Annotated in this window: 34 protein-coding genes and 2 pseudogenes; 27 read left to right on the plus strand and 9 right to left on the minus strand. The window is 73.9% G+C overall.

From position 1 onward, the window contains the following. From ACSNOC_RS11360 to ACSNOC_RS11375, 4 genes and pseudogenes are all read left to right on the plus strand, one after another. Nucleotides 1-201 (plus strand): annotated as a pseudogene (locus ACSNOC_RS11360) (hypothetical protein); the annotation flags it as partial. Between the two features lie 103 nt (nucleotides 202-304). Then, on the plus strand, nucleotides 305-913 hold the full coding sequence (locus ACSNOC_RS11365) for a YdbC family protein (RefSeq protein ID WP_436747223.1): 609 nt from the start codon (nucleotides 305-307) through the stop codon (nucleotides 911-913). A gap of 60 nt (nucleotides 914-973) precedes the next feature. Beyond that, entirely contained in the window at nucleotides 974-1,639 is a 666-nt protein-coding gene (locus ACSNOC_RS11370; protein ID WP_436747224.1) for a histidine phosphatase family protein, read from the plus strand. Nucleotides 1,640-1,652: 13 nt separating this feature from the next. Further along, entirely contained in the window at nucleotides 1,653-2,357 is a 705-nt protein-coding gene (locus ACSNOC_RS11375) for a ribonuclease HII (protein WP_436747225.1), read from the plus strand. A gap of 15 nt (nucleotides 2,358-2,372) precedes the next feature. Here the strand turns inward: ACSNOC_RS11375 and ACSNOC_RS11380 are convergent, their stop codons facing one another. After that, complete coding sequence (locus ACSNOC_RS11380; RefSeq protein WP_436747226.1) at nucleotides 2,373-4,565, minus strand: RecQ family ATP-dependent DNA helicase; 2,193 nt, start codon at nucleotides 4,563-4,565, stop codon at nucleotides 2,373-2,375. Between the two features lie 142 nt (nucleotides 4,566-4,707). On the opposite strand from ACSNOC_RS11380, the gene ACSNOC_RS11385 reads away from it, so the two are divergent. The 6 genes from ACSNOC_RS11385 to ACSNOC_RS11410 all read left to right on the plus strand — a co-directional run bounded on the left by ACSNOC_RS11385 (nucleotide 4,708) and on the right by ACSNOC_RS11410 (nucleotide 12,574). Then, on the plus strand, nucleotides 4,708-5,859 hold the full coding sequence (locus ACSNOC_RS11385) for a DUF4192 domain-containing protein (RefSeq protein ID WP_436747227.1): 1,152 nt from the start codon (nucleotides 4,708-4,710) through the stop codon (nucleotides 5,857-5,859). A 31-nt stretch (nucleotides 5,860-5,890) separates the two neighbouring features. Further along, the gene (locus tag ACSNOC_RS11390) at nucleotides 5,891-6,631 is read left to right on the plus strand and encodes an NUDIX hydrolase (protein ID WP_436747228.1); all 741 of its coding nucleotides are present in this window, start codon (nucleotides 5,891-5,893) and stop codon (nucleotides 6,629-6,631) included. A 79-nt stretch (nucleotides 6,632-6,710) separates the two neighbouring features. Then, nucleotides 6,711-8,483: an ABC transporter ATP-binding protein gene (locus tag ACSNOC_RS11395; RefSeq protein ID WP_436747229.1), complete on the plus strand. Its 1,773-nt coding sequence runs from the start codon at nucleotides 6,711-6,713 to the stop codon at nucleotides 8,481-8,483. Nucleotides 8,484-8,626: 143 nt separating this feature from the next. Next, nucleotides 8,627-9,607, plus strand: coding sequence for a FadR/GntR family transcriptional regulator (locus tag ACSNOC_RS11400; RefSeq protein ID WP_436747230.1), 981 nt, complete (start codon nucleotides 8,627-8,629; stop codon nucleotides 9,605-9,607). A gap of 274 nt (nucleotides 9,608-9,881) precedes the next feature. Further along, entirely contained in the window at nucleotides 9,882-11,519 is a 1,638-nt protein-coding gene (locus ACSNOC_RS11405) for an RNA polymerase sigma factor (RefSeq protein WP_436747231.1), read from the plus strand. 110 nt (nucleotides 11,520-11,629) lie between these two features. Continuing rightward, nucleotides 11,630-12,574: a serine protease gene (locus tag ACSNOC_RS11410; protein ID WP_436747232.1), complete on the plus strand. Its 945-nt coding sequence runs from the start codon at nucleotides 11,630-11,632 to the stop codon at nucleotides 12,572-12,574. 64 nt (nucleotides 12,575-12,638) lie between these two features. Here ACSNOC_RS11410 and ACSNOC_RS11415 read toward each other — a convergent pair whose 3' ends face one another. Continuing rightward, nucleotides 12,639-12,869, minus strand: coding sequence for a DUF7455 domain-containing protein (locus ACSNOC_RS11415; protein ID WP_436747233.1), 231 nt, complete (start codon nucleotides 12,867-12,869; stop codon nucleotides 12,639-12,641). A gap of 428 nt (nucleotides 12,870-13,297) precedes the next feature. Between ACSNOC_RS11415 and ACSNOC_RS11420 the strand changes: the two genes are divergently transcribed. Continuing rightward, the gene (locus ACSNOC_RS11420) at nucleotides 13,298-15,415 is read left to right on the plus strand and encodes a DNA gyrase/topoisomerase IV subunit B (protein WP_436747234.1); all 2,118 of its coding nucleotides are present in this window, start codon (nucleotides 13,298-13,300) and stop codon (nucleotides 15,413-15,415) included. A 10-nt stretch (nucleotides 15,416-15,425) separates the two neighbouring features. Here ACSNOC_RS11420 and ACSNOC_RS11425 read toward each other — a convergent pair whose 3' ends face one another. Then, nucleotides 15,426-16,355 (minus strand): sucrase ferredoxin, encoded by a 930-nt coding sequence (locus ACSNOC_RS11425; RefSeq protein ID WP_436747235.1) that lies wholly within the window; start codon nucleotides 16,353-16,355, stop codon nucleotides 15,426-15,428. 76 nt (nucleotides 16,356-16,431) lie between these two features. On the opposite strand from ACSNOC_RS11425, the gene ACSNOC_RS11430 reads away from it, so the two are divergent. Next, complete coding sequence (locus ACSNOC_RS11430; protein WP_436747236.1) at nucleotides 16,432-17,523, plus strand: CobW family GTP-binding protein; 1,092 nt, start codon at nucleotides 16,432-16,434, stop codon at nucleotides 17,521-17,523. Between the two features lie 4 nt (nucleotides 17,524-17,527). On the opposite strand, the gene ACSNOC_RS11435 is transcribed toward ACSNOC_RS11430, so the two are convergent. Next, entirely contained in the window at nucleotides 17,528-19,975 is a 2,448-nt protein-coding gene (locus ACSNOC_RS11435; RefSeq protein WP_436747237.1) for a DNA gyrase/topoisomerase IV subunit A, read from the minus strand. 140 nt (nucleotides 19,976-20,115) lie between these two features. On the opposite strand from ACSNOC_RS11435, the gene ACSNOC_RS11440 reads away from it, so the two are divergent. From ACSNOC_RS11440 to ACSNOC_RS11450, 3 genes are all read left to right on the plus strand, one after another. Beyond that, nucleotides 20,116-21,483 carry a M16 family metallopeptidase gene (locus tag ACSNOC_RS11440; protein ID WP_436747238.1) on the plus strand — a complete coding sequence of 456 codons (1,368 nt, stop codon included), beginning with the start codon at nucleotides 20,116-20,118 and terminating at the stop codon, nucleotides 21,481-21,483. Between the two features lie 14 nt (nucleotides 21,484-21,497). Next, entirely contained in the window at nucleotides 21,498-22,865 is a 1,368-nt protein-coding gene (locus ACSNOC_RS11445) for a M16 family metallopeptidase (protein WP_436747239.1), read from the plus strand. Between the two features lie 225 nt (nucleotides 22,866-23,090). Continuing rightward, nucleotides 23,091-23,768, plus strand: a complete 678-nt coding sequence (locus ACSNOC_RS11450) for a GntR family transcriptional regulator (RefSeq protein ID WP_436747240.1) — start codon at nucleotides 23,091-23,093, stop codon at nucleotides 23,766-23,768. A gap of 103 nt (nucleotides 23,769-23,871) precedes the next feature. Here ACSNOC_RS11450 and ACSNOC_RS11455 read toward each other — a convergent pair whose 3' ends face one another. After that, the gene (locus tag ACSNOC_RS11455; protein WP_436747241.1) at nucleotides 23,872-24,162 is read right to left on the minus strand and encodes an HPr family phosphocarrier protein; all 291 of its coding nucleotides are present in this window, start codon (nucleotides 24,160-24,162) and stop codon (nucleotides 23,872-23,874) included. Between the two features lie 95 nt (nucleotides 24,163-24,257). Here ACSNOC_RS11455 and ACSNOC_RS11460 point away from each other — a divergent pair, with 95 nt between their 5' ends. From ACSNOC_RS11460 to ACSNOC_RS11475, 4 genes are read left to right on the plus strand one after another with little or no spacing between them, the layout of a single operon-like run. Further along, nucleotides 24,258-27,005, plus strand: a complete 2,748-nt coding sequence (locus tag ACSNOC_RS11460; protein ID WP_436747242.1) for a bifunctional acetate--CoA ligase family protein/GNAT family N-acetyltransferase — start codon at nucleotides 24,258-24,260, stop codon at nucleotides 27,003-27,005. Nucleotides 27,006-27,053: 48 nt separating this feature from the next. Then, entirely contained in the window at nucleotides 27,054-27,641 is a 588-nt protein-coding gene (locus ACSNOC_RS11465; RefSeq protein ID WP_326596149.1) for a DUF5998 family protein, read from the plus strand. Further along, nucleotides 27,638-28,864: an alkaline phosphatase family protein gene (locus tag ACSNOC_RS11470; RefSeq protein WP_436747243.1), complete on the plus strand. Its 1,227-nt coding sequence runs from the start codon at nucleotides 27,638-27,640 to the stop codon at nucleotides 28,862-28,864. The genes ACSNOC_RS11465 and ACSNOC_RS11470 overlap by 4 nt, the downstream gene beginning before the upstream one ends. A 16-nt stretch (nucleotides 28,865-28,880) precedes the next feature. Further along, a complete protein-coding gene (locus ACSNOC_RS11475) occupies nucleotides 28,881-29,555 on the plus strand; it encodes a thymidine kinase (RefSeq protein WP_436747244.1) in 675 nt (224 codons plus the stop codon). Between the two features lie 55 nt (nucleotides 29,556-29,610). On the opposite strand, the gene ACSNOC_RS11480 is transcribed toward ACSNOC_RS11475, so the two are convergent. Then, nucleotides 29,611-30,342, minus strand: coding sequence for a VOC family protein (locus ACSNOC_RS11480; RefSeq protein ID WP_436747245.1), 732 nt, complete (start codon nucleotides 30,340-30,342; stop codon nucleotides 29,611-29,613). A gap of 141 nt (nucleotides 30,343-30,483) precedes the next feature. On the opposite strand from ACSNOC_RS11480, the gene ACSNOC_RS11485 reads away from it, so the two are divergent. Continuing rightward, nucleotides 30,484-31,323 carry a sulfurtransferase gene (locus ACSNOC_RS11485; RefSeq protein ID WP_436747246.1) on the plus strand — a complete coding sequence of 280 codons (840 nt, stop codon included), beginning with the start codon at nucleotides 30,484-30,486 and terminating at the stop codon, nucleotides 31,321-31,323. 27 nt (nucleotides 31,324-31,350) lie between these two features. On the opposite strand, the gene sepH is transcribed toward ACSNOC_RS11485, so the two are convergent. Next, entirely contained in the window at nucleotides 31,351-32,361 is a 1,011-nt protein-coding gene (gene sepH / locus ACSNOC_RS11490) for a septation protein SepH (protein WP_436747247.1), read from the minus strand. A 502-nt stretch (nucleotides 32,362-32,863) separates the two neighbouring features. Here sepH and ACSNOC_RS11495 point away from each other — a divergent pair. The 5 genes and pseudogenes from ACSNOC_RS11495 (at nucleotide 32,864) to ACSNOC_RS11515 (ending at nucleotide 37,861) form a co-directional block, all read left to right on the plus strand. Continuing rightward, nucleotides 32,864-33,994: a ferrochelatase gene (locus tag ACSNOC_RS11495; protein WP_436747248.1), complete on the plus strand. Its 1,131-nt coding sequence runs from the start codon at nucleotides 32,864-32,866 to the stop codon at nucleotides 33,992-33,994. Between the two features lie 31 nt (nucleotides 33,995-34,025). Then, nucleotides 34,026-34,880 (plus strand): annotated as a pseudogene (locus ACSNOC_RS11500) (inositol monophosphatase family protein); the annotation flags it as partial. A gap of 474 nt (nucleotides 34,881-35,354) precedes the next feature. Then, on the plus strand, nucleotides 35,355-36,008 hold the full coding sequence (locus tag ACSNOC_RS11505; protein WP_436747253.1) for a response regulator transcription factor: 654 nt from the start codon (nucleotides 35,355-35,357) through the stop codon (nucleotides 36,006-36,008). Nucleotides 36,009-36,059: 51 nt separating this feature from the next. Continuing rightward, the gene (locus ACSNOC_RS11510; protein ID WP_436747249.1) at nucleotides 36,060-37,289 is read left to right on the plus strand and encodes a sensor histidine kinase; all 1,230 of its coding nucleotides are present in this window, start codon (nucleotides 36,060-36,062) and stop codon (nucleotides 37,287-37,289) included. A 272-nt stretch (nucleotides 37,290-37,561) separates the two neighbouring features. Beyond that, entirely contained in the window at nucleotides 37,562-37,861 is a 300-nt protein-coding gene (locus tag ACSNOC_RS11515; RefSeq protein WP_059011443.1) for a DUF4193 domain-containing protein, read from the plus strand. 21 nt (nucleotides 37,862-37,882) lie between these two features. Here ACSNOC_RS11515 and ACSNOC_RS11520 read toward each other — a convergent pair whose 3' ends face one another. Further along, nucleotides 37,883-38,335 carry a DUF3093 domain-containing protein gene (locus tag ACSNOC_RS11520; RefSeq protein ID WP_436747250.1) on the minus strand — a complete coding sequence of 151 codons (453 nt, stop codon included), beginning with the start codon at nucleotides 38,333-38,335 and terminating at the stop codon, nucleotides 37,883-37,885. A 67-nt stretch (nucleotides 38,336-38,402) separates the two neighbouring features. Between ACSNOC_RS11520 and dut the strand changes: the two genes are divergently transcribed. Together dut and ACSNOC_RS11530 are read left to right on the plus strand one after the other, a co-directional pair. Further along, nucleotides 38,403-38,915, plus strand: a complete 513-nt coding sequence (dut, locus tag ACSNOC_RS11525; RefSeq protein WP_436747254.1) for a dUTP diphosphatase — start codon at nucleotides 38,403-38,405, stop codon at nucleotides 38,913-38,915. Between the two features lies 1 nt (nucleotide 38,916). Next, the gene (locus tag ACSNOC_RS11530; RefSeq protein WP_436747251.1) at nucleotides 38,917-39,687 is read left to right on the plus strand and encodes a DUF3710 domain-containing protein; all 771 of its coding nucleotides are present in this window, start codon (nucleotides 38,917-38,919) and stop codon (nucleotides 39,685-39,687) included. 213 nt (nucleotides 39,688-39,900) lie between these two features. On the opposite strand, the gene ACSNOC_RS11535 is transcribed toward ACSNOC_RS11530, so the two are convergent. Then, nucleotides 39,901-40,863, minus strand: coding sequence for an IS481 family transposase (locus ACSNOC_RS11535; protein WP_436747252.1), 963 nt, complete (start codon nucleotides 40,861-40,863; stop codon nucleotides 39,901-39,903). Nucleotides 40,864-41,414 lie beyond the last annotated feature (551 nt).

The following is a 41,414-nucleotide window of genomic DNA, read 5'->3' on the forward strand; positions in this document are numbered from 1 at the left end:
GACCCGCCCCGCCGGCTCCCCGACGGCCAGCTCCGCCAGCCGCTCGCCGACCTCCCGCTCGGACACCGGCTGCAGCGCCGGCCGGTGGTGGGGCTGCGGCTGCCGGGGAGGACGTTCCGCGCGGTGCGGGAAGGAGCGCTGCTCGCGCCGGACCGCGCGGTGGGCCGGATCTCGTTCGAGGATTATCTGTCGCGGGGGTGAATCCGTGGCGCATGTGGGGGAGTTGATCGCGAACGGGCGGGGGCCGGTCGCGTGATCGGTGATCTCGTGCGCCCCCCGCGCGAGTTGGCCGTACGATGGCGCGGTGCTGGTCAAGTGGATGCGGTGCACCGTCGTCGACCGAGTCGGCTTCGAGCGCGGGCAGCGGAAGTGGGCGGGGTTGCTCGGCGAGCCCGGATTCCGGTCCCAGGGCGGCGGCTGGAGCCGGTCCCGGCCGGGGGTGGCGCATCTGTTCGGCTTCTGGGAGAGCCGCGCGTTCTACGATTCGTTCATGGCCCGCTCGCACGACCGGCTCGCGGCGGCGCAGAAGGGCACGTTCCAGGACGCGCGGGTGCGGCTCTTCCAGTACCGCTTCGACGTCAAGATGGGCTTCGAGCCGCGCTTCACGGACGCGAACCTGCTGCGGGTGGCACACTGCCGCGTGCACAAGGAGCGCGCCGAACACTTCGCGCTGATGCAGGAGAAGGTGTGGAACCCGGCGATGGCCGGATCGCCCGGGATGCTGCGGGGCGTCTTCGCCGAGGCCGAACCGGACTGCGAGTTCCTGGTGCTGTCGATGTGGGACTCGGCCGCGGAGCGCGCCAAGTACCGCACCGAGCGGGTGGAGCGGCTCGCGCTGCGCGCCCAGACCGGAGCCGACGTCGCCGCCATAGCCGGGGACGTGATCGACATGGAGCCGTCCTGGACCGTATGACCGCCGCCGTCCCGCGTCCGGCGCCCGCCGTCGCGCCCGGCGCGGAACTAGGCTGACACCATGGCACAGCCCCGGCGCATCGTTCTCCTGCGGCACGGAGAGTCACAGGGGAACTACGACGACTCCGTCTACGAGCACGTCCCCGACCACGCGCTGGCGCTGACGGAGAAGGGCCGGCGGCAGGCCGAGGCGGCCGGGGAGCGGCTGCGGGCGGTATTCGGCGAGGAGCGGGTGTCCGCCTACGTCTCCCCGTACCGGCGCACGCACGAGACGTTCCTCGCCCTCGGCCTCGACCCCTCCCGGGTGCGGGTGCGCGAGGAGCCGCGGCTGCGCGAGCAGGACTGGGGCAACTGGCAGGACCGCGAGGATGTGCTCCGGCAGAAGCGGTCCCGCGACGCGTACGGTCACTTCTTCTACCGCTTCGCCCAGGGGGAGTCGGGCGCCGACGTCTACGACCGGGTCGGGGCCTTCCTGGAGAGCCTCTGGCGCAGCTTCGAGGAGCCCGACCACCCGCCGAACGTGCTGCTGGTGACGCACGGGCTGACGATGCGCCTGTTCTGCATGCGCTGGCTGCACTGGTCCGTCGCGGAGTTCGAGTCGCTGTCCAACCCGGGCAACGGCGAGACCCGCGAACTGCTGCTCGGCCGCGACGGCCGTTACCACCTGGACCGGCCGTTCGAGCGCTGGCACACCCCCGAGAGGCCCTTCGAGGGCTGGTGCACATAGGGTGGCCCCTGTCATGCCGTACGAGCCACCCACGCACCGCGTCGAGCGGTCGCTGCGCGCCACCACCGGAGCCCGGCTGGTCGCGGGCGTCGACGAGGTGGGCCGCGGGGCCTGGGCCGGGCCGGTCACCGTGTGCGCCGCCGTGACCGGACTGCGCCGCCCGCCCGAGGGGCTCACCGACTCCAAGCTGCTGACGCCGCTGCGCCGGGCCGCCCTGGCGAAGGTGCTCACCGGCTGGGTGACCTCGTACGCGCTCGGCCACGCCTCGCCGCAGGAGATCGACCGCCTCGGCATGACGGCCGCGCTGCGCCTGGCGGCCGTCCGCGCCCTGGAGGGGCTGCCGGAGCGGCCGGACGCCGTGATCCTGGACGGCAAGCACGACTACCTGGGGGAGCCCTGGCGGGTCCGGACGGTGATCAAGGGCGACCAGTCCTGCGTCGCGGTCGCCGCCGCGTCCGTCATCGCCAAGGTGCGGCGCGACGCGATGCTCGCGGAACTGGCCGCCGAGCACCCGGAGTTCGGCTTCGACAGCAACGCCGGCTATCCCTCGCCGGTGCACCGGGCCGCGCTGGAGGAGCTGGGCCCGACTCCGCACCACCGCAGGTCCTGGGCCTATCTCGACGCGCTGCCCCGCTGGCGCCACCTCAAGCTGCCGTCCCACCGTGACTCCCTCGCCGCCGAGTCGCTGGAGAGCGCCGGCCAGCTCGGCATGTTCTGAGCGGGCGCGTTCCGGTCAGCCCTGCACGGCCAGCACCAGCGGCAGCACCTCCCCGGAGCCCGCGGTGCGCAGCAGCCGCGCCGCCAGGGCGAGCGTCCAGCCCGACTCGGTGACGTCGTCCACCAGCAGCAGCGGTCCGCCGGCGGCCCGCGCCGCCTCCGCCAGTCCGGGCGCCAGCCGGAGCGAGCCGCTCAACGCCCGCACCCGCTGCGCGCTGTTGCCACGGCCGGGCGACGCCGTGCCCGGCTCCCGCTCCACCGTGCCGAGCAGCGGCATCCGGCCCACGGCCGCGATCCGCTCGCCCAGCGAGCGCACCAGCCGGGGCCGGGAGGCCGAGCCCACGGTGACCACGCCCACCGGCCGGGCCGGGGCGCCCTCGGCGCCGGAGGCCCATCCGTCGGGCGCCCTGGCCCAGTCGGCGAGCACGGCGACCACCGCGTCCACCACGTCGTCGGGCACCGGGGCGTCCGGGGCTCCGGGCGAGAGCAGCGGGCGCAGCCGGTTCCCCCAGCCGATGTCCGACAGGCGTCCCAGCGCCCGGCCGGGCGCGGCCTGTTCGCCGGGCGGAATGCGGCCCTTCAGCTCCACGCCCACCGCCGCCAGGCCCGTCGGCCACATGCGGCGCGGTTCCAGGGGCGTGCCCGGCCGCGCCAGCTCGCCGCGGGCGGCCTCCAGCGCGGCGGGCTCCACCTCCGGGACGAACGGGCTTCCCGCGCAGGTGTCGCACCGGCCGCAGGGCGCCGCCTCCTCGTCGTCGAGCCGGCGGCGGAGGAACTCCATGCGGCAGCCGTCCGTGGTGGCGTAGTCCCGCATCGCCTGCTGCTCCGCCTCCCGCTGCCGCGCCACCCGCGCGTACCGGGGCCCGTCGTAGTCCCAGGGCGCGCCGGTCGCCGTCCAGCCGCCGCGCTCCCTGCGCACGGCGCCGTCCACGTCGAGGACCTTGAGCATCATCTCCAGCCGGGAGCGCCGCAGATCCACCAGCGGCTCCAGCGCGGGGAGCGACAGTGGCCGGCCGGCGTCCGCGAGGGCCCGCAGGGTGCGCCGCACCTGTTCCTCGGGCGGGAAGGCGAGCGAGGCGAAGTACCGCCAGATCGCCTCGTCCTCGGGGCCGGGCAACAACAGCACCTCGGCGTGGGCCACTCCGCGTCCGGCGCGGCCGATCTGCTGGTAGTAGGCGATGGGGGAGGAGGGCGAGCCGAGATGGATCACGAAGCCCAGGTCGGGCTTGTCGAAGCCCATGCCCAGCGCCGAGGTCGCCACCAGGGCCTTGACCCGGTTCCCCAGGAGGTCGTCCTCGGCTGCCTGGCGATCCGCGTGCTCGGTGCGCCCGGTGTAGGCGGCCACCCGGTGGCCGCGCGCGGTGAGATGGGCGGCGACCTCCTCGGCGGCGGCGACGGTCAGCGTGTAGACGATGCCGGAGCCCGGTAGCCGGTCGAGGTGGCCGTCGAGCCAGGCGAGCCGGTGGGCCGCGTCCGGCAGCCGCAGCACGGACAGCCGCAGGCTCTCCCGGTCCAGCGGCCCGCGCAGCACCAGGGCCCCTTCCGCATCGGTGCCGGTGCCCAACTGCTCGGCGACGTCGGCCGTCACGCGGGCGTTGGCCGTCGCCGTGGTCGCCAGCACCGGCACGCACGGGGGAAGTCCGGCGAGCAGGGTGCGCAACCTGCGGTAGTCCGGGCGGAAGTCGTGGCCCCAGTCGGAGACGCAGTGCGCCTCGTCCACCACCAGCAGGCCGGTCGTCGCGGCCAGTTGGGGCAGCACCTGATCACGGAAGTCCGGGTTGTTCAAGCGCTCCGGCGAGACCAGCAGGACGTCCACGGCCCCGGCCTCCACCTCGGCCCGGACGCCCTCCCACTCCTCGCTGTTCGCCGAGTTGATCGAGCGCGCCCGGATCCCGGCCCTGGCCGCGGCCTCCATCTGGTTCCGCATGAGGGCCAGCAGCGGGGACACGATCACCGTGGGCCCGCCGCCCCGCTCCCGCAGCAGCGCGGTGGCCACGAAGTACACCGCGGACTTCCCCCAGCCCGTGCGCTGCACCACCAGGGCCCGCCGGCGCTCGGCGACGAGCGCCTCGATGGCGCGCCACTGGTCGGGGCGGAGCCGGGCGTCGGCGTCGCCGACGAGGCGGGCGAGCACGGCGTCCGCCGCCGCGCGCAGGTCCCCGGTGTCCGGCTCGGGACGCGGGGCCGGGCCCGCGGAAGGCTGTCGCATGCCCCCATGCAAGCCGATGACGGGGCGTCCCCGCCAACCGGCCTGTGGAAAACCCGGTCATTCTTATGACTCGTATGACGCATGGGCGGGCCTGTGGACAACGGGCGACGCCGGTGGGGCCGGATCCGGCATCCTCCCCGGCATGAGCCGACACAGCGTATCCGCTCCCGAACTGACCGTGTCCGACTGCCGGGTCTCGCTCCGCGGCCCGGCCGACCTGGCCGACGCCCTGCCCTACCTGATGGGTTTCCATCCGGACGACTCGATCGTGCTGATCGGCCTGCACGGGCCGCGCGGACGCCTCGGCGGACGCATCCGCACCGGCATCCCGGAGAGCCCGGACAGCTGGGACGCGACCGCGGACGAGCTGGCCGCCTGCCTCGTGGAGAACAGCGAAGCCCGGGGCAGCCGTCCCGAGGCGGCCGTTGTCTATCTCTGCCAGGACCCGCCGGACGGAGGCCGGGCCGCGGACACGATGGAGCGGCTCCGGCCGCTGGCCCAGCGGCTGCGCACCGCCTGCGGCGCCCTGGAAGTCCCGGTCTGGGAGGCGCTGTACGTCTCGCGCGGCAGATACTGGTCGTACTGCTGCGCGGAGCCGGGCTGCTGTTCGGGCGACGGCAACGAGCTGCCCCAGGAGGGCACTTCGGCGATGGCCGTGGCCGCGGCGTACGCGGGGATCGAGGTCCGCGGCTCGCTCAGCGGGCTGAGACGGCGGTTCGCCCCGCTCGGCGAGCCCGCCGCGTCACGGCAGCTCCGGGCGCTGGACGCGGCAGCCGCGGCGCTCGTGCCGCGCATGCTGGGCGGCGCGTCGGCCGTGGCCGGTGTCCGCGCGGAGACCATGGAGCTGGCCGGGCGGATGCTGGGCCGCTTCCGCCGCGTTCCGTCACCCGCCACCCCCGGTGACGCGGCGGCCGACGCGACGGACGACGCGCTGATCACCTCGGACGACGCCGCGCGGCTCATCCTGGGCCTGCAGGACCGGGGGGCCCGCGACCGGGCGGCGGAGTGGATGGAGGGCGCCGAGGCCGCGGTGGCCCTGCGGTTGTGGCGCGCGCTGGCCCGGCGTTGCGTCGCCGCCTACGAGGGGCACGCGGCGGCGCCGCTCACCCTGGCCGGCTGGGTGGCCTGGTCCTCCGGTGACCAGATCGGCGCCCAGGTCGCGCTCGGCCTCGCCCTGGAGACGGACCCGGAGTACGTGTTCGCCAGACTGCTGCACCAGGCGTGCAACGACGGCCTGGATCCCGAGCCGCTGCGCCGCTGCATGCGGCAGCAGCGGGCCGCGCGCGGGCTCTGACTCCCGTCGTGGGTCCCCCTATGATCACGGCATGCCCTACGACCCGTCGGAGTTCCCGCCGTTCGCCGTCACCGTCGATCTGGTCGTGCTCACCGTCCGGCGGCATGCGCTGTGCGCGCTCACCGTGCGCCGCGCCGAGGAGCCGCACCGGGGACAGTGGGCGCTCCCCGGCGGCTTCGTGCGGATCGACGAGGACCTGGCCTCGGCCGCCGCGCGCGAGCTGGCCGAGGAGACGGGGCTGCGGGCGCAGGACTCGGGAAGCCGGCACGCGGGCGCGCATCTGGAACAGCTTGCGACCTACGGCGATCCGCACCGCGATCCGCGGATGCGGGTGGTCAGCGTGGCTCATCTGGTGCTCGCTCCCGATCTCCCCGCGCCCACCGCGGGCGGTGACGCGGGCAGCGCCCAGTGGACGCCCGTGGCACGGCTGCTGGGCGGCGCCGGGGGCGGTCCCGTCGAGCGGCTGGCGTTCGACCACGCGCGGATCCTCGCGGACGGAGTGGAGCGCGCCCGGTCGAAGATCGAGTACTCCTCGCTCGCCGCCGCTTTCTGTCCCGCCGAGTTCACCGTCGGCGAGCTGCGCCGGGTCTACGAGGCGGTGTGGGGCGTCGCCCTCGACCCGCGCAACTTCCACCGGAAAGTGACCGGGACGCCCGGCTTCCTGGTGCCCGTCGGCGGAACGACGACCCGTCAGGGCGGCCGTCCGGCCCAGTTGTTCAGAGCGGGCGGGGCGACGCTGCTCAACCCGCCGATGCTGCGCCCCGAGGTGTAGGCCGCAACGCCTGCGCGTTGCGCGGAAAATCCGATATGTCCCGTTATCGTGCCAGGGTGCATGCCCAACGGGAGAATCGATGATCCAGGCCATCGGACTCACCAGCGCGACCCGGGGTGGCCGGCCCCCGACCGTTGACGATCTCACCTTCGAGGCGCGCCCGGGAAGCGTCACCGCGCTCCTCGGGCCGCCGGGGGCGGGCAAGTCCACCGCGCTGCGGCTGATGCTCCACCTCAGTCCCGGACGCGGCGTCGCCCTCTTCCGGGGCCGGCCGCTGACCCGAGTCCCGCACCCGGCGCGGGAGATCGGCGTCCTGCTCGGCGACGTCCCCGGCCACCCGCGCCGCACCGCCGTCGGGCACCTGCGGATGCTCGCCGCCGCGGCCGGGGTCCCGGCGGGCCGGGCGGAGGACGTGCTCGACGTGGTGGGCCTCAGCGGGCTCGCCGACCAGCGGCTCGGCCGGTTCTCCCTGGGGATGGACCGCAGGCTCGGGCTGGCGGTCGCGCTGCTGGGCGACCCGCACACCCTCGTCCTCGACGAGCCCGCGCGCGGTCTGTCCCCCCGGGAGGCCGCGTGGCTGCGCGGTCTGCTGCGCGGCTACGCGGACCAGGGCGGGGCGGTGCTGGTCACCAGCCAAGACCCGGGGGAGGCCGTCCGGTTCGCGGACCGGGTGGTCAGCCTCCGGGCCGGGCGGCTGGTCGCCGACCAGGTCGTCGAGGACTTCGCCCGCGCCAGGCTCCGCCCCCGGGTCGCCGTGCGCACCCCGCACGCCGACCGGCTCGTCGCCGCGCTCACCCGGGAGTTCCGCACGGCGGCCGGACCGGTGGAGGTGGTGCGGGAGTCCGGCAGCAGGCTGTCGGTCTTCGGCAGCGACTGCGCGGTGGTCGGGGAGATCGCCTACCGGAACCGTGTCCTGGTGCACCAACTCGCCGTCGAGGTGGGCGAGTCCGGAGACCGGTCGCCGGCCGGGCCGCTGCACCGGGCGGACGGCAGGGCGGCCGGCGCCGCCGAGCGCGCGCGGCGGCCGGCCCCCCGCCCGGGCCCGCGTCCGGCGGTGCTGCCGCCCCGGCTCCCCGCGGTGCCGCCGCCCGGGCCGAGCTGGCCGGTGCGCTACGAGGTGCGCCGGTGGGCCGGGGTGGACACCGGGTGGTGGCTGATGGGCGCCACGCTGCTGGCCGCCCTGGTCAGCGGCCTGGTGCTGGCCTCGGCCGGCACCCGCTCCGCGGAGCGGGTGCTCACCGGCTGGGCCCAGCCGCTGCCCCTGCCGCCCGCCGCGATCACGGCCGGCGCGCTCGGGGCGCTCGCCTTCGGCCAGGAGTTCCGCTACCCCGCGCTGGCCCCGGCCCGCGTCCCCGTGCCGCGCAGGCTCTCGCTGCTCGCCGGTAAGCTCGTCGTCTCCGCCGGCGCCGCGCTTCTGCTGTGCTGCGCCTGCGTCACCCTCAACTCCACCACGCTCACCCTCCTGTTCGGCCAGGACATCCCGATCGACGGCCCCTGGCAGCGCGTTCTCCTCACCACCGCCGCGCTGTCCGTCGCCTGTGCCTGGGCGGGCCTGCTCGCCGCCGGGGTCTTCCGCTCCACCGTGCTCGGGCTCGCCGCCGTGGTGGCCGTGCCCCTGGGACTGGCCCCCGCGCTGCGGGCCCTGCCGGTCGGTCCGGCCGGCCGGTCGCTGGACGGACTGCCGGGCCGGCTGCACGCGTTGACCACGCTTCCGTTCCCTTCCGGAGTCGACCGCTGGCTGACCGCGACTGTGCGTCTGGCGTCCCAGCCGATCGGCTGGGCGCTCGGGCTGTCGCTCACGGCGCTGCTGTGCGGATACGCCCTCGTCAGCCTGCGCAACGGCCCGCGCTGAGCGGCGAGTCGGCGCGAGGGCGCGCGGCGGCGCCGGCCGGCGCTCCTGCCAACACCCGTGCCAGGTGTCCGCGTTGGACGAGGGACGTCCATTTCCTTCCGGTTAGGCGTCAATTATGCAGGAGTCGCCGATCACCCTTTCGTGTGCTTTTCACCAAAGACCTCAAGGTGTCAACGGACGCCGCCGACAAAGGAGGCGTGACTACCCTTGCGCACTCGATGATGACCGCGACTCGCTCCGCCGACCACGGGCGCACCGGCCCGAGCGAGCTCGACCGCTACTCCTACGCCGAATCGACCGGCGCCGCCCGCACCACCAACGCCCCCGCCTGGGACGGCGGCGACCCGGACATGGGCCGCGTCGGCCGCCGCGCCGCCGGCACCCGCGGTCGCGGGCTGCACGGCCAACTCGTGCAGCAGCTCGGCCAGATGATCGTCTCCGGCGACCTGGGCGCCGACCGGCCGCTGGTCCCCGAGGAGATCGGCCAGCGCTTCGAGGTCTCCCGCACCGTCGTCCGCGAGTCCCTGCGGGTGCTGGAGGCCAAGGGCCTCGTCAGCGCCCGGCCCAACGTCGGCACCCGGGTCCGCCCCGTCGGGGACTGGAACCTGCTCGACCCCGACATCATCGAATGGCGCGCCTTCGGGCCGCAGCGCGAGGACCAGCGCCGCGAGCTGAGCGAGCTGCGCCTGACCATCGAGCCCCTCGCCGCCCGGCTGGCCGCGGCGGACGCGGCCGACGAGGTCCGCCAGCGCCTCGGCGACATGGTCGACATCATGACCCACGCCCTGGGCCAGGGCGACAGCCTCACCTTCTCCCGCGCCGACGCCGAGTTCCACGCCCTGCTGCTGCAGGCCTCGGGCAACCGCATGCTGGAGCACCTCTCGGGCATCGTCGCCGCCGCCCTCCAGGTCTCCGGCGGAGCCGCCTCCGGATGCGAGCACCCGACCGAGGCGTCGGTCGCCCTGCACCAGCGCATCGTCGACGCGATCGCGTCCGGCGAACCCCCGGCCGCCGAGACCGCGATGCGGCAGCTCCTCAGCTTTTCCCCGGAGACCGCGGCCCCCGCGGCCGGACCGGCTCCGGCAGGCGCCGACCATGTGGTTCCCGCTCCGCGCGAGCACTGACACGGCACTCACCGACGCGTCGCCGGGCCCCGTCCGGGCAGGGCTCCGGCGACGCTTCCGCCCCGGCCCGCTACAGTCGAGCGTGCGGTGTGACTCGGGACACGCGAAAGCTGCGTAACGCTTCGGGGAACAGCGCGATGATTGAAGAGGTGGCCGCAGCGGCCGGACAGTGATCCGTCCGCCGCTCCACCGCAGCCGTCGGCTCCCCCCGCCGTCGGTCACGGTCCCGCTTGTACCGGGCGGGCCTCAAGCCGTTCCCAGAGTTTCCGAGAGGTTGTTCGTGTCGGCCAGCACTTCCCGTACTCTCCCCGCCGAGATCGCCGAGTCCAATTCTGTGATGGCGCTCATCGAACGGGGAAAGGCCGAGGGGCAGATCGCCGGCGATGACGTGCGCCGGGCCTTCGAGGCTGACCAGATCCCGTCAACCCAGTGGAAGAACGTTCTGCGCAGCCTCAACCAGATCCTCGACGAGGAGGGCGTGACGCTGATGGTGAGTGCCGCCGAGGCGCCCAAGCGCACCCGGAAGAGTGTCGCCGCGAAGACGACCGCCAAGCGGACGGCCACCAAGACGGTCGCGGCCAAGGCCACGCCCGCGAAGGCCACCGCCACGGCGCACCCCGAGGAGCCACCCGCCGACGCCGAGGACACCGGGGCGGCCGACGGCCCGCTGAGCGACGCGGGCGAGTCCGCGAAGCCCGCGGCCAAGAAGCCGGCGGCGGCCAAGAAGGCGCCCGCCAAGAAGGCCGCCGCGAAGAAGGCCCCGGCCAAGAAGGCCGCCACCGCGAAGAAGACCGCGGCCACGGGCAAGAAGTCGGACGGGAAGAAGGAGATCGTCGACGAGTTCCTCGAGGGCGACGAGGAGGGGCTGGAGGAGCCCGCCGAGCGGGCCGTCCGGGGCGCCGCCCCGGGTGAGGGCCCCGACGGCAAGCCGGAGGCCGAGGGCTTCATCCTCTCCGACGAGGACGAGGACGACGCGCCCGCGCAGCAGGTCGCGGCGGCAGGCGCCACCGCCGACCCGGTGAAGGACTACCTGAAGCAGATCGGCAAGGTCCCGCTGCTCAACGCCGAGCAGGAGGTCGAGCTCGCCAAGCGGATCGAGGCGGGGCTCTTCGCCGAGGACAAGCTGGCCAGCTCCGACAAGATCGCCCCGAAGCTCAGGCGCGAGCTGGAGATCATCTCCGAGGACGGCCGCCGCGCGAAGAACCACCTGCTGGAGGCCAACCTCCGCCTGGTGGTCTCGCTCGCCAAGCGCTACACCGGCCGCGGCATGCTCTTCCTGGACCTGATCCAGGAGGGCAACCTGGGCCTGATCCGCGCCGTCGAGAAGTTCGACTACACCAAGGGCTACAAGTTCTCCACCTACGCCACCTGGTGGATCCGGCAGGCCATCACCCGCGCCATGGCCGACCAGGCCCGCACCATCCGCATCCCGGTGCACATGGTCGAGGTGATCAACAAGCTCGCCCGTGTCCAGCGGCAGATGCTCCAGGACCTGGGCCGCGAGCCCACCCCGGAGGAGCTGGCCAAGGAGCTCGACATGACCCCCGAGAAGGTGGTCGAGGTCCAGAAGTACGGCCGTGAGCCGATCTCGCTGCACACCCCGCTCGGCGAGGACGGCGACAGCGAGTTCGGTGACCTCATCGAGGACTCCGAGGCCGTCGTCCCGGCGGACGCCGTCAGCTTCACCCTGCTGCAGGAGCAGCTCCACTCCGTGCTGGACACCCTGAGCGAGCGCGAGGCCGGCGTGGTCTCCATGCGCTTCGGCCTCACGGACGGCCAGCCCAAGACGCTGGACGAGATCGGCAAGGTCTACGGCGTGACGCGCGAGCGCATCCGCCAGATCGAGTCCAAGACCATGTCCAAGCTCCGTCACCCCTCCCGCTCGCAGGTCCTGCGGGACTACCTGGACTGAGCACACGGCACGACGGCGGACGACGGCCGCGGGCGCACTCGGGATGCGCGCCGCGGCCGTCGCCGTGACGCTGGGTGGTTACAGGATTCCGTACGGTTCCAGGAGCCCGCATGCGTCGTCATCCGTCCCGGCCGCCTCGTGCTGTCCCGCTGTCCGCCCTGGTCGCGGTGGCCCTGCTGGCCCTGCCCGCCCTGCCGGTCGTGCCGTCCCCGCGCACGGCCGCTGCGGCCGGTGCCGCGGTGGTGGGCGGCCATCCGGCTCCGGTGTCCCGGACCCCGTGGGTGGTGGCGCTGAGCAGCCGGGAACTGTTCGGGGACGTCCGTTCGGGTCAGTTCTGCGGTGGGGCGGTCGTCGGCAGCCGCACGGTGGTGACCGCCGCGCACTGCCTCACCCGGCCGGTGCCGGGCGGCGGGCCGGGGGACCTGCGGGACCTGACGGTGATCGCGGGCCGCGACGACCTGGACGGTACGGCGGGCCGCGAGGTGCCGGTGACCGGCACGTGGATCAATCCGGCCTACGACGCGGGGACGAACGCGGGCGACCTCGCCGTGCTCACCCTCGCCGAGCCGCTTCCGGCGCACTACGTCCTCCCGGTGGCCGACCGGGGGCATCCCGTCTACACGCCCGGCACCCCGGCCGACGTCCTCGGCTGGGGGGACACCGCGGGGGACGGCAGCTACGCGCACCGGCTGCACTCCGCCCGCGTCCGGATCCTGGACGACGCGGCCTGTGCGGACGCGTACGAGGCGGAGACGGGCGCCACGGGGGGCACCGGGGAGGGCAGCCTCTTCGACGCGGAGTCGATGGTGTGCGCGGCGTCACCGGGGGGTGGCAAGGACGCCTGCCAGGGCGACAGCGGCGGACCGCTGGTGGCCGGCGGGCTGCTGGTCGGCCTGGTCTCCTGGGGGACCGGCTGCGGCGAGCCCGGCCGCCCCGGCGTCTACACGCGCGGCTCGGCGGTCGCCGACCTGCTGCGCGCGGCACCGGCGGACACCGGCGCGGTCACCGGGGCCCAAAAGGGCAACGGGCGGTCTCCCCGGGGGACACCGGGGTGACCGCCCGTCTCCGGATCAGGGGCCGGAACGAGCCCGTCGGTGGTGGGACGCGATACGCGGCCGGTCAGCGTTCGTCGTCGTGTGCGGACGCAGGAGTCGCCGTGAGCTTCTCCGTCTCGTCCTGTATCTCCGCGGCGATCTTCTTGAGCTCCGGCTCGAACTTGCGGCCGTGGTGGGCGCAGAACAGGAGCTCTCCGCCGTTGGCGAGGACCACGCGGAGATACGCCTGGGCACCACAGCGGTCGCAGCGGTCCCCGGCCGTCAGCGGGGTCGCGGGGGTCAGAACAGTAGTCACGTCGCCTCTTCTCTAGCTCGACGAGCTGTCGTACCAGGGACAACATCCAACCAGGCCGTGAACGTTCCCGCTCGCGGCTTTCTCGCTGAAAAAGTCACTGTCGAGATGGCCGAACGCTGCCGGTTGGCGGCGAATGAGCCGTATTGCAGGTGGGTCGTAGCTATAAGCGTTGTCTCGGTCGTTTTGTTCCGGCTACCTCGGTGTATCCGGGGTCGGTCCCTCCGTTCAGAAGGACGTGCCCGGAGCCTAAATGGTTCATGCCTCGAAGGGAACGTGACGTGCGCGTCACCCGTACGAGTCATCGAACACGTGAACGACTCTGGGCTACCCTGATATTCCTCGGGTAGCTGCACAACCGCTCTACAAGGCCTCGGTACCCTCTGAGCGGCACTACGCCACAGATCTGGATTCAGCGAGGAGCGAACTGCGTGACCGCCGACACGTCCGTGCCATCCACCGCACTGCTGACCGGATCCGATCCAGGGGGCAACTACACCGCCCGCCACCTGCTGGTGCTGGAGGGTCTGGAGGCGGTGCGCAAGCGCCCCGGGATGTACATCGGCTCGACGGACAGCCGCGGCCTGATGCACTGCCTGTGGGAGATCATCGACAACGCGGTCGACGAGGCGCTGGGCGGCCACTGCGACCACATCGAGGTGCTGCTCCACGACGACGGCTCGGTGGAGGTCCGGGACAACGGCCGGGGCATCCCGGTCGACATCGAGCCGAAGACCGGCCTGTCCGGCGTCGAGGTCGTGATGACCAAGCTCCACGCGGGCGGCAAGTTCGGCGGTGGCTCCTACGCGGCCTCCGGCGGGCTGCACGGCGTCGGCGCCTCGGTGGTCAACGCCCTCTCCTCCCGGCTCGACGTCGAGGTGGACCGCGGTGGGCGGACCCACACGATCAGCTTCCGGCGCGGCACCCCCGGCATCTTCACCGAGTCCGGCCCGGACGCCCCGTTCGATCCGGCCGGCGGGCTGCTCACCGGCAAGAAGATCCCCAGGACCCGCACCGGCACCCGCGTGCGGTACTGGGCGGACCGGCAGATCTTCCTCAAGGACGCCAAGCTCTCCCTGGAGACCCTGCACGCCCGTGCCCGCCAGACTGCGTTCCTGGTCCCCGGGCTGACCATCGTCGTCCGCGACGAGCGCGGCACGGAGGGCGCGGAGCCGTCCGAGGAGGTCTTCCGCTACGACGGCGGCATCAGCGAGTTCTGCGAGTACCTGGCGCCGGACAAGCCCGTCTCCGACGTGCTGCGGCTCCAGGGCGACGGCACCTTCAAGGAGACCGTCCCGGTCCTGGACGACCGCGGCCACATGATCCCCACCGAGGTCAGGCGCGACCTGCACGTCGACGTCGCGATGCGCTGGGGCACCGGGTACGACACCACGCTGAAGTCCTTCGTCAACATCATCGCGACCCCCAAGGGGGGCACCCACGTCGCGGGCTTCGAGCGCGCCGTGCGCACGACCGTCAACGAGGTGCTGCGCGCCACCAAGCTGCTGCGGGTCGCCGAGGAGGACATCAGCAAGGACGACGCCCTGGAGGGGCTGACGGCCGTGGTGACGGTCCGGCTGGCCGAGCCGCAGTTCGAGGGGCAGACCAAGGAGGTGCTCGGCACCTCGGCCGCCTCCCGCATCGTGGCCGCTGTGGTCGCCAAGGAGCTGAAGGCGTTCCTGACCTCCGGCAAGCGGGACGCCAAGCAGCAGGCGCGCGCCGTCCTGGAGAAGGTCGTGGCGGCGGCCCGCACCCGGATCGCGGCCCGGCAGCACAAGGAGGCGCAGCGGCGGAAGACGGCCCTGGAGTCCTCCGCCCTCCCGGCGAAGCTCGCCGACTGCCGCAGCGACGAGGTGGAGCGCAGCGAGCTGTTCATCGTGGAGGGCGACAGCGCCCTGGGCACGGCCAAGCTCGCGCGGAACTCGGAGTTCCAGGCGCTGCTGCCGATCCGCGGCAAGATCCTCAACGTCCAGAAGTCGTCGGTCGCCGACATGCTGAAGAACGCCGAGTGCGGCGCGATCATCCAGGTGATAGGAGCCGGGTCGGGGCGGACGTTCGACATCGACCAGGCGCGTTACGGCCGGGTCATCTTCCTCGCCGACGCGGACGTGGACGGGGCGCACATCCGCTGCCTGCTGCTGACGCTCTTCCAGCGCTACATGCGGCCCATGGTGGAGCAGGGCCGGGTCTTCTCGGCCGTGCCGCCGCTGCACCGCATCGAGCTGAGCAACCCGAAGAAGGGCCAGGACAAGTACCTGTACACCTACTCGGACAACGAGCTGCGGGAGACCCTGCTCGACCTGGACCGCAGAGGCATCCGGTACAAGGACTCGATCCAGCGCTACAAGGGCCTCGGCGAGATGGACGCCGACCAGCTCGCGGAGACCACGATGGACCCGCGCAAGCGGACCCTGCGCCGGATCAACATCAGCGATCTGGACGCCGCGGAGGAGGCCTTCAGCCTGCTGATGGGCAACGAGGTCGCGCCGCGCCGGGAGTTCATCGCCAACGCGGCGGCGACCCTGGACCGGTCCCGCATCGACACCTGACGCCCAGCGCTCAGCGCACGGCGACGACGCGGCCGGTCACGAACGCCGGCTGGGGCTCGGGCGCGGCGCCGCAGCTCGCGGGCGCCGGCTCCCCGGCGGCCTCCTCGGTGACCTCCACCCGCCAGCGGCGGCCGTCCCGGTGCGCGACGGTGACCAGCCGGTGTGCGCCACCGGCCGCGCCGCCGCCGTGGGCGCTCTCCACGGTCAGCGCGTCGGCGCCGTGCTCGCCGGTCAGCTCCCGCACCGCCAGTTCGGCGGCCTGGCCCGGCCGGTCCCAGGTGGAGCGGCCCCGGCAGTGCTCCGTCACCACCCGGCCGTCCTGGAGGGCGGCCAGCACGCCCTTGACGGCGACCGCGCTCATCCGGCCGTAGGCGTAGCCGTGCGGCAGCGTGAGCAGGGTGGGGGAGAAGCGGTGCCCGCCGATGTGGGTGATCTCCCAGACGTCCGCGCCGCCGGCCGCGGCGATCTCGGCGGCCAGCGGGCGGCCGAGCAGGGCGCAGCAGCGGTCGCGCTTGCCGTTGGTGCAGACCAGGGCCAGCGGGCCGCCGCGGTGGGGCGTCCACAGGCCGTCGTGGTGTCCGGCGCCGAGCCGGGCGTAGTCCAGGCCGGACAGGTCGCGGACGGCGTCCTCGCCGGTGAGCCGGGTGGACCTGATCCAGGCGTCGCCGGGGCCGGTGTGCGCGAGGAGGACCCGGCGCCGGGTCCCGTCCCGCTCGCCGTCCCGGCCGGGGCGGCGGATCAGCGCCACGCGGACGCCGGTGCCCGCGCCGGTGGTGGCGGCCTCCAGGGCCCGGCCCAGCTCCGGGTCGAGCCGGCTCTCGGTGAGCGCCTTGCCGCCCCAGGGGCCCGGCTGCTCGACGAGCAGCCACGTGCGGGCGGTGGCGGCCGTGCCGGCGAGCGGCTCGGCCCGCGCCGCGGAGAGAGTCGCACATTCGCTCACATAGGCAAGGCTAACCTCAGCAGTCCCGGCCGTCTCGCCGGCCTGCCGCCCGCCGGGGGCGCTAGGCTCGGTCGGCGTGCGGAACTTCGTCAGCGGCCGGATCCCGGTCATCGTGCTCGCGGGCTTTCTGGGGGCGGGCAAGACCACCCTCCTCAACCATCTGCTGCGCAACCGCGAGGGGATCCGGATCGGCGCCGTCGTCAACGACTTCGGCAGCATCCCGGTCGACGCCATGCTGGTGGCCGGGCAGGTGGACGCGGTGGCGTCGTTCGGGAACGGCTGCCTGTGCTGCGCCGTCGACACCGAGGATCTGGACGCGGCCCTGGAGCGACTGGCGCGGCCCGGCACGGGCATCGACCTCGTCGTCGTGGAGGCCAGCGGGCTGGCCGAGCCGCCCGCGCTGATCAGGATGATCCTCGCCAGCGAGAACCCGCACATCGTGTACGGCGGGCTCGTGCAGGTCGTGGACGCGGCCGAGCCGGAGCGGAGCCGGCATCTCGGCGCCGCCGACCTCCTGGTGCTCAACAAGACCGACCGGATCGACGCCGCCCGGCGCGCCGCCCTCCTGGCCGATCTGCGCGAGCGCGGCGGCGGCGTGCCGGTCGTCGAGGCCGTGCACGGGCGCGTCGACCCGGGCCTGTTCTTCGACCGCGCGGAGGAACGGGAGCGGTGGACGGGCGCGCGGCAGCTCTCGTTCGCCGACCTGGCCGCCGACGAGGACGATCCGCGCGCCCACGTCCACACCGCCTACGACAGCGTGTCGTTCACCGCCGCGCGGCCCCTCGCCGCGCGCCGCCTGATGCGCTTCCTGGACACCCGGCCGGCCGGGCTCTACCGGATCAAGGGCTTTGTCTCCCTCGGCGTTCCCCTCGGCACCGAACGGCTCCTCCTGCACGCCGTCGGCCGGTTCCTGCGGTTCTACCCGGCGCCCACCGCCGGGACCGGCACCGAACTGGTGCTGATCGGGGCCGGGATCGACGCCGAGGCGCTCCGCAAGGAGCTGGCCGACTGCGTCGCGGCGGAGGGCGAACCCGCCGACGACGGCATGGCGGAGGTCCGGCGCTTCCTGGACGACCCGGACGACACGGGCGACCCCGACGACTTCGACGCCGCAGTGGCCGCCGTGGCCGCCGACGAGGAGCCGGACGGCGACGGCGACCGCGACTGAGCCGCTACACCGGACCCGCGACGACCGCGATCGCCTTCGCCAGCGGCGTCCCCGAGCCGTCCCGGCGGGGATCGGGCTCCGGCAGCTCCACCGGGGCCCCGGCGGCCGTCGCCGCCCTCGCCGGCGCCGCCCCGGCCCACGCGAACGTCAGCCGGTCCTCGCCCTTCAGGAACCGCTGGCACCGCACCCCGCCCGTGGCCCGCCCCTTGCGCGGGTACTGGTCGAACGGCGTGAGCTTGGCCGTCCCCAGCGAGTCGTCCAGCGTGCCGCTGCCGCCCGCCACCGTGAACACCACCGCGTCGCCCGCCGGATCGACGGCCGTGAACGAGATGACCCGCGCGCCCTCGGCGAGCTTGACGCCCGCCATGCCGCCCGCCGGGCGGCCCTGCGGACGCACCTGCGCGGCCGGGTACCGCAGCAACTGCGCGTCGCTGGTGATGAAGACGAGGTCCTCCTCGCCCGTGTGCAGCTCGGCGGCGCCCACGATCCGGTCGCCCTCCTTGAGGGAGATGACCTCCAGCTCCTCCTTGTTCGCCGGGTAGTCCGGCACCACCCGCTTCACCACGCCCTGTTCGGTGCCGATCGCCAGGCCCGGCGAGGACTCGTCCAGGGTGGTCAGGCACACCACCCGCTCGTCCGCCGTCAGCGACAGGAACTCCGACAGCTGGGCCCCGCCCGCCAGGCTGGGCGCCGACGCGCTGTGCGGGAGCTGCGGCAGGTCCACCACGGAGATCCGCAGCAGCCGGCCCGCCGACGTCACCGCGCCGATCTCGCCCCGCGTGGTGGTCGGCACCGCCGAGACGATCACGTCGTGCTTGCCTCTCCTGCCGCTCTCCGCGAACGCCATGTCGCCGTCCGCGCTGCGGGCCAGCAGCCCGGTCGAGGACAGCAGCACCCGGCAGGGGTCGTCGGAGACCTCCAGCGGCACCGCCTCGGCCCGGTCGCCCTCGGACTCCAGCAGCGCCGTACGGCGCGGCGTGCCGTACTTCTTGCCGACCTCGGCCAGCTCCGAGGAGACCAGCTTCCGCAGCTCCGCGTCCGAGTCGAGGATCCGGGTCAGCTCCTCGATCTCGACCGTGAGCCGGTCCCGCTCCGCCTCCAGCTCCAGCCGGTCGAACCGGGTCAGCCGCCGCAGCGGGGTGTCCAGGATGTACTGCGTCTGCGTCTCGGAGAGCCCGAAGCGCGCGATCAGGGCCTCCTTGGCCTCCGCCGCGTTGTCGCTGGAGCGGATCAGCCGGATGACCTCGTCGATGTCGAGCAGCGCGACGAGCAGGCCCTCGACCAGGTGCAGCCGGTCCCGCCGCTTGCCCCGGCGGAACTCGCTGCGCCGCCGCACCACCTCGAAGCGGTGGTCGACATAGACCTCCAGCAGCTCCTTGAGGCCCATCGTCAGCGGCTGGCCGTCCACCAGTGCCACGTTGTTGATGCCGAAGGTCTCCTCCATCGGCGTCAGCTTGTAGAGCTGGGCGAGGACCGCCTCCGGGTTGAACCCGTTCTTCACCTCGATGACCAGGCGCAGCCCGTGCTCCCGGTCGGTGAGGTCCTTGACGTCCGCGATGCCCTGCAGCCGCTTGGCGTTGACCAGGTCCTTGATCTTGGCGATCACCTTCTCCGGGCCGACGGTGAACGGCAGCTCCGTCACCACCAGCCCGCGCCGCCGCGCGCTGACCTTCTCCACCGTCACCGTGGCCCGCATCCGGAACGTGCCGCGGCCCGTCTCGTACGCGTCCCTGATGCCGTCCAGACCGACGATCTGACCGCCCGTCGGCAGGTCGGGGCCGGGCACGAAGCGCATCAGCGCCGCCAGGTCGGCGTTGGGATGGCGGATCAGATGCCGGGCCGCCGCGATGACTTCCGTCAGGTTGTGCGGCGGCATGTTCGTCGCCATGCCGACCGCGATCCCGCTCGCCCCGTTCACCAGGAGGTTCGGATAGGCGGCGGGCAGCGCCACCGGCTCCCGCTCGCTGCCGTCGTAGTTGGGGGCGAAGTCGACGGTGTCCTCGTCGATCGACTCCACCATCAGCCCGGCCGCGGGGGCCGACCGGCACTCCGTGTACCGCATGGCCGCGGGCGGGTCGTCGTTCCCCAGGGAACCGAAGTTCCCGTGGCCGTCCACCAGGGGCACCCGCATCGAGAACGGCTGCGCCATCCGCACCAGCGCGTCGTAGATCGCCGTGTCACCGTGCGGGTGCAGCTTGCCCATCACCTCGCCCACGACGCGCGCGCACTTCACGTAGCCGCGCTCGGGCCGCAGCCCCATGTCGTGCATCTGGTACAGGATCCGGCGGTGCACCGGCTTCATCCCGTCCCGCGCGTCCGGCAGGGCCCGGGAGTAGATGACGGAGTACGCGTACTCCAGGAAGGAGCCCTGCATCTCGTCGACGACGTCGATGTCGAGGATGCGCTCCTCGAACTGCTCGGGAGGCGGGGACTTCGTGCTGCGGCGGGCCATCGCGGCAGGCTCCTTCGTGCGGCGGGCGGGGTTGCTGGCGACCATTGTGGACCGCCCCGCTGACAACCGGGAACTTCGCACACCCGGGCTCACCTTGCATAAGGTGACGTAGACCTCGACCGTCCGAGCGAAGGGACCTCATGCCCATGGGCCACACGGCCATCCCGCAGGACACCGCCGGTGTGCTCACCGCCACCGAGCACAGACTGGCCAACGGGCTGCGCGTGGTGCTCTCCGAGGACCACCTCACCCCGGTCGCCGCCGTCTGCCTCTGGTACGACGTCGGTTCCCGCCACGAGGTCCAGGGCCGCACCGGACTGGCGCACCTCTTCGAGCACCTGATGTTCCAGGGCTCGGCCCAAGTGAAGGGCAACGGGCACTTCGAGCTCATCCAGGGAGCCGGCGGCTCGCTGAACGGCACGACCAGCTTCGAACGCACCAACTACTTCGAGACCATGCCCGCCCACCAGCTCGAACTGGCCCTGTGGCTGGAGGCGGACCGCATGGGCACGCTGCTGTCGGCGCTGGACGAGGAGTCCATGGAGAACCAGCGCGACGTCGTCAAGAACGAGCGCCGCCAGCGGTACGACAACGTCCCCTACGGCACGGCGTTCGAGAAGCTGACCGCCATGGTCTTCCCCGACGGGCATCCCTACCACCACACCCCCATCGGCTCCATGGCCGACCTCGACGCCGCCTCGCTGGAGGACGCCCGGGAGTTCTTCCGCACCTACTACGCGCCCAACAACGCGGTCCTGGCGGTCGTCGGCGACATCGACCCGGCGCAGGTCCTGGCCTGGGCCGAGAAGTACTTCGGGCCGATCCCCGCCCACGACGGCAAGCGCCCGCCCCGCGACGGCACCCTGCCGCTGATCATCGGCGAGGAGCTGCGTGAGGTGGTCCGCGAGGACGTCCCGGCCCGCGCCCTGATGGCGGCCTACCGGCTGCCGCACGACGGCACCCGGGAGGCCGACGCCGCCGACCTGGCCCTGACCGCGCTGGGCGGCGGCGAGTCGTCCCGCCTGCACAACCGGCTGGTGCGGCGCGACCGGACGGCCGTCTCGGCCGGCTTCGGCCTGCTGCGGCTGGCCGGCGCGCCCTCGATGGGCTGGCTGGACGTGAAGACCTCGGGCGACGCGGAGATCGCGGACATCGAGGCGGCCCTGGACGAGGAGCTGGCCCGGTTCGCCGAGGAGGGCCCGACGCCGGAGGAGATGGAGCGCGCCCAGGCCCAGTTGGAGCGCGAGTGGCTGGACCGGCTGGCCACGGTCGGCGGCCGGGCCGACGAACTGTGCAAGTACGCCGTGCTCTTCGGCGACCCGACGCTGGCGTTCAGCGCGGTGCGGCGCATCCTGGAGGTGACCCCCGAGGAGGTGCGGGCGGTGGCCGCCGCCCAGCTCCGCCCGGACAACCGCGCCGTGCTCGTCTACGAGCCGACCGGGCCGGCCGACAGCTCCGGCGAGACCACCGAGTCGACCGACTCCGAGACCGAAGGGGCGGATCAGTGACGGACGCCACCACCATGCGACTCCACCCGCGGCCGGCGGGCGGGGAGCCCAGGCCGTGGGCGTTCCCGGCGCCGGAGCGGAGCGGCCTGCCCAACGGGCTGACCGTGCTGCGCAGTCACCGGCCCGGCCAGCGGGTCATCGCCGTCGAGATGAACCTGACCGCGCCGCTGGAGGCCGAGCCCCCGGGGCAGGAGGGCGTGGCCACGATCATGGCCCGCGCCTTCAGCGAGGGCACCGACAAGCACACGGCCGAGGAGTTCGCCGCCGAGCTGGAGCGCTGCGGCGCCACCCTCGACGCGCACGCCGACCACGCCGGCCTGCGGGTCTCGCTGGAGGTCCCGGCCTCCCGGCTGACGAAGGCCCTCGGACTCCTCGCGGACGCCCTGCGCGCCCCCGCCTTCGCGGACAGCGAAGTCGAGCGGCTGGTGCGCAACCGCCTGGACGAGATCCCGCACGAGCTGGCCAACCCCGGCCGCCGCGCGGCGATGGCGATGTACGCGACGCTCTTCCCGGCCGAGTCCCGGATGTCGCGGCCCCGGCAGGGCAGCGCCGAGACCGTGGAGCGGATCGACGCCAAGGCCGTGCGCGCCTTCTACGACGCGCACATCCGGCCCGCCGCGGCCACCGCCGTGGTCGTCGGGGACCTCACCGGCATCGACCTGGACGCGGTGCTGAAGGACACCCTGGGCGCGTGGACCGGGTCCGCCGCCGAGCCGCCCGTCTGGTCGCCGGCCGCCGTCAACGACACCCCGCGCGTCGTCGTCGTGGACCGCCCGGGCGCGGTGCAGACGCAGCTCCTCATCGGCCGGATCGGCCCCGACCGGCACGACCCGGTCTATCCGGCGCGGCGGCTCGGCATCTACTGCCTCGGCGGCACGATCACCTCCCGGCTGGACCGCGTGCTGCGCGAGGAGAAGGGCTACACGTACGGCATCCGCGCGTTCAGCCAGGTGCTGCGCTCCAGCGCGGACGGCACCGGCCTGGCGCTGCTGGGCATCCGGGGCTCGGTGGCGACCGATGTGACCGGCCCGGCGCTGGCCGATCTGTGGCAGGTGCTGCGCACGCTGGCCGCCGAGGGCCTGACGGACGAGGAGCGGGACGCCGCCGTGCAGTACCTGGTGGGCGTGGCGCCGCTCAGCTTCGAGACGGCGGGGGCCGTGGCGGGCACCCTGGCCGACCAGGTCGAGGAGGAGCTGCCGGACGACTTCCAGGCGCGGCTGTACGCGAGGCTGGCCGAGACCGGCACGGTGGAGGCGTCCGCGGCGGTGGTCCGGGCGCTGCCCGCCGACGGGCTGGTGACCGTGCTCGTCGGGGACGCCGAGCAGATCGCCGGGCCGGTCCGTGACCTCGGGATCGGCGAGGTCACGGTCATCGGCGGCTGACCGGCGCACGGCAGTCGGCGCGAGCCCCGGGCACGCCCGCCCGGGGCTCGCGGTCGTCGGTATTCGCGGCCGTACCCGTGTACGGCTTCCACGTTTACGGCCGAAAATCGGTGGCTTTTCGGGGGGCGCTATCGGCATGCCGGGTTTTTTGCCATACAGTTCGGGCTAGTGACCCGGTAGTAATGCAACAGGGCTGAAGCCGGCTATGTCTGTGGGGGTTTGTTCATGCGTATCTCCGCGCACACGGTATGCACGGCGATCCGTGACGACATTGTCGGCGGAGTCCTGCCGCCCGGCACCCGGCTGGCCGAGGAGCAGCTCGCGCAGCGGTACGGGGTCTCCCGGGTCCCGGTGCGCGAGGCGCTGCGCACGCTGGAGTCCGAGGGCTTCGTCGTCTCGCGGCGGCACGCCGGCGCCTGCGTGGCGCAGCTCGGCGACCGTGAGGCGGCCGACCTGCTGGACATAAGGGCGCTGCTGGAGCCGCTGGGCGCGGCGCGCGCGGCGCAGCGGCGCACGGAGGCGCATCTGAAGGTGCTGCGCGGGCTCGTCCGGCTCGGGCGCCAGCGCGCAGGCCAGGGCCAGGAGGCGGACCTGCGGTCGCTGGGCGACTGGTTCCACGAGACGGTCGCCCAGGCGACGTGCAGCCCGGGCCTCACGTCCCTGCTGGTGCAGTTGCGGCGCAAGATCACCTGGCTGTACGCGGCGGAGCCGGTCTCCCGTGCCGTGGTCGTCTGGCAGGAGCGGGGCGCCCTGGTGGACGCCATCGCGCGCGGCGACGCGGAGCGGGCGCGGGCCCTGTCGGCGGCCCAGCTCGAACGGGCGACGCCCGCCCGCCGGCAGTTCCGTTCGGTCGCTGTGAGAAGCCCGAAACCTGCCGTAAACACGGTTCGCGGCCAGATTTAACAGCGACCGTATACACCTGAGGAAAAGGGCTGGGAATTCCCTCGGGGAAATCCGGCCCGGGAATTCTGCTGCCCAGAATTCCCGGGCGGTGCGAACAATTTTTTCACACTGTTTCCGGAAGCTCCTCAAGGCCCTCGGAAACGAGCTTCGCCAGCCGGTCGAGCGCGGCCTCGGCGGCCGTCACGTCGTCGGCCTGGGAAGCCAGGACGATTTCCTCCCCGCCCTCGGCACCCAGGCTCAGCACGGCGAGCATGGAGGCGGCGTTCACGGGGGTGCCGCCCTTCTTGGCGATGGTCACCGGCACGCCGGTGGCGGTCGCGGCACGGACGAAGATCGAGGCGGGACGGGCGTGCAGCCCTTCGGCCCAGCCGATGGAGACGCGGCGCTCGGCCATGGTGTTGCCCTCCGGGGTGGTTCAGTTTCGCGAGCGGTCGTCGCGGACGGTGCGCGACGCTGCCGTCCGGACAGGGTCAACCGTACGCTGAACCCATGCGGACGCCCGCCCAGCCTCACTACCCCGCCCACTGGGAGGCCGACGTGGTGCTCCGCGACGGCGGCACCGCGCACATTAGGCCCATCACCCCGGCGGACGCCGACCGCCTGGTCAGCTTCTACGAGCGGGTGTCCGACGAGTCGAAGTACTACCGGTTCTTCGCGCCCCACCCCCGGCTGTCCGCCCGCGACGTGCACCGCTTCACCCACCACGACTACGTGGACCGGGTCGGCCTGGCCGCCACCGTCGGCGACGAGTTCCTCGCGACCGTCCGCTACGACCGCGTGGACGAGGAGGGGCGACCCGCCTCCGGCGGCGCCGATCGCGCGGAGGTCGCGTTCCTCGTGCAGGACGCCCACCAGGGCCGGGGCGTGGCCTCCGCCCTCCTCGAACACATCGCCGCCGTCGCCAGGGAGCGCGGCATCCGCCGCTTCGAGGCCGAGGTGCTGCCCGCCAACACCAAGATGATCAAGGTGTTCACGGACGCCGGCTACTCCCAGCGCCGCTCCTTCGCGGACGGCTCCGTCCACCTCACCCTCGACCTGGAGCCCACCGCCGAGTCGGTCGCCGTCATGCGCGCGCGGGAGCAGCGCGCCGAGGCCCGGTCCGTGCAGCGGCTGCTCGCCCCCGGCAGCGTCGCCGTCATCGGCGCCGGCCGCCGCCCCGGCGGGGCCGGGCGGACGGTACTCGCCGGGCTGCTCGGCGGCGGCTTCACCGGCGAGGTGTACGCGGTCAACGCCGCCCTCGACCCGGGCCGGACCGTGCTGGAGGGCGTGCCCGCCTTCCGCTCGGTGCGCGACATCGCCGCCCCCGTCGACCTGGCCGTCCTCGCCGTGCCCGCCGACCGGGTCGCGGAGGTGGTGGCCGAGTGCGGCGAGCACGGGGTGCAGGGCCTGGTCGTGCTGGCCGCCGGGCACAGCCGCGAGGAGCAGCGCGAGCTGGTGCACCTGGCCCGCTCGTACGGCATGCGGATCATCGGACCGAACGCGTTCGGTGTGATCAACACCGCGCCCGCCGTCCGGCTCAACGCCAGCCCCGCCCCGCGCCTGCCCAGCGCCGGGCGGATCGGCCTGTTCACCCAGTCCGCCGCCATCGGCATCGCGGTCCTGGACGAGCTGGAGCGGCGCGGCGCCGGTCTGTCCACCTTCCTCTCCGCGGGCAACCGGGCCGACGTGTCCGGCAACGACGCCCTTCAGTACTGGTACGAGGACCCGGCCACCGATGTCGTCCTCATGTATCTGGAATCCGTGGGCAACCCGCGGAAGTTCACCCGCGTCGCCCGCCGCAGCGCCGCCGCGGGCAAGCCGGTCGTGGTGGTGCGCGGCGGACGGCACAGCGGCGGCGCGCCCCCGCACGGTCACGCCGTGCCGGCCGGTCACGCCCCCGAGGGCACCGTCTCGGCCCTGCTCAGCCAGGCCGGCGTGATCGAGGCCGACACCGCCGTGGAACTGGTCGACACCGGGCTCCTCCTCGCCCGCCAGCCGCTGCCCCGGGGCCCGAACGTCGCGGTCGTCGGCAACGCCGAGGCCCTCGGCCTGATCGCCCACGACGCCTGCCGCGCCCAGGGGCTGCGCCCGCTGCCGCTGGCCAGCCTCGGCCCCGGCGCGACGCCCGCCGACTACCACCGGGCGCTGTCCGGCGCACTGGCCGACCCCGGCGTGGACGCCGTCGTGGTCACCGCGCTGCCCATCGTCGGGGAGGACACCCGGGTCACCCACGACCTCGACCTGATGGCCGCCCTGCACCTGGCCGTGGCCGACGCCAAGGCCGACAAGCCCGTCGTCGTCACCCACCTCGCCCTGGAGGAGCTGGCCGCGGCCCTCAACGCCCAGGGCATGCCCGCCTACCCCTCCGCCGAGCGGGCCGTCCGCGCCCTGGCCCAGGCCGTCCGGCACGCCGAGTGGCGCGCCCGGGCCGCCGAACCGGGCCGCGTCCCGGAGTTCGACGACATCCACGAGCAGGTCGCCGCCCGGCTGCTCGCCGACGTCGTCGGCCCCGCCGCTCCCGCCGCCCCGGCCGCTGCCGCCGTGCCGCCCGAGCCCGGCGGCGCCCTGCCCGGCACCGCCCTCGGCCAGGAGCGCACCCGCCTCCTGCTCGGCGCCTACGGCATCCCGGTCCAGCCCGCGCTGCCCGCCCCCGACGTGGACACCGCCGCCGCGGCGGCCCGCCGGATCGGCTTCCCGGTCGCCCTGAAGACCACGGCCCCCTGGTTGCGGCACCGGTCCGACCTGGGCGGCGTCCGGCTCGGCATCGCCACCGAGCCCGAGCTGCGCCGGTCCTACGCCGAGCTGACCGGGCAGCTCGGGAACCCCGCCGAGCTGCAGCCCGTCGTGCAGGCGATGGTGCCCCGCGGCGTGGACACCGTGGTGCGGGCCGCCGTCGACCCGGCCATCGGCGCCGTCCTCTCCTTCGGCCTGGCCGGACCGCCCTCGGAGCTGCTGGGCGACCTCGCTCACCGGCTGCTGCCCGTCACCGACCGGGACGCCGCCGAACTGGTCCGCTCGATCCGGGCCGCCCCCATGCTGTTCGGCTGGCGCGGCGCCCGCCCGGTCGACACCGCCGCGCTGGAGGAGCTGCTGCTGCGCCTCGGACGCCTGGTGGACGACCGGCCCGAGATCTCCGCGGTCGAACTGGAGCCGGTCGTCGTCGCCCCGCGCGGCGCGACCGCGCTGGCCGCGACGGTGTGGGTGGCGCCGCCGCCCCCGCGCGCGGATCTGGGCCCGCGTCGGCTCCCCGCGTACTGACCGCCGACGACTCCTCCGGGGTCCGGGCCGCCCCTTAGGATGGGGCGCATGGCGAAGACCGGTACGACGTCCCAGGGGCTGCGGGAGGCGATCGAGCGCAGTGGGTACTACCCCGCGCTGGTCGCCGAGGCGGTGGAGGCTGCCGTGGGCCGCGAGCCCGTCGTCTCCTTCCTGGTCCACCAGGAGACGACCTTCGACAGCAACGAGGTGCGCCGGCACGCCACGGTCCTCGTGCTGACCGGCACCCGCTTCATCGTCAGCCACACCGACGAGCAGTCCGCCGACAGCACGGCGCCCGCGCCCTACGCCACCACCTCCACGGAATCCGTGAAGCTCTCCCGGATCTCCTCCGTCGTCATCAGCCGCGTCGTCGCCGACCCCCAGTCGTACGTGCCGGGCACCGTGCCCCGGGAGGTCGTGCTGACCATCGGCTGGGGCGCCGTCTCCCGCATCGACATGGAGCCCGCGAGCTGCGGCGACCCCAACTGCGAGGCCGACCACGGGTACACGGGCTCGACCACCGCCGACGACCTCTCGCTGCGCATCAGCGAGGCGGGCGACGGCCCCGAGACGGTGCGCCAGACCCTGGAGTTCGCCCAGGCCCTCTCCGAGGCCACCGCGGTGACCGGGAGGTGACCCTCTCCCCGCCGGGCAGAGGGTCGCACGCCCCGCCGCCCCCCGACCAGGACCCCGAGCCGCTGGACCCGCGCGGGGCGCCCGCGCCGCGGTACGGGTCCGGCTCGCTGGCCGACGTGCTGCCCGCCGCCGCGGCCGGTCTGGGGGTCCCGGGCATGGCCTCCGGGCTGCGCCTGCCGCCCGCGGACCGGGTCTGCCTCTTCCTCGTCGACGGGCTCGGCTGGGAGGCGCTGCGCGCGCACCCGGAGGCGGCCCCGTTCCTCACCTCCCTGCTGCCCACCTCGCGGGCCGGCGCCGGCGAGCCGATCACCGCCGGGTTTCCCTCCACGACGGCCACCTCGCTCGCCTCCGTCGGCACCGGGCTCGCCCCCGCCGCCCACGGCCTGGCCGGGTACAAGGTGCTCGACCCGGCCTCCGGCCAGGTGATGAACCAGCTCCGCTGGGACCCGTGGACGGACCCCAGGCTGTGGCAGCCCCACCCCACCGTCTTCCAGCTCGCGCACGCCGCGGGCGTCGCCGCCTCCCAGGTCTCCACCCCGCACTTCGAGCACACGCCGCTCACCCGGGTCGCGCTCTCCGGCGGCACGTTCCTCGGCCGCCTCGACGCGGGGGAGCGCATGGACCTCGCCGCGCGCCGCCTCGCCGTCGCGGACCGCGCTCTCGTCTACACCTACTACGCGGAGCTGGACGCCACCGGCCACCGCTTCGGCGTGGACTCCGACGCCTGGCGGCGCGAGCTGCGCTACGTGGACGGGCTCGCCCAGCGGCTCGCGGAGCAGCTGCCGCCCCGCTCGGTGCTGTACATCACGGCCGACCACGGCATGGTCGACGTGGCGTCGGCCGGCGAGGCCCGGTTCGACTTCGACGACGACTGGGAGCTGCGGGCCGGGGTCGCCCACCTCGGCGGCGAGGGCCGCGCCCGCCACCTGTACGCGGTGCCCGGTGCCGCGCCCGACGTGTACGCGGTCTGGCGCGAGGTGCTGGCCGGGCACGCGTGGGTGGTGACCCGGGACGAGGCCGTGGAGCTGGGCTGGTTCGGGCCGCCCGGCGCCGGGATGGAGCCGCGGGTGCGCTCCCGCGTCGGTGATGTGGTGGTGGCGATGACCGGCACCGCCTGCGTCGTCGCCAGCACGTCGGAGCCCCACGAGTCCGCCCTCGTCGGCATGCACGGCTCGGTGACCCCGGCCGAGCAGCTCGTCCCGCTCCTCGAAGTACGAACCTGACCTGGAGCCCGTACCGTTGCCTGAACTCGCCTTCTTCTCCGGCACGATGGACTGCGGGAAGAGCACGCTGGCCCTGCAGATCCAGCACAACCGCTCCGCCCGCGGCCTGTCGGGCATGATCTTCACCCGCAACGACCGGGCGGGGGAGGGCCGGCTGTCCTCGCGGCTCGGCCTGGTCACCGACGCCGTCGAGGCCGACGAGGGCTTCGACTTCCACGCCCACCTGGTGAAGCACCTGACGGCGGGCGGGCGCGTGGACTACGTGATCGCCGACGAGGCGCAGTTCCTGTCGCCCGCGCAGGTCGACCAGCTCGCGCGGGTCGTGGACGACCTGGGCATCGACGTGTACGCGTTCGGCATCACCACCGACTTCAGGACCAGGCTCTTCCCCGGCTCGCAGCGGCTGATCGAGCTGGCCGACCGCGTCGAGGTGCTCCAGGTCGAGGCACTGTGCTGGTGCGGGGCGCGCGCCACGCACAACGCGCGCACGGTCGGCGGCCGGATGGTGGTCGAGGGCGCGCAGGTGGTCGTGGGCGATGTCGGTACGCGCGGCGAGGTCGGCTACGAGGTGCTGTGCCGACGGCACCACCGCCGCCGGCTGACGGCCGCGGCGGCGGGCGCCGGAGCGCTCTCCCCGGACGTGCTGCCCGCCGACGGCGTGCCTCCGCAGCTCGGCACGGCCAGGGCCTGAGACGGGCCGGTGCGGTCGGCCAGGACCGCGGCCGGCCGCACCCGCCCGCCGGTGATCAGGACCGCGCGGGGCGGAGCACCGCGAAGGGGGCGCCCTCCCGGTCGGCGACCCGGGCCCACAGCCCGAAGGACGACTCCTCGGGCTCGCTGAGCTGCCGCCCGCCGAGGGCGGCGACGCGGCGCAGGGCCTCGTCGACGTCCGGCACCGAGAAGTACGTCAGCCAGTGCGGACCCCGGTCGTGCGGCAGGGCGGCGCCGCCCACGCCGCGGATCCCGGCGACCTTGTGGCCCTCCAGGTGCAGCGCCAGGTAGTCCAGGTCCTCCGGCGCGCCGGGCACGGGCAGCGTGTCGTAGCCGAAGACCACCGAGTAGAACTTGCTGACGCCCGAGGTGTCGGCGGCGATCAGCTCGTTCCAGCAGGGGGCGCCCGTCTGCCCCTGGATCGGGCCGTACTTGCGCGGCCCGCCCTGCCAGACGCCGAACGAGGCACCGCCGACGTCCGCGGCAATGGCCAGCCGGCCGACCTGGTCGACCTCCAGCGGGCCGACCGCCACCGTGCCGCCGCAGTCGCGGATCAGCATCGCCGTGGCGTCGGCGTCGGTCGTGGCGATGTACGGCAGCCACGCCACCAGGCGCCGCACCCCCTGCGCGATCTCACCGAGTCCCGCGACCGGACGGCCGTCCACGACGGCCTGCACATACGGACCGAGCTGCGCCGGCCCCTCCTCGAACTCCCAGCCGAACAACGAGCGGTAGAACTCCTGGCTCGCGGCCAGGTCGTGGACCATCAGACTTACCCAGCGGTGCGTTCCGGAAACCGGCGGACTCGCTGCTTCGGTCATCCTCGTCTCTTCTCCTGTAGGACCATCGCGCCACTGCCGTTACTCGTACAGACCAGTCTCCCCCCGAATACGGAGAGAATGGCCCCCATGACAGCAATGATCTCCACCGCCCGGCTCGCCGCCGCACTCGGCCCCGGGACGGCGCCGGACGAGCGGCCCGTTCTGCTCGACGTGCGCTGGCAGCTCGGCGGCCCGCCCGGCCGGCCCGCGTACGCGCGGGGCCACCTGCCCGGCGCGGTCTACGTGGACCTGGACACCGAGCTGGCGGGCCCGCCCGGCCCCGGCGGCCGGCATCCGCTGCCCGACCCCGGGGTCTTCGGCGCCGCGATGCGCCGCGCGGGTGTCTCGCACGACCGCCCGGTCGTGGTCTACGACGGCGGGCAGGGCTGGGGCGCCGCGCGGGCCTGGTGGCTGCTGCGCTGGACCGGGCACGAGCGGGTGCGGGTGCTGGACGGCGGGCTGGCCGCGTGGGACGGCGAGCTGACCACCGAGGAGCCCGCGCCGGCCGAGGGCGACTTCACGCCCAGGCCCGGGGCGCTGCCCGTGCTGGACGCGGACGCGGCGGCCCGGCTGGCCACGACCGGGGTGCTGCTCGACGCCAGGGCGGGGGAGCGGTACCGGGGCGAGGTGGAGCCGGTCGATCCGGTCGGCGGGCACATCCCCGGCGCCCGGTCGGCGCCGACCACGGAGAACGTCGGCCCGGACGGACGGCTGCGGCCGGCGGCGGAGCTGGCCGCGCGCTTCGCGGAGCTGGGCGCGGTGCCGGGCGCCGAGGTGGGCGTCTACTGCGGCTCGGGCGTCTCCGGCGCCCACGAGGTGCTGGCGCTCGCCGTGGCGGGCGTCGAGGCGGCGCTGTACCCCGGGTCGTGGAGCGAGTGGACCGCCGACCCCGGGCGCCCTGTCGCCAGGGGCCCGGAGCCGGGCTGACCGGTCCGCCCGGCCTTTCCGGTCCGCTCAGTCCTTCTTCTTGCGGCGGGTGCCGAACACGATCTCGTCCCAGCTCGGCACGGCCGCCCGGCGGCCGGGGCGGACGCCGTCCGCCTCGGCCTGGCGGTCGGTGCTGCCGGTCAGGCGGTCCCGGTGGCCGCCCACCGAGCGCGGCATGAGCACGTCCGCGTACGTGGACCCGGCGCTGGCCGCCGGCGCGGCGCCCCCGAGGGCCGCCTCCTCGTCGTCGGCCTCGTCCCCGGTGCCCGGGGCCGCGACCGAGGCCGCCGGCGGCCCGGCCTGCTCGGGTACGACCAGGTCGCCCCGGAAGCTGGGGACCGCCTCCAGCAGGCTGGTGAGCGAGTCGGTGTCGCTCTCGCTCGACGTGCGCGGCGCGGGCGGGCGGTCGCCCTCCCGGGGCAGCCGGGCGATGCGTGGCACGAACGGCGTGCTCGGCTCCGGCGTGTCGTCCGTCTCGCCCAGCAGCGAACGAGCCTCGTCGTCCACGGCCTGCACCAGGCGCCGCGGCGGGTCGTACGTCCAGCTCGCCGAGTGCGTCTCGCCGGCCACCCGGTAGACGAGCAGCACCTCCCAGGTGCCGTCGTCCCGGCGCCAGGAGTCCCAGCGCACCGCGTCCTTCTCGGCGCCGCGCAGCATCAGGCGCTCGGCGACCGCGTCGCCGAGCTGCGGCCCGGCCGTCTCGCCGGGGCGCCGCAGCGGCGTCTTGCGGGCGCGCTCCGCCATGAAGGCGCGCTCGGCCAGCACCGGGCCCTCGAAGCGGCGCACCCGCTCCACGGGGATGCCGGCGAACTGGGCCACTTCCTCGGCCGTCGCGCCGGCTCGTATCCGCGCCTGGATGTCGCGCGGACGCAGATGGTTCTCGACCTCGATCTCGATCTGGCCGAGCCGCGCCCTGTCGTTCCGGACGGCGGCGCGCAGCCGCTCGTCGATGGGAAGCGTGTATTCCGTGTTGTCGGCAGCCTTGAGCACCAGGCGTGTGCCGTCATTGCTCACGGCCACGACACGCAGTTCGGGCACGAGGACCTCCCGGTGGTGCCTGCCGACGTCACGTACGTCGCTGCTCCCGCTAGACGAGTGTGACTTGCCCGGGCGCAGCCTGCCACAACCTTGCCGACTTGCCCGGCGTGTCGGGCCATGGTCTTGAGCCGCGGTTATGGCACAGTCACCACTTTGCCACGTGCGGTGACCGGCGCGAGCTTCGCTGCACGCGTGGGCCGCAGGGACCAGGACCAAGGGAGCTTCACACTACTCCATTAGGGCCTGAACGGGGCGGGCGCCGCGCCGGGAAGTGCTCGCCGGGCAAGGGAGTTGGCGTGTCCGCCCGCGGCAGACATGGGCCGCAAGGCGCCCAGAAGCCGCAAAACCCGACCTATCGCCACGCGACGGAAGCCACTTGCGGGGATGACGTGCAGGGAGTGTGCGCATACGGCCGAATGGGGGAATCCGGGGCGAGCGGGGCGTGCGCACCGGCGATCGGCACCCGGCGGGACGCGGTCCGTTGGTGGCAGGATGCGGAGACATGGACCGCGCCATCGACCCGCATCCCTATGACGCCCTGCTGCTGCTCTCCTTCGGCGGCCCCGAAGGCCCGGACGACGTCCTGCCGTTCCTGGAGAACGTCACCCGCGGGCGCGGCATCCCGCGCGAGCGGCTGGCCGAAGTCGGCGCCCACTACCACCTGTTCGGCGGTGTGAGCCCGATCAACGAGCAGAACAGGACCCTGCTCGCCGCGCTCCGCTCCGACTTCGCCGAGCACGGCCTGGACCTGCCCGTCTACTGGGGCAACCGCAACTGGGCCCCCTACGTCACCGACACCTTCCGCGAGATGGCCGCCGACGGCCGCCGCCGCGTCCTGACCCTCACCACCAGCGCCTACGCCTCCTACTCCGGCTGCCGCCAGTACCGCGAGGACCTGGCGGCGGCCCTGGCGGCGCTGCGGGCCGAGGGGCTGGAACTGCCGCGCGTCGACAAGCTGCGGCACTACTACAACCATCCCGGCTTCCTGGAGACCGTGACCGACGGCGTGCTGGCCGCCCTGGACCGGCTACCGGAGCGGGCGCGGGACGGCGCCCACCTGGCGTTCACCACCCACTCCATCCCGGAGTCCGCCGCCGAGACCTCGGGCCCCCCGGTCGGCCACGGCCCGGCGGGCGGCGCGTACGTCGCCCAGCACCTGGACGCCGCCCGCGTCGTCGCCCGCGCGGTGCGCGAGGCCACCGGCACCGACCACCCGTGGGAGCTGGTCTACCAGTCGCGCAGCGGCGCGCCGCACATCCCGTGGCTCGAACCGGACATCACCGACCACCTCAGGGCCCTGCACGCCAAGGGCGTGCCGGGCGTGGTCATGGTCCCGATCGGTTTCGTCTCGGACCACATGGAGGTGCGGTACGACCTGGACACCGAGGCCAGGGGGACGGCGGAGGAGCTGGGCCTGCCGGTCGAGCGGTCCGCCACGGTCGGCGCCGATCCGCGCTTCGTGGCGGCCCTGCGCGACCTGGTGCTGGAGCGCGCGGCCGAGGAGCGCGGCGAGACCCCGCGGCGCCCGGCCCTCGGCGCGCTGGGCCCCTGCCACGACGTCTGCCCGGTGGGCTGCTGCCCGGGCCGCCTGCCCAAGCCCGCCGCCGCGGGCGCCGACAGCCCGTACGCGTGAGCCACGACGAAGAGCAGGAGAGCACCCCACCATGTCCGACCGCGCCACGTCCGACCGAGCCGCCGCCGACCCGGCCGCGGCCGGACTCGCCGGAGAACTGCTCGCGCTGGCCCAGGAGGCCGCCGCGCGGGCCGGCCGGCTGCTGCGCGACGGCCGCCCCGCCGACCTGGGCGTGGCGGCCACCAAGTCCAGCCCCATCGACATCGTCACCGAGATGGACGTCGCGGCCGAGAAGCTGATCACCGGCTTCCTGGCGGAGCGGCGCCCGGACGACGGGTTCCTCGGCGAGGAGGGCGGCGTCAGCGGTGGTGTCAGCGGCGGCGGCAGCGGCGTGCGCTGGGTCATCGACCCGCTCGACGGCACCGTCAACTACCTGTACGGCCTGCCCACGTGGGCGGTCTCCATCGCCGCCGAGCTGGACGGCGAGGTGGTGGCCGCCGTGGTCGAGGCGCCGATGCGCGGCGAGACCTACCGGGCCGTGCTGGGCGGCGGCGCCGAGCGGCTGCGGCCGGACGCCGCGCCCGAGCCGCTGCGCCCGCGCCCCTCGCCGCCGCTGGACCAGGCGCTGATCGGCACCGGCTTCAACTACGTCGCCACCGTCCGTTCCGCCCAGGCCGCCGTCGCGCAGCGGCTGATCCCCCGGGTCCGGGACATCCGCCGCTCCGGCTCGGCCGCGGTCGACCTGTGCGACGTGGCCGGCGGCCGGCTGGACGGCTTCTACGAGCGCGGCCTCGCGCCCTGGGACCTGGCCGCCGGGGATCTCATCGCCCGCGAGGCCGGCGCCCTGACCGGCGGCCGGCCCGGGCAGCGGCCGGGCAACGACCTGACGGTCGCCGCGAGCCCGGGGATCTTCGCCGTGCTCCAGCCGCTCCTGGACGAGCTCGGCGGCAAGTCGGCGCAGGTCGTCCAGCTCGGCCTGCTCGACGTCCATCGTGAACACATCTCCGGCCTCACGAGCGCGGTGCAGATCGGACTCGGTGTTCTCGATGCGCTGCAGGATTCCAGCGGTGAACGCGTCCAAGGTGCGCCCCCTCGTCTTCGATCGGCGGCACTGGGGGGTGCCGGGGGTGGGTGCGACCACAGCGGACCCCCTGGAAAGGTCGGCAGCGCAGGGCGGCTTACCGCCTACAAGGGGTGGGTCGCGGGGTTGTGGAGCTTCCTCCCCGATGCGCTCACGGCGGAAACCTGTCCGCAACAAAATTCACCGCCGGCCGGTCCCGCGGCCTCCCCGCGGCCGTCGTCGCCCGCCCCCGCGGGCCCGGCCCTTACCGGTGATTTACGGGGGGCCGGGGCAGGATGGGACGGACGGGGGCGGCAGGCAGCGGGTCCTGCCCCGGGGTCTGACGAGGAAGGACAGGACGTGCGCGTACTCGTCGTCGAGGACGAGCAATTGCTCGCTGACGCGGTGGCCACCGGGCTGCGCCGCCAGGCCATGGCGGTGGACGTGGTCTACGACGGGGCCGCCGCGACCGAGCGCGTCGATCTCAACGACTACGACGTGGTCGTCCTCGACCGCGATCTCCCCCTGGTCCACGGGGACGACGTCTGCCGCCACATCGTCGACAGCGGGCGCGCCACCCGGGTGCTGATGCTGACCGCCTCGGGCGACGTCAGCGACCGCGTGGAGGGCCTGGAGATCGGCGCGGACGACTATCTGCCGAAGCCGTTCGCGTTCAGCGAGCTGATCGCCCGGGTCCGTGCCCTCGGCCGCCGCGCCACCGCCCCGCTGCCGCCCGTGCTGGAGCGGTCGGGGATCAGGCTCGACCCGAACCGCCGGGAGGTCCTCCGGGACGGCAGGCAGGTGAACCTGGCGCCCAAGGAGTTCGCGGTGCTGGAGGTCCTGATGCGCAGCGAGGGCACGGTCGTCTCGGCCGAGCAACTCCTGGAGAAGGCGTGGGACGAGAACACCGACCCGTTCACCAACGTGGTCCGGGTCACCGTGATGACGCTGCGCCGCAAGCTGGGCAATCCGCCGGTGATCACCACCGTGCCCGGCGCGGGGTACCGGATCTGAGCCATGGCAGCCTCGTCCCCTCCCGGCCCCTCCCGGCCGCCCAATCCGCCGATGCCCGCGGCCCCGCCGAAGCCGCCGTGGGACCCGCGGGAGACGGACCAGCCGCACAGCTGGTTCCGGCCCACCATCCGCATCCGGCTGACCCTGCTCTACGGCGGGATGTTCCTGATCGCCGGGGTCGTGCTGCTGACGATCATCTATCTGCTGGCGGCCCAGGCCCTGGAGCGCGGCACCGCCCTGCCCATTGAGTTCAACGAGCCGCAGACGGACCTGACGATCGTCTCGGAGGGCTGCCCCCCGCTGCCCGAGTCGGTGACGAAGGAGGAGTTCACGCTCTGGTTCGAGAAGTGCACCGGCACCCAGCGCGCCATCGCCCTCGACCAGCTCCTGCGCAGCTCGCTCCTCGCGCTCCTCGGCCTCGCGGTGGCGGCGTTCGCCTTCGGCTACGTGATGGCCGGCCGGGTGCTCTCCCCGCTGGGCAGGATCACCCGCACCGCCCGCCGGGTGGCCGGGTCCGACCTGCACCGGCGGATCGAGCTGGACGGCCCCGACGACGAGCTCAAGGAGCTGGCGGACACCTTCGACGAGATGCTGGACCGGCTGGACCGGGCGTTCACCGCGCAGCAGCGCTTCGTCGCCAACGCCTCGCACGAGCTGCGCACCCCGCTGGCGATCAACCGGACCCTGCTGGAGGTCCAGCTTTCCGACCCGGACGCCTCCGCCGAGCTGATCCAGCTGGGGAACACCCTGCTGGCGACCAACGAGCGCAGCGAGCAGCTCGTGGAGGGCCTGCTGCTGCTCGCCCGCAGCGAGAACGAGCTGGTGGACCGCAAGCCGGTGGACCTGGCCGAGGTGGCCGGGCAGGCCGTCGAGCAGACCCGCGGCGAGGCCCACGCCAGGGGCGTGGAGATACGGGGGGCCCGGCCGCCGGTCCACGTCCAGGGGAACGGGGTGCTGCTGGAGCGGATCGCGCTGAACCTGGTGCAGAACGCGGTGCGGTACAACATTCCCGAGGGCGGCTGGGTCCGGGTGGATACGGAGGCCCGGCCAGGGCAGGCGGTTCTCGTGGTGGAGAATACGGGCCCGGTGGTGCCGGCCTACGAGATCGACAACATGTTCGAACCCTTTCGCAGGCTGCGCACCCAGCGCACGGGTAGCGACAAGGGAGTCGGTCTCGGGCTGTCCATCGTCCGGTCGGTGGCGCGCGCCCACGGCGGCTATGTCGTGGCCGAGCCGCGGGAGACCGGCGGGCTCGTCATGCGGGTGGCGATTCCGGTCTGACGGCAGGCCGCGACGGGAAAGAAGGAGATGTGATCAATCGCATACGCGGGCCCGTGGAAGCGGGCCCAAAGGGGTCGTAGCAGGCGTTTTCGCCGGTCCGCGGCCCGATCGGCAGCCGGAATGATCACCTCTTCAGGCGTTCGGTTGGGTGTCGATTGAGTAACACCACTTGATGTGAGGCAAAATCTCCGCCTCGGGTCGGGCACAAAGTCCGGCCCCCCGCGCGTTACGTGCGCTGGAGATACCACAGACACCCGGAGGGGGAGAACGAAATGGCAACCGACTACGACACTCCACGTAAGACCGACGATGACGTCAATGAGGACAGCATCGAGGAGCTGAAGGCCCGGCGGAACGACAAGTCGGCTTCCACGGTCGACGTGGACGAGTTCGAGCAGGCCGAGGGCCTGGAGCTGCCCGGGGCCGACCTCTCCAACGAGGAGTTGTCCGTCCGGGTGCTGCCGCGCCAGGCCGACGAGTTCACCTGCATGAGCTGCTTCCTGGTGCACCACCGTTCCCAGCTCGCCAGCGAGAAGGACGGTCAGCCGGTCTGCCGCGACTGCGCGGCGTGACCGCCGGCCCGCCGGACCGGGCTAGGCCGCGTCCGTGCGGGCGGCGGCCAGGGCCGCGGTCAGGCGGTCGGGACGGCGGGTCGACAAGTACAGATAGGGCGTCGGATCGTCCGGGTCCGTGACCTCCACCCGCACCGCCGTCGGAATATAGGCCCGCAGCAGCATATGAGCCCGGGCATCCGCACGATGGGTGCGCCAGGCGCGCGCCTCGTCGGCGTCGAGCGCCCGGGCCTCTCCCAGGGCGGCGAGGGGAATCCTGGCCTGGCCCGCGATCAGCGAGCCGGCCACGACCCGGATCCGCGCCGAGCCGTAGGTGCTCAGCGCCACTCCGGCCAGCGCGCCCCCCGCCGCCAGCCCGCACAGCAGCGGGACCGCCCCGAGCGGGGCCAGCGAGACCCCGAGCAGGAAGACGCCCAACGCGGCGATCGCCCACCAGGTCCGCGGAACGGTCAGTCGCTCGTCATACGGCTTCATAGGGCCAAGCATGGCAGGCTCGCCTCCCCTTCCCGCCGTCGGCGGTAGGGTCTGCATCGTGAGTGCCCTGAGCAGAGCCCCGGTTGACGTGCTGATCCGGCGGACCGACCCCGCGGTCCCGATCCCCACCCGGGCCCACCCCGGTGACGCGGGCGTCGACCTGGTGACCACCGAGGCCGCCGAGCTGGCGCCCGGCGAGCGCGCGGTCCTGCCCACCGGGGTTTCCATCGCCCTCCCCGACGGGTACGCCGCCTTCGTGCACCCGCGCTCCGGCCTCGCCGCCCGCTGCGGAGTCGCCATGGTCAACGCGCCCGGCACCATCGACGCCGGGTACCGTGGGGAGATCAAGGTCATCGTGATCAACCTGGACCCCCGGGAGACCGTGCGGTTCCAGCCATTCGACCGGGTCGCCCAGCTCGTCGTCCAGCGGGTCGAGACGGTGCGTTTCCACGAGGTCACGGAGCTGCCGGGCTCGGCGCGGGCCACGGGGGGTTTCGGCTCGACGGGCGGGCACGCGGAGGCGCACAACCCCTATGCTGCGGTCGGTCCCGGCGGGACTGCCGACCGGAAAGGACAATGACGTGTTCGGACGTCGTCGTAAGCGGAACGAGGAGCCAGAGGACGCGGTCGAGGCCACCGCCGAGGCGGAGGCCGCCGACGAGCCCGACGAGGCGGAGGTGCGCCGGGTCAGGCTGGAGCCGGCGCCCCGGCCGGACGGCCCCTGGGACGTGAGCGAGGTCGGCAATCCGTCCGAGGGCAGGGTCGACCTCGGGGGGCTGTTCGTGCCCGGAGTGCAGGGCATGGAACTGCGCGTCGAGGTCGCCGGGGACGCCATCGTCGCCGCCACCGTGGTGGTCAAGGACAGCGCCATCCAGCTCCAGGCGTTCGCCGCGCCGCGCCGCGAGGGCATCTGGTCCGAGGTCCGCGAGGAGATCGCGGCGGGCATCACGCAGCAGGGCGGCGTGATCGACGAGATCGAGGGCCCGCTCGGCTGGGAGCTGCGCGCGCGGGTGCCGGTGCAGCTTCCCGACGGCAAGCGCGGCATGCAGGTCGTGCGCTTCGTGGGCGTGGACGGCCCACGCTGGTTCCTGCGCGGCGTGATCTCCGGCCAGGGCGCGGTCCAGCCGCAGGCCGCCGGCCTGCTGGAGCAGATCTTCCGGGACACCGTCGTGGTCCGCGGCCAGGCGCCGATGGCGCCGCGCGACCCGATCGTCCTCAAGCTGCCGCAGGACGCGCAGATGGTCCCCGACGGCGTGAAGAAGGAGCAGGCCGCCGAGGGCGCCACGGTCTCCCGCTTCGCCGGCGGCCTGGACTCGCTCCGCCGCGGCCCGGAGATCTCCGAGGTCCGCTAGGGCCTGTCTTCCGGATCGTGGGGGCACCTCCCGGACGCCGGTCCGGGGGAGGATCAGGCCGCGGCGTCTGGCTCCCCCGGGCCCCTCGGGGGCCCGGGAGGTACCCCCATGCGCTGCCGCAGGGCGCCGGATCGCAGCTCGTACGGTGGGGGCACCTCCCAGCCGCCAGGCTGGGGGAGCGTCGTGGCCCCGCGAAGACCCGGAAGACAGGCCCTAGGTGTGTTGTCCCGGTAGGTTGGTGACGTGGCTGGCGGGGGTCTGGCCGCTGATGCCGGTGTGGGGTCGGTGGTAGTTGTACCAGTCCAGCCAGTCGGGAAACGCCGCTTGCCGTTGGGCTTCTGAGGTGTAGGGCCGGATGTAGGCCCACTCTTCGAGCAGGGTGCGGTGGAAGCGTTCGGCTTTGCCGTTGGTCTGGGGCCGCCAGGGGCGGGTCCAGCGCGGCTGGATGCCCAGGAGGCGGCAGGTGCCGCGCCAGGTGTTCCTGGTGTAGGCCCAGGCGTTGTCGGTCAGGACCCGTTCGATGGTGATGCCCTGGGTGGCGGACCAGGCGGCGGCTCGTTGCAGGAAGCCGGCGCAGGTGGCGGCCTTCTCATCGGGAAGGTGCTCGGTGTGGGCCAGGCGGGAGTGGTCGTCCAGGGCGGTGTGCAGGTAGGCGTATCCGGTGCCGTTGCGGCGGTCCTGGTTGGCCCGGCCGACCGCGCGGCCGAAGACCTTGTGGCCGCCGCCGTCGGGGATGCGGCCGAGTTTCTTGACGTCGATGTGGACGAGTTCGCCGGGCCGGGCACGTTCGTAGCGGCGCACGGGCTCGCCGGTGGCCCGGTCGCAAGCGGCCAGAGCGGGCAGGCCGTGCCGGACGAGGACGCGGTGGACGGTGGAAGCGGCGATGCCGCAGCGGGCGGCCAGCCGCACCGGCCCGATCCGGTGCTCGCGGCGCAGCCGCACCACCTGCTCCTCCACCTCGGCCGGCGTGCGGCGCGGCTGGTGGTGCGGGCGGCTGGAGCGGTCCTGCATCCCGGCCTCGCCCAGTCGGCGGTAGCGGTCGGCCCAGCGGGCGGCGGTGGTGTGGCTCACCTGGAAGCGTTCCGCCGCGCGGCGCAACGGCCAGCCGTCGTCCACGACACACCGGGCCAGACGCAGCCTGCCGGTCGGAGTCAGCGGGGCGTTACGGTGGGACACGAGGGCCTCCTGGACGTCGGTGCAGACTTCGCAATCCACACCGAAACCAGAAGGCCCTCACCTGTTCAAGCACCCAGCACGCGTGTCACCAACGTCCCGGAACAACACACCTAGCCCGTAACATTCCCTGACAGCAAGGCGGTTGAGCTGCCGCACACGGCGAGAGCGAGTGAACGAAACCGACCCCCCGACCGGACAAAACAGCAGGTGAACAAGTGTGGTCCCTGCGCACGCGGGGATGGTCCGCGCTGACGGCTGCCTGTTCGCCCCGGACGCCCGTGGTCCCTGCGCACGCGGGGATGGTCCCGCCGCCCAGGCGCTCTCGGGTCGTTCTCAGAGGTGGTCCCTGCGCACGCGGGGATGGTCCCCGCTCCCGACCTGCGCAAACGGCGGCGGCGACGTGGTCCCTGCGCACGCGGGGATGGTCCGGACGACCTCGGGCGCGAGGTGGAGATGTACGGGTGGTCCCTGCGCACGCGGGGATGGTCCGGACGACCTCGGGCGCGAGGTGGAGATGTACGGGTGGTCCCTGCGCACGCGGGGATGGTCCG

Source organism: Streptomyces sp. URMC 129 (assembly GCF_051386415.1).
Lineage (GTDB): Bacteria > Actinomycetota > Actinomycetes > Streptomycetales > Streptomycetaceae > Streptomyces.

Bases quoted from the DNA above. Each gene is read 5' to 3' on its own strand.
- ACSNOC_RS11460 (WP_436747242.1), top strand. From the start codon at position 24,258: ATGCGGACGCCCGCCCAGCCTCACTACCCCGCCCACTGGGAGGCCGAC.
- ACSNOC_RS11385 (WP_436747227.1), top strand. From the start codon at position 4,708: ATGAGCCGACACAGCGTATCCGCTCCCGAACTGACCGTGTCCGACTGC.
- ACSNOC_RS11455 (WP_436747241.1), bottom strand. From the start codon at position 24,162: ATGGCCGAGCGCCGCGTCTCCATCGGCTGGGCCGAAGGGCTGCACGCC.
- ACSNOC_RS11480 (WP_436747245.1), bottom strand. From the start codon at position 30,342: ATGGTCCACGACCTGGCCGCGAGCCAGGAGTTCTACCGCTCGTTGTTC.
- ACSNOC_RS11465 (WP_326596149.1), top strand. From the start codon at position 27,054: ATGGCGAAGACCGGTACGACGTCCCAGGGGCTGCGGGAGGCGATCGAG.
- ACSNOC_RS11510 (WP_436747249.1), top strand. From the start codon at position 36,060: ATGCCCGCGGCCCCGCCGAAGCCGCCGTGGGACCCGCGGGAGACGGAC.
- ACSNOC_RS11435 (WP_436747237.1), bottom strand. From the start codon at position 19,975: ATGGCCCGCCGCAGCACGAAGTCCCCGCCTCCCGAGCAGTTCGAGGAG.
- ACSNOC_RS11390 (WP_436747228.1), top strand. From the start codon at position 5,891: ATGCCCTACGACCCGTCGGAGTTCCCGCCGTTCGCCGTCACCGTCGAT.
- ACSNOC_RS11370 (WP_436747224.1), top strand. From the start codon at position 974: ATGGCACAGCCCCGGCGCATCGTTCTCCTGCGGCACGGAGAGTCACAG.
- ACSNOC_RS11450 (WP_436747240.1), top strand. From the start codon at position 23,091: ATGCGTATCTCCGCGCACACGGTATGCACGGCGATCCGTGACGACATT.
- ACSNOC_RS11375 (WP_436747225.1), top strand. From the start codon at position 1,653: ATGCCGTACGAGCCACCCACGCACCGCGTCGAGCGGTCGCTGCGCGCC.
- ACSNOC_RS11410 (WP_436747232.1), top strand. From the start codon at position 11,630: ATGCGTCGTCATCCGTCCCGGCCGCCTCGTGCTGTCCCGCTGTCCGCC.
- ACSNOC_RS11395 (WP_436747229.1), top strand. From the start codon at position 6,711: ATGATCCAGGCCATCGGACTCACCAGCGCGACCCGGGGTGGCCGGCCC.
- ACSNOC_RS11515 (WP_059011443.1), top strand. From the start codon at position 37,562: ATGGCAACCGACTACGACACTCCACGTAAGACCGACGATGACGTCAAT.
- ACSNOC_RS11485 (WP_436747246.1), top strand. From the start codon at position 30,484: ATGACAGCAATGATCTCCACCGCCCGGCTCGCCGCCGCACTCGGCCCC.
- ACSNOC_RS11440 (WP_436747238.1), top strand. From the start codon at position 20,116: ATGCCCATGGGCCACACGGCCATCCCGCAGGACACCGCCGGTGTGCTC.
- ACSNOC_RS11520 (WP_436747250.1), bottom strand. From the start codon at position 38,335: ATGAAGCCGTATGACGAGCGACTGACCGTTCCGCGGACCTGGTGGGCG.
- ACSNOC_RS11380 (WP_436747226.1), bottom strand. From the start codon at position 4,565: ATGCGACAGCCTTCCGCGGGCCCGGCCCCGCGTCCCGAGCCGGACACC.
- ACSNOC_RS11495 (WP_436747248.1), top strand. From the start codon at position 32,864: ATGGACCGCGCCATCGACCCGCATCCCTATGACGCCCTGCTGCTGCTC.
- ACSNOC_RS11445 (WP_436747239.1), top strand. From the start codon at position 21,498: ATGCGACTCCACCCGCGGCCGGCGGGCGGGGAGCCCAGGCCGTGGGCG.